52 protein-coding genes and 1 pseudogene (2 of these 53 only partly in view) are annotated in these 57,671 nt (G+C 27.4%); 46 read left to right on the top strand and 7 right to left on the bottom strand.

What is annotated here, in order from left to right; all coding sequences use genetic code 11:
* The 5 genes from ACEXNK_RS05175 to ACEXNK_RS05195 form a co-directional block, all read left to right on the top strand.
* Positions 1-1,161 carry the 3' portion of a M20 metallopeptidase family protein gene (locus ACEXNK_RS05175; RefSeq protein ID WP_373599168.1) on the top strand. 54 nt of this gene lie to the left of the window's left edge, so the window shows 1,161 of its 1,215 coding nt (coding positions 55-1,215); the start codon falls outside the window, past its left edge; it ends in the stop codon at positions 1,159-1,161.
* An 80-nt stretch (positions 1,162-1,241) separates the two neighbouring features.
* A complete protein-coding gene (locus tag ACEXNK_RS05180) occupies positions 1,242-1,379 on the top strand; it encodes a hypothetical protein (protein ID WP_373599167.1) in 138 nt (45 codons plus the stop codon).
* A 253-nt stretch (positions 1,380-1,632) separates the two neighbouring features.
* Positions 1,633-2,157, top strand: a complete 525-nt coding sequence (locus ACEXNK_RS05185) for a hypothetical protein (RefSeq protein ID WP_373599166.1) — start codon at positions 1,633-1,635, stop codon at positions 2,155-2,157.
* 92 nt (positions 2,158-2,249) lie between these two features.
* On the top strand, positions 2,250-2,918 hold the full coding sequence (locus ACEXNK_RS05190; RefSeq protein WP_373599165.1) for a response regulator transcription factor: 669 nt from the start codon (positions 2,250-2,252) through the stop codon (positions 2,916-2,918).
* A gap of 4 nt (positions 2,919-2,922) precedes the next feature.
* The gene (locus ACEXNK_RS05195) at positions 2,923-3,942 is read left to right on the top strand and encodes a sensor histidine kinase (RefSeq protein ID WP_373599164.1); all 1,020 of its coding nucleotides are present in this window, start codon (positions 2,923-2,925) and stop codon (positions 3,940-3,942) included.
* A 102-nt stretch (positions 3,943-4,044) separates the two neighbouring features.
* Here ACEXNK_RS05195 and ACEXNK_RS05200 read toward each other — a convergent pair whose 3' ends face one another.
* Positions 4,045-4,299: a hypothetical protein gene (locus ACEXNK_RS05200; RefSeq protein WP_373599163.1), complete on the bottom strand. Its 255-nt coding sequence runs from the start codon at positions 4,297-4,299 to the stop codon at positions 4,045-4,047.
* Positions 4,300-4,703: 404 nt separating this feature from the next.
* Here ACEXNK_RS05200 and ACEXNK_RS05205 point away from each other — a divergent pair, with 404 nt between their 5' ends.
* The 5 genes from ACEXNK_RS05205 to ACEXNK_RS05225 all read left to right on the top strand — a co-directional run bounded on the left by ACEXNK_RS05205 (position 4,704) and on the right by ACEXNK_RS05225 (position 13,262).
* A complete protein-coding gene (locus tag ACEXNK_RS05205) occupies positions 4,704-5,384 on the top strand; it encodes an ABC transporter ATP-binding protein (RefSeq protein ID WP_373599162.1) in 681 nt (226 codons plus the stop codon).
* Entirely contained in the window at positions 5,384-7,954 is a 2,571-nt protein-coding gene (locus ACEXNK_RS05210; protein ID WP_373599161.1) for an ABC transporter permease, read from the top strand. The genes ACEXNK_RS05205 and ACEXNK_RS05210 overlap by 1 nt, the downstream gene beginning before the upstream one ends.
* 327 nt (positions 7,955-8,281) lie before the next feature.
* A complete protein-coding gene (locus ACEXNK_RS05215; protein WP_373599160.1) occupies positions 8,282-9,157 on the top strand; it encodes a sulfite exporter TauE/SafE family protein in 876 nt (291 codons plus the stop codon).
* 193 nt (positions 9,158-9,350) lie between these two features.
* Positions 9,351-11,258 (top strand): FUSC family protein, encoded by a 1,908-nt coding sequence (locus ACEXNK_RS05220; RefSeq protein WP_373599159.1) that lies wholly within the window; start codon positions 9,351-9,353, stop codon positions 11,256-11,258.
* Positions 11,259-11,333: 75 nt separating this feature from the next.
* Positions 11,334-13,262 carry an FUSC family protein gene (locus ACEXNK_RS05225; protein ID WP_373599158.1) on the top strand — a complete coding sequence of 643 codons (1,929 nt, stop codon included), beginning with the start codon at positions 11,334-11,336 and terminating at the stop codon, positions 13,260-13,262.
* A gap of 143 nt (positions 13,263-13,405) precedes the next feature.
* On the opposite strand, the gene ACEXNK_RS05230 is transcribed toward ACEXNK_RS05225, so the two are convergent.
* Positions 13,406-13,882 carry a DUF4825 domain-containing protein gene (locus ACEXNK_RS05230; protein WP_373599157.1) on the bottom strand — a complete coding sequence of 159 codons (477 nt, stop codon included), beginning with the start codon at positions 13,880-13,882 and terminating at the stop codon, positions 13,406-13,408.
* A 92-nt stretch (positions 13,883-13,974) separates the two neighbouring features.
* Here ACEXNK_RS05230 and ACEXNK_RS05235 point away from each other — a divergent pair, with 92 nt between their 5' ends.
* The gene (locus ACEXNK_RS05235) at positions 13,975-14,454 is read left to right on the top strand and encodes an LURP-one-related/scramblase family protein (RefSeq protein WP_373599156.1); all 480 of its coding nucleotides are present in this window, start codon (positions 13,975-13,977) and stop codon (positions 14,452-14,454) included.
* Between the two features lie 49 nt (positions 14,455-14,503).
* Here ACEXNK_RS05235 and ACEXNK_RS05240 read toward each other — a convergent pair whose 3' ends face one another.
* The gene (locus tag ACEXNK_RS05240; RefSeq protein ID WP_373601560.1) at positions 14,504-14,905 is read right to left on the bottom strand and encodes a hypothetical protein; all 402 of its coding nucleotides are present in this window, start codon (positions 14,903-14,905) and stop codon (positions 14,504-14,506) included.
* Between the two features lie 396 nt (positions 14,906-15,301).
* A pseudogene (locus ACEXNK_RS05245) lies at positions 15,302-15,460 on the bottom strand (LysR family transcriptional regulator); the annotation flags it as partial.
* A gap of 110 nt (positions 15,461-15,570) precedes the next feature.
* On the opposite strand from ACEXNK_RS05245, the gene ACEXNK_RS05250 reads away from it, so the two are divergent.
* Positions 15,571-16,755 carry a M20 metallopeptidase family protein gene (locus tag ACEXNK_RS05250; protein WP_373599154.1) on the top strand — a complete coding sequence of 395 codons (1,185 nt, stop codon included), beginning with the start codon at positions 15,571-15,573 and terminating at the stop codon, positions 16,753-16,755.
* 125 nt (positions 16,756-16,880) lie between these two features.
* A complete protein-coding gene (locus ACEXNK_RS05255) occupies positions 16,881-17,408 on the top strand; it encodes a DUF4878 domain-containing protein (protein WP_373599153.1) in 528 nt (175 codons plus the stop codon).
* Between the two features lie 170 nt (positions 17,409-17,578).
* Here ACEXNK_RS05255 and ACEXNK_RS05260 read toward each other — a convergent pair whose 3' ends face one another.
* Positions 17,579-18,106, bottom strand: a complete 528-nt coding sequence (locus ACEXNK_RS05260; RefSeq protein WP_373599152.1) for a tryptophan transporter — start codon at positions 18,104-18,106, stop codon at positions 17,579-17,581.
* A 628-nt stretch (positions 18,107-18,734) separates the two neighbouring features.
* Here ACEXNK_RS05260 and ACEXNK_RS05265 point away from each other — a divergent pair.
* The 4 genes from ACEXNK_RS05265 (at position 18,735) to ACEXNK_RS05280 (ending at position 24,865) form a co-directional block, all read left to right on the top strand.
* Positions 18,735-19,469 (top strand): LytR/AlgR family response regulator transcription factor, encoded by a 735-nt coding sequence (locus ACEXNK_RS05265; RefSeq protein WP_373599151.1) that lies wholly within the window; start codon positions 18,735-18,737, stop codon positions 19,467-19,469.
* A 167-nt stretch (positions 19,470-19,636) separates the two neighbouring features.
* Complete coding sequence (locus ACEXNK_RS05270; protein WP_373599150.1) at positions 19,637-21,055, top strand: carbon starvation CstA family protein; 1,419 nt, start codon at positions 19,637-19,639, stop codon at positions 21,053-21,055.
* A gap of 431 nt (positions 21,056-21,486) precedes the next feature.
* Positions 21,487-22,899, top strand: coding sequence for a carbon starvation CstA family protein (locus ACEXNK_RS05275; RefSeq protein WP_373599149.1), 1,413 nt, complete (start codon positions 21,487-21,489; stop codon positions 22,897-22,899).
* Positions 22,900-23,152: 253 nt separating this feature from the next.
* Positions 23,153-24,865, top strand: a complete 1,713-nt coding sequence (locus ACEXNK_RS05280) for a methyl-accepting chemotaxis protein (protein ID WP_373599148.1) — start codon at positions 23,153-23,155, stop codon at positions 24,863-24,865.
* Positions 24,866-24,894: 29 nt separating this feature from the next.
* Here the strand turns inward: ACEXNK_RS05280 and ACEXNK_RS05285 are convergent, their stop codons facing one another.
* Positions 24,895-26,037: an AI-2E family transporter gene (locus ACEXNK_RS05285; protein ID WP_373599147.1), complete on the bottom strand. Its 1,143-nt coding sequence runs from the start codon at positions 26,035-26,037 to the stop codon at positions 24,895-24,897.
* Positions 26,038-26,223: 186 nt separating this feature from the next.
* Here ACEXNK_RS05285 and ACEXNK_RS05290 point away from each other — a divergent pair, with 186 nt between their 5' ends.
* From ACEXNK_RS05290 to ACEXNK_RS05360, 15 genes are all read left to right on the top strand, one after another.
* Positions 26,224-27,999: a BglG family transcription antiterminator gene (locus tag ACEXNK_RS05290; RefSeq protein WP_373599146.1), complete on the top strand. Its 1,776-nt coding sequence runs from the start codon at positions 26,224-26,226 to the stop codon at positions 27,997-27,999.
* Positions 28,000-28,114: 115 nt separating this feature from the next.
* Positions 28,115-29,032 carry a 1-phosphofructokinase gene (gene pfkB, locus ACEXNK_RS05295; protein WP_373599145.1) on the top strand — a complete coding sequence of 306 codons (918 nt, stop codon included), beginning with the start codon at positions 28,115-28,117 and terminating at the stop codon, positions 29,030-29,032.
* Positions 29,033-29,037: 5 nt separating this feature from the next.
* On the top strand, positions 29,038-30,933 hold the full coding sequence (locus ACEXNK_RS05300; RefSeq protein ID WP_373599144.1) for a PTS fructose transporter subunit IIABC: 1,896 nt from the start codon (positions 29,038-29,040) through the stop codon (positions 30,931-30,933).
* A gap of 131 nt (positions 30,934-31,064) precedes the next feature.
* Complete coding sequence (locus tag ACEXNK_RS05305; protein ID WP_373599143.1) at positions 31,065-31,682, top strand: NUDIX hydrolase N-terminal domain-containing protein; 618 nt, start codon at positions 31,065-31,067, stop codon at positions 31,680-31,682.
* Between the two features lie 73 nt (positions 31,683-31,755).
* Positions 31,756-32,472 carry a class I SAM-dependent methyltransferase gene (locus ACEXNK_RS05310; RefSeq protein WP_373599142.1) on the top strand — a complete coding sequence of 239 codons (717 nt, stop codon included), beginning with the start codon at positions 31,756-31,758 and terminating at the stop codon, positions 32,470-32,472.
* A 49-nt stretch (positions 32,473-32,521) separates the two neighbouring features.
* On the top strand, positions 32,522-33,373 hold the full coding sequence (locus ACEXNK_RS05315) for an alpha/beta fold hydrolase (protein ID WP_373599141.1): 852 nt from the start codon (positions 32,522-32,524) through the stop codon (positions 33,371-33,373).
* Positions 33,374-33,492: 119 nt separating this feature from the next.
* Entirely contained in the window at positions 33,493-33,933 is a 441-nt protein-coding gene (locus ACEXNK_RS05320) for a GNAT family N-acetyltransferase (RefSeq protein WP_373599140.1), read from the top strand.
* Positions 33,934-34,052: 119 nt separating this feature from the next.
* Entirely contained in the window at positions 34,053-34,430 is a 378-nt protein-coding gene (locus tag ACEXNK_RS05325) for a GNAT family N-acetyltransferase (protein WP_373601571.1), read from the top strand.
* Between the two features lie 41 nt (positions 34,431-34,471).
* On the top strand, positions 34,472-34,996 hold the full coding sequence (locus tag ACEXNK_RS05330) for a GNAT family N-acetyltransferase (protein ID WP_373599139.1): 525 nt from the start codon (positions 34,472-34,474) through the stop codon (positions 34,994-34,996).
* Between the two features lie 12 nt (positions 34,997-35,008).
* A complete protein-coding gene (locus tag ACEXNK_RS05335) occupies positions 35,009-35,296 on the top strand; it encodes a GNAT family N-acetyltransferase (RefSeq protein ID WP_373599138.1) in 288 nt (95 codons plus the stop codon).
* Complete coding sequence (locus tag ACEXNK_RS05340) at positions 35,280-35,468, top strand: GNAT family N-acetyltransferase (protein WP_373599137.1); 189 nt, start codon at positions 35,280-35,282, stop codon at positions 35,466-35,468. The genes ACEXNK_RS05335 and ACEXNK_RS05340 overlap by 17 nt, the downstream gene beginning before the upstream one ends.
* A gap of 19 nt (positions 35,469-35,487) precedes the next feature.
* Positions 35,488-36,051 (top strand): GNAT family N-acetyltransferase, encoded by a 564-nt coding sequence (locus tag ACEXNK_RS05345; protein WP_373599136.1) that lies wholly within the window; start codon positions 35,488-35,490, stop codon positions 36,049-36,051.
* Between the two features lie 17 nt (positions 36,052-36,068).
* Positions 36,069-37,037 (top strand): hypothetical protein, encoded by a 969-nt coding sequence (locus ACEXNK_RS05350; RefSeq protein WP_373599135.1) that lies wholly within the window; start codon positions 36,069-36,071, stop codon positions 37,035-37,037.
* 10 nt (positions 37,038-37,047) lie between these two features.
* The gene (locus tag ACEXNK_RS05355; RefSeq protein WP_373599134.1) at positions 37,048-37,251 is read left to right on the top strand and encodes a hypothetical protein; all 204 of its coding nucleotides are present in this window, start codon (positions 37,048-37,050) and stop codon (positions 37,249-37,251) included.
* A 45-nt stretch (positions 37,252-37,296) separates the two neighbouring features.
* Positions 37,297-37,488 (top strand): PspC domain-containing protein, encoded by a 192-nt coding sequence (locus tag ACEXNK_RS05360; protein WP_373599133.1) that lies wholly within the window; start codon positions 37,297-37,299, stop codon positions 37,486-37,488.
* Positions 37,489-37,558: 70 nt separating this feature from the next.
* Here the strand turns inward: ACEXNK_RS05360 and ACEXNK_RS05365 are convergent, their stop codons facing one another.
* Positions 37,559-38,131: a hypothetical protein gene (locus tag ACEXNK_RS05365; protein WP_373601561.1), complete on the bottom strand. Its 573-nt coding sequence runs from the start codon at positions 38,129-38,131 to the stop codon at positions 37,559-37,561.
* Positions 38,132-38,527: 396 nt separating this feature from the next.
* Between ACEXNK_RS05365 and ACEXNK_RS05370 the strand changes: the two genes are divergently transcribed.
* The 14 genes from ACEXNK_RS05370 to ACEXNK_RS05435 all read left to right on the top strand — a co-directional run.
* Positions 38,528-41,146, top strand: coding sequence for a cation-translocating P-type ATPase (locus tag ACEXNK_RS05370; protein ID WP_373599131.1), 2,619 nt, complete (start codon positions 38,528-38,530; stop codon positions 41,144-41,146).
* A 90-nt stretch (positions 41,147-41,236) separates the two neighbouring features.
* Positions 41,237-42,559, top strand: a complete 1,323-nt coding sequence (locus tag ACEXNK_RS05375) for a hemolysin family protein (RefSeq protein WP_373599130.1) — start codon at positions 41,237-41,239, stop codon at positions 42,557-42,559.
* Between the two features lie 362 nt (positions 42,560-42,921).
* Complete coding sequence (locus tag ACEXNK_RS05380; RefSeq protein ID WP_373599129.1) at positions 42,922-44,934, top strand: methyl-accepting chemotaxis protein; 2,013 nt, start codon at positions 42,922-42,924, stop codon at positions 44,932-44,934.
* Positions 44,935-45,180: 246 nt separating this feature from the next.
* Positions 45,181-46,272, top strand: a complete 1,092-nt coding sequence (locus tag ACEXNK_RS05385; RefSeq protein WP_373599128.1) for a DUF871 domain-containing protein — start codon at positions 45,181-45,183, stop codon at positions 46,270-46,272.
* 55 nt (positions 46,273-46,327) lie between these two features.
* Positions 46,328-46,474: a hypothetical protein gene (locus ACEXNK_RS05390; protein ID WP_373599127.1), complete on the top strand. Its 147-nt coding sequence runs from the start codon at positions 46,328-46,330 to the stop codon at positions 46,472-46,474.
* Positions 46,475-46,681: 207 nt separating this feature from the next.
* On the top strand, positions 46,682-47,476 hold the full coding sequence (locus ACEXNK_RS05395) for an EFR1 family ferrodoxin (RefSeq protein ID WP_373599126.1): 795 nt from the start codon (positions 46,682-46,684) through the stop codon (positions 47,474-47,476).
* 97 nt (positions 47,477-47,573) lie between these two features.
* Entirely contained in the window at positions 47,574-49,070 is a 1,497-nt protein-coding gene (locus ACEXNK_RS05400; RefSeq protein WP_373599125.1) for an NAD(P)H-hydrate dehydratase, read from the top strand.
* 272 nt (positions 49,071-49,342) lie between these two features.
* Positions 49,343-50,035 (top strand): polyphosphate polymerase domain-containing protein, encoded by a 693-nt coding sequence (locus ACEXNK_RS05405; protein WP_373599124.1) that lies wholly within the window; start codon positions 49,343-49,345, stop codon positions 50,033-50,035.
* 12 nt (positions 50,036-50,047) lie between these two features.
* Positions 50,048-50,716: a DUF4956 domain-containing protein gene (locus ACEXNK_RS05410; protein ID WP_373599123.1), complete on the top strand. Its 669-nt coding sequence runs from the start codon at positions 50,048-50,050 to the stop codon at positions 50,714-50,716.
* Between the two features lie 10 nt (positions 50,717-50,726).
* Positions 50,727-52,229 (top strand): CotH kinase family protein, encoded by a 1,503-nt coding sequence (locus ACEXNK_RS05415; protein ID WP_373599122.1) that lies wholly within the window; start codon positions 50,727-50,729, stop codon positions 52,227-52,229.
* A 16-nt stretch (positions 52,230-52,245) separates the two neighbouring features.
* Complete coding sequence (locus ACEXNK_RS05420) at positions 52,246-54,354, top strand: hypothetical protein (RefSeq protein ID WP_373599121.1); 2,109 nt, start codon at positions 52,246-52,248, stop codon at positions 54,352-54,354.
* Between the two features lie 13 nt (positions 54,355-54,367).
* Complete coding sequence (locus tag ACEXNK_RS05425; RefSeq protein WP_373599120.1) at positions 54,368-55,498, top strand: HEAT repeat domain-containing protein; 1,131 nt, start codon at positions 54,368-54,370, stop codon at positions 55,496-55,498.
* Complete coding sequence (locus ACEXNK_RS05430; protein WP_373599119.1) at positions 55,498-56,943, top strand: glycosyltransferase family 2 protein; 1,446 nt, start codon at positions 55,498-55,500, stop codon at positions 56,941-56,943. Before ACEXNK_RS05425 ends, ACEXNK_RS05430 begins: the two co-directional genes overlap by 1 nt.
* Positions 56,944-57,062: 119 nt before the next feature.
* Positions 57,063-57,671 carry the 5' portion of a PIG-L family deacetylase gene (locus tag ACEXNK_RS05435; RefSeq protein ID WP_373599118.1) on the top strand. It continues 177 nt past the right edge of the window, so only the first 609 of its 786 coding nucleotides appear in the window; the start codon lies at positions 57,063-57,065; its stop codon lies beyond the right edge, outside the window.

Genomic DNA, 57,671 nt, shown 5'->3' on the forward strand with positions numbered 1-57,671 from the left:
ATAATAAATCATAGAAGACAATTTCATCAAAATCCAGAACTACATACCGACTTACCAAAAACAGTGGCTTATGTAAAAGAAAAACTAGTACAAATGGGTTACGAGCCAATAGATTGTGGTACTTGTGGAGTAGTAGCAACAGTAGGAGGCAAAAACTCAGGAAAGACCTTCTTGATAAGAGGAGATATGGATGCACTTCCTCTAAAAGAAGAAACAGATCTTGAATTCAAATCAAATAACAACAACATGCACGCATGTGGACACGATATGCACACGGCAATGATGCTAGGAGCGGCTAAAATTCTAAAAGAAATAGAAGACGAAATACAAGGTACTGTAAAGTTAATGTTTCAACCAGGTGAAGAAACTCTAGCTGGAGCAAAACTTATGATAGAAAATGGACTGCTAGAAAATCCGAAAGTAGATGCAGCAATGATGATACATGTATTTACAGGATTACCTTTTAAAACTGGTTCAGTAGTATTTTTAACTGAAGGAGTAGCATCAGCAGCAGCCGATAGATTTGAAATACACATCCAAGGAAAAGGTGGGCATGGGTCAATGCCTGAGACCACTATAGACCCTATAAATGTTGCGTGTCATATACACACAGCAATACAAACAATAAATAGTAGAGAACTTGGATTAAAAGATGAAGCAGTATTTACAGTAGGAAAAATTCAAGCGGGAACAACTTCAAATATAATACCAGATACAGCAACAATGGAAGGAACTATAAGAACTTTTAGCAAAGATATGCGAGACTTTGTGCCAAAGCGAATGAAAGAGATAACAGAATATACATCAAAAGCATTTAGAGCAGAAGCTGAGTTTAAATATATACAAGGGTGTCCATCTGTTATAAATGATAATGAACTTTTAGAAAATATAAAAGAAAGTGCAAAAGAACTTGTAGGCCAAGATATGGTAGCTCATTTAGAAGATATTATGCCAGGAGGTAGATTGCCAGGTTCAGAGGATTTTGGATTTGTATCAGAGAAAATTCCAGCAGTTATATTAATTTTAGGAGCAGGTTCTCCAAGTGAAGGTTATGAGTATCAAGTTCACCATCCAAAAGCAACTTTTAACGAAGATGCATTAGTAAATGGAACTGCTATGTATGTTTATTCAGCAATGAATTGGCTAGATAAAAATAAATAATTATAAAAAAGTGTAGATTATTTGATCTACATTTTTTTTTAAAAACTCTTGCATTAGACCAAAGATGGTGGGACATGATTATGCAATTGTTTGATTATCAGTCAACATTATTTCAAGTAGGGATGAGGGATACTAACAGTTCAATTGAGTATTTTATCTATTGTGAACCTATAAATGAGCCTTGGAATTTAGAGATTGATGGTATGCTTGAAATATAAGAATTAAAATATCAATTGACTATTAATATTAATTGAAAATAGATTTAAATCTAACTAAAAGTGTGTTAATATATAGAATATACAGAAAAGTAAAATTAAAAAATAAAATATGTCTATAATTATATATCGGCAAACTTAATAATAGATAAAGGGGGGAATATTTTAAACTTTAATATATGAATTAAAAATACAAAAAGCAGGGGCTAAAATTATTTTTAAATTATATGCTAATTAAATAGGGGAGAAACTAAAGATGAATGAATATATAACCTCGCAACAAGGAAGTTTATTAATTATAATAATTCCACTTGCGTTGATAATTTCAAAGATATTAATGTTTTTAAAAGGATATGTAAGAAATAATAGTAAAATTATAAGAAGCTTCAACCATACAACTGTAATTTTTACAATCGTATCAACTATTCTTTTTTATATGTATGACTGGAATAAATATTTTTGTGCAATATGGTTTTTTAGCATAATTGCATATTTAATTATATTTAATTTAATGTACATAAAAATTGAAGATTTATATAATCCGACTCCTAATATATTTGAAATAGCAACTAACGGTGTAGCTATATTATTGGGGATTCTTATATTATCAACACCTGATACAAAAATAATAAACTTGATTGGATTAGGTGGCAATACAAACATAGAAATATTATTTAAAATACTTATATATATATATGGAACGCTTTTAATATTACTAGATAATCACATAATATTATTTTACAATAAATTTATAAGACAAATTGATATGAAAAGGTTTTAAATAAAAAACTACGTATATAAAACGTAGTTTTTTTACGTAATAATATACTAAGTTGATATAATAAATATATATACAAAAATGGGGGATACAAAATGAGAAATATAATGATAGTAGAAGACGACAAAATGCTAAATGACGGAATAGCCTTCAATTTACAAATAGACAACTACGAAATAACATCAGCTTATAACTTAAAACAAGCTAATGAAAAATTAAATGAAAACATAGATATGATAATTCTAGACGTAAATCTACCAGATGGAAACGGACAAGACTTTTGTAGTAAAATAAGAAAAACATCAGATATACCAGTAATATTTCTAACAGCTTGCGACATGGAAGAAGACATAATAAATGGATTAAAACTAGGAGCAGACGATTATATAACAAAACCATTTAGTATAAACATACTAAAACAAAAAATAGAAACAATACTTAGAAGATGTAACAGAAACACAAATAATACCTTAAAGATTCACGAATTTGAATTTGACTTTGAAAATATGATAGTAACTAAAAACCAAGAAAACATAACACTAGCACCAACAGAATATAAACTACTAAAAAAACTAGTACAATCAAAGGGACAAGTTTTAACAAGACAAGCATTAATAGATGCAGTATGGGATACCGAAGAATTTGTAGAAGAACATGCACTAACAGTAAATATAAATAGACTAAGAAGCAAAATAGAAGATAACCCATCAAAACCAAAATACATAAAAACGGTATTTAAAATGGGATATACATTTGTAGGTTAAAATCATGAAACATATAAATAAAATATACATAGGAATAATAATACTAATAACAATAATTTTTATAATATTTATAAACACAAACCTAGAAAATACACAAAACATAAAAACTATAAACATAGGTATAATCATATTTTCAGCGCTAATATTAATACTAAGTTTTGTATATTATTATATTCTAAGAAAAGATATAATGAGTTTTTCAAACAGATTATCAAACACTATAGATGATATAATAAACAACAAAGAAAATATAGAATTTAATACAACAGAAGAAACTATTACTTCTAAAATAGAAAATAAACTAAAACAATTGCTTGAAATAATAGAAAATGAAAAAACAATATATAAAGAAGAAAAAGATAGTATAAAAACATTGATATCGGATATATCACACCAAATAAAAACACCAATAGCAAATATATCTATGTACAATGAAACACTAACAAATAAAAGCTTGAATGAAGAACAACAAACATTATGTATAAACAATATGAAATTTCAAGTAGAAAAACTAGAATGGTTAGTGAAAAGCTTAATAAAAATGTCTAGACTAGAAAACAAAATCATAAACTTGAATAAAAATAATACAAGCATTAATGAAGTAATAGCAAATGCATTAGGTGGAGTATATCTAAAAGCAGAAGATAAAAACATAGATATAAATATAACATGTGATGAAAAAGTAAAAATAAACTGTGACAGCAAATGGACTAGTGAAGCTATATTTAACATACTTGAAAATGCAGTGAAATACACCCCAAGTGGTGGAAATATAAACATATTAGTAGAGAAATTAGAAATATTTACAAAAATAGAAATAACAGACAGTGGAATAGGGATAGATGAAAAAGAAATAAACAACATATTTAAAAGGTTTTATAGAAGCACTGAAGTATCAGCTGAGGAAGGGGTTGGACTGGGATTATATCTAGCTAGAGAAATAATAACTAACCAAGGAGGGTACATTAAAGTAGCATCTAAAAAAGGAATAGGAAGTAAATTTTCAATATATTTATTAAATTAGTTACAATTATTCGCTAACCAAAATTATCCTAAGAATAAAAAATGCCTTAAAATATATATCAATCAATATATCTTAAGGCATTTCTTATACAAAAATAAACTCTTACTCAATAAACCATGGAAACAACTCATACGTTCTTTTAACACTTCCATCAACTTCAATTAAATTTTTCTCAATCCTATAAAATAATCCAGTATACCCAACATACCCACTACTAACATCATAATCTGCAAAAGATATACTAAATATAGGAGACAAGTTTTTACGAGCTCTAACTAAATCAGTTGTAAACATAAATAACCATATAAAAACTATGATAGTTACAATTTGAACTCTTTTCTTAGTTTTTTTCTTCATTGTAGATAACTCCTATTTTTAAAAATTTAAAAATTAAAAATTCATAACTTTAAAATATTACATTTTTATATAATTATATGAATCGATAGAGTTTTAGTATCTCAATAACAAAAACTAGAGTATAAATTTTTTATAAACAATCAGTAAAGAACTAAATAAAAGTAATCAGAGGATAGGTGTGAGTTATGAGGAGCAGCGACATTTACAAGCGAGCATTTTAGCTTGTATGGAGCAAACCTCATAACTCACACCTATTCTCGTAGATATACAATAAAAAGATTAGCTTACTCAAATCTCTCAAAATTGTTATAAAAAATAGTTTAAATATAACAGCACTGTGAGGACTTTTACCCCCAAAACAAACTATCATATAAATATAACAAACAAAAAGGAGAAATAAATAAATGATTACACTAAAAGCAACAAACCTAAAAAAACACTATGGAAAAGGAAGTAACCTAGTAAAAGCCGTAGATAACATAAACCTACAAATAAACAAAGGAGAATTCATAGCAATAGTAGGAACTTCAGGAAGTGGAAAAAGTACATTACTACACTTATTAGGAGGGTTAGACAGACCAACAGAAGGAAAAGTAATAGTAGACAACAAAGACATATTTTGTATGAAAGACGATGAACTAACAATCTTTAGAAGAAGAAACGTAGGATTCATATTCCAAAACTACAACCTAGTACCAATACTAAACGTATACGAAAATATAGTACTACCTATAGAACTTGACGGAAATAAAATAGACACAAAATTTATAGACGAAATAATAAGTACACTATCATTAACATCAAAAATAAACTCACTACCAAGTAACTTGTCTGGAGGACAACAACAAAGAGTAGCAATAGCAAGGGCACTAGCAACAAAACCATCAATAATACTAGCAGATGAACCAACAGGAAACCTAGACAGCAAAACAACTCATGAAGTAATGGGATTACTAAAACTAACTAGCCAAAAATTTAATCAAACAATAGTAATGATAACTCACAGTGAAGAACTAGCTCAACTTGCAGACAGAGTTATAAGAATAGAAGATGGTAAAATCGTAAACCCAGGAGGGAATGTATAATGCTAAACAACAACAACACATCCTCCGTAAATAAACTAAGTAAAAAAATACTAAAAGCAAATAAACTAAGAAACCTATTTGCAGTAATGGCAATAGCACTAACAACATTATTAATAACAACAACCCTAACAGCAGGAATTACCTTCTACAAAACCAACAAACTATACAGCATAGTAAGTACATATGGGATAAATGCAGATGGATACATAAATATTAACAATGAAAATATAAAAAAACTTGAAAAAATGAATAACATAAAAGACATAGGAATTACTAAAATGGCAAGTATACAAGGAATTAAAAACAAAGAACTTTTAAATGAAAGAGTATCTCTTGAATATGCCAACAAAAAAGCCTATGACATGATGTTTATAGTACCAATAGAAGGAACTTTTCCAAAATCAGAAGATGAAGTACTAGTTCCTACATGGATGCTAGATGTATTAAAAATTGATAAAAAAGTAGGAGAAAAAATAAACCTAGATATAGAGATAGATGGAAAAGTTCAAACTAAAAGCTTAAAACTATGTGGATATTATGAATCTTTATTAGGAAGAGGTTCTGATAGCTCAAAAGTATTTGTAAGTGAAGATTTTATAAATAAATACAACAAAAACATATTAAAAGAAGCTGGAAGTCAAACTGCTTTTTTAAATCTAAAAAATATAGATAGCAAATCAACAGAGAAAGATGTAGACAATGAATTAGATAAAATAAAAAAAGAAATAGGTGCAACTAAAGCGAAAGTTCATCCGAAATACTCAGATGAAAATGCACCTGTAGATAATGCTACAAATCAAATTATAGCCGTGGTAACAGGTATATTAATAGTTATATTTACAGGATATTTAATAATATATAACATATTTTATATCTCAGTTAGTAAAGATATAAAATTTTATGGGTTACTAAAAACTATAGGAACAACCTCAAAACAACTAAAGAAACTAATATTAAGACAAGCATTAATTCTATCGATTATAGGAATACCAATAGGACTTATATTAGGATACCTAGTTGCAAGTTATATAATACCATTGGCAATGTCTATGACTATATTTAAAAATATAACTATAGTATCAATGGATATGTATATATTTTTAATTGCAACAATATTTTCATTAATAACTGTATATATAAGTTGTAGAAAACCAGGGAAAGTAGCAGGAAAAGTTTCTCCAGTAGAAGCTACAAGATATGTAAGTAGCGATTTAAAAACTTCAAAAAAGAATAGTAAAAAAGGAGTTGGGGGAGCTAAAATTCATAAAATGGCTTGGGGTAATATTTTAAAAAATAAAAAGAAAGTATTTTTATCAATACTATCTATAACTCTAAGTGCACTTACAATAATATTTACAGTAACAGCAACTCTTGGAATAGATCCTGAAAAACATGCGGATAATCAATTACTTTATGATATGGTTGTTAGTAATGATATAAGTCACTTTTATGGAGAAGAAGAGTATCAACCAATAACTGAAAACTTAATACAAGAAATAGAAACTTTAGATTTTGTAAAAGAAGTTAAGCCTCAATACAGTGTTATAGGTTATGAAGCTGATGGAAAAATTTATAGCTTTGGAGCTACTATAAAATTACAAGGAAAATTCAAAGAAGAAATTGAAAGCTACAAAAATGAAAAAGGATACAATGGATTTAGCTATGTAGACAAAGATATGATAAATACAGAAGTTAAATCTTTAAACGTAGGGGATTTAGATAAAAATATAGATAGAGTTAAATTAATTGATGGAAAAATAGATAAAGGAAAGTTTGAAAGTGGTAATGAAATAATATACTATGCTCCTTTAGAAAAAGCTAATGTTTTAAAAGCAGGAGATAAAATAACTCTAAACTTTGTTCAAAGAGATAAAAATGGAAAAGTTATAAATGAGATAAAAAAAGACTTTAATATTATGGCAATAGTAACAGGCAATGACAATGGATGGAGTGCTAATGACCTTGGGTTTATAACAATGGAAGAAAATACTTTTAAGGAAACATTTAAAGATTATAAAAATTATGTAAGTAAGATTAATATAGAATTAAAAGACACTGATGATTTAGGTGAAGCGGATAGAAAAATAAGTGCGATTTTAATAGACTCAGGCAATAACACATTAGGTATGGTTTCTAAAAATTACTTTATTGATGGAATAAGTGAATTAAAAGTTATATTTATGACTATCGGAAGTATAGTAGGAGCTATATTAGGATTTATAGGAGCGATAAACGTAATAAACACAGTATTTAGTAGCATATTTGATAGAAAAGTTGAATTTGCAATGCTAGAATCTATTGGAATGACTAAAAATCAAATTAAAAAGATGATCCTATTTGAAGGAATTTATAACATATTACTAACTATAATACTAATAATTCCATTAGGAATAGTAGTGTCTTTCATAGCTCCTATGGTGGTACCTATTTACGGAGGATTTAGTTTTAAGATATATGCATTATCTGTAAGTATATGTATAATTATGATTTCTATATTGATGATAAGTGTCCCTTTTATAGCTTATAAAATAATTAGTAAAGAAAGTATAGTTGAAAGAATAAGATCTTAGAAAAACAACTTAAATTTTAGTGCAAGTTGTGTCTGAAATATGACAATAGTCTGAAAATTGACAAATACTAAACAATCTATAATATTGATGGAATAACTTATATGCAAAAATATTTTTATGTAAAAAATAAACATCGTGTCAATAAATAGACATTGTTAAAAAATAGATATAAGTATAAAATAACAATAATCATGAAATAATACCAATAAACAAGCAAAAAAATGCCATTTTTTTAACGAATAAAATTTAAAAATGTAGAATGAAAAAATGGCATAAAAATTGCTTGCAATATATAGTAAGTCAAAACTATATCAAGGGGGTATTATAGTGATAAATATAATAAGAATATTCTTAGGTGCATTTACTGCATTCTTTGCTTTCAATTTTGCAAAAGATGTATCTAAGGCAAAAAAAGAAAACAAATTTGAAGACATACCACAATGGAAACCAGTAACAACTGGGTTTGTAACAGACTTTTTCGATACATTAGGAATAGGATCATTTGCACCAACCGTTGCAATGTTTAATGGTCTAAAGATGAATATATCAGATAGATTAATACCAGGAACACTAAATGTATGCCACACAATACCAGTAGTATTAGAAGCATTCATATTTACAACAGTAATAGAAGTAGACCCCGTAACCTTGATAAGCTTAATAGCATCAGCAGTAGTAGGTTCATACCTAGGAGCTGGAATCATATCTAAAATGGATGAAAGAAAAATACAAATAATAATGGGTATAGCACTAGCAATAACTGCTTTACTTATGTTACTTGCTCAACTTGGATTAATGCCAGGAGGGGGAACTGCAACAGGATTAACTGGAGCAAAACTTGTAATAGGAATTATAGGTAACTTTATATTAGGAGCATTAATGACAGCAGGAGTTGGACTTTATTCTCCATGTATGGCAATGGTTTATTTCTTAGGGATGTCACCAGATGTAGCTTTCCCTATAATGATGGGTTCTTGTGCAATGCTAATGCCAATTGCAAGTACTAAGTTTATAAAAGAAGGAGCTTATGCTAGAAAAACTTCTTTATTCGTAACATTAGGTGGAGTAGTAGGAGTATTTATAGCTGCATTTATAGTAAAATCTATGCCTATGAATATATTAAAATGGTTAGTAATAGTAGTTATAGCTTATACATCTGTAGCTATGTTAAAGAAAGCTTTTAACACTGAGAAAAAAGCTTAATATAAAAAAATAATTAATAAAAGACTGTCTTAAAATTTAAATTTTGGGCAGTCTTTTTTATGCTTAAATTAACTATATTAACAAATGCTTATAGACGATTTATGTAAATTAAGAAAAATAATATATTTTATATTACGAAAGAAATGGGTATGTTTTTAATTAGCATATAAATAAAACTAAAGGAGATTTTAAAATGAAAGTTACAAAAAAAGAATTTATAATGAAAACTTTAATGTTTATATTTGTAGTTTTTATCGCATTTGTATTTAGAATCATATTTGGTTCTGAAAACACTATAGTAGGCATAATTGGAATTATAGCAGCATTATCTCTTATAAGTACTGATTATACAATAAACCCAGTTAAAAATACTATATATTTTATATTAATTGAATTAACAATAGGAATAGCTGCATATATAGCATCATTAAACCCAATCTTGGAATTAATAGTAACTTTTTTAGTTATATTTTCAGTATTATACAACTTTACATATAACACTAAAAACTCAACATATACAGCTTTTACACTAGGTTATTTATTTATGCTATATGCACCAGTAAAATTTATTCAATTACCTTCAAGATTAGCAGGCCTTGTTTTTTGTGGTATTTTAATAATGGCAGTGCAAATGATATTTAACAAAAATAAATTGAAAAAATCTGCACAAAAAATTATTCAAACTACTATAAAAACTATGAAAGAAGAAATAAATACTTTAAGTAATGGAAAAAATTTAGAACAATCTACAAATTTAAAAAAAGATATATATACTAATCTAAGAGATTTACAATCTAACATTTATGAAAGAATAGATAGAGATGTACAATTGCCAGTAGTATTAACACAAACCTTATTTATTAGTATGTTTTTAGAAAGTTGCAACTTGACTTTAGACAAAATTAAAAATGAGGATAAAGGTTATAACAAAATATTAAACTATTTAGATTATATTTTGGATGAAATAAATAAATACATACAAAAGAACACTAGTATAGATGAGATTTTAGAAAAACTAGATAGATTTACAACAGAAGTTAAAAATACTAATACAAAATATTATTTAGGTTTTGAACTTCAAACAGGAGTAAGTATATTAAAAGATAATTTAATAAATGCAAATGAGGAATATACAAAACAATTAAAAGAAAAATATTCTATAAAACATATAGTAAATAAGTTAAATGAATTAAAAAATAATATAAATAAAGAATCTCTTAAGTTTACCTTTGCACTTAGAGGAGCGATAGTTATAAGTTTAGGTGTAGGGATAGTTAGTATTTTAAACCTAAAATATGGCAAATGGTTAGTATGTAGTTCCGCAAATGTAGTTCAACCCTATCTTGAAACTAGTGAAGATAGAGGCAGAAATAGAATTATAGGAACTATACTAGGCCTAGTTGTTTTTGAAACAATATTTTTTATTTTCAAAGGAGAAATGCAAAGATCTATTATAATACTTACAGCAGGATATTTAAGTATATATGTAAACGATTGTAAATATAGAATGATATTTACGACTACATCATCATTAGGAATAGCGGCTATTACAGGAAATGTAGAAACTATATCTATTGAAAGATTAATAATGGTATTTATTGGTACAGGTATAGCGTTATATGCAAATAAACTGATATTACCATATAAAATGAGTGAAATAACTAAAAAGGAAGTTAGACAAGTTACAAAGTTAAATGAAAAAATACTAGAAAAAGTATATGACTTAGAAGTTAACAATAAAAGTTTAGGCGAAGAGTTTAAAAATTTAATCATTATAAATGAACTTGATAATAAAAAGATAAGTTTAAATAATAAAACTTTAGCATCTAGCAAGATAGATGATTTCTTATACAATCAACGTATATTTATAAACAAAACTCGCTTCTTGATGAATACAGTGAAAAAGTGTAGTGAAACTATAAAAGATAAAACTAAGCTATTAAGTTATATAAATAATATAATTAAAAATGAAAATACAAAAGAAGATAAGATAGGTTATTTAAAAAGCTTAGATGATATAATAAGTAAAATAATATTAGTAGATATAGTAAAACTAAAAGAAAATATAGAAAAATCTAAAGAGCTAATAAATCAAATATAGTTAAAAAATAGTGCTATTAAATATTGTTTTATAGTGAAATATTTAAGAAGGATAATAAATCAAAGGAGATTTGAAATGAGTATCAACAATAAAAAAATAATGCCTACAACTATAATGTTTTTAGTGATAGTAGGCGTAATCGTTGGATTTAAATCTGTATTTGGAGATGCAAATACATTAGTTGGGGTTGCGGGAGTTACGGCAGCACTATCTTTACTTGGAACAGACTATACTATAAATCCAATAAAAAATACTATATATTTTGTAGGAATTGAAGTGGGACTTGGAATAGCTTCATATTTAGCAGGATTAAATGCAGTACTTGGATTAATTATAACTTTTATAGTTATATTTTTTATATTATATACATTTACATATAATACTAAAAAGCCAACATATGTAGCATTTACTTTAGGGTATTTATTTATGCTATACACACCAGTAAGTACAGAAGAAATGCCAATGAGATTAGCAGGCCTTGCGTTTTGTGGTTTAGCAATAATGGCAATGCAAATGTTAGTTAATAAAAATAAACTAAAAACAAATGCTAAAAAGACAATAGCTAACTCTATAGCATCTATAAATGAAGAAATTGATTTAATAATTACGAATGAAAAATCAAATTTAGCACAAAATTTAAATTTAGATATATATAATAACTTAAGGGATTTAGTATCTCAAATTTATAAAAGAATAGATAAAGACGCAGAACTACCAATGAACGTAATGCAAGCTTTATTTATTAGTAAATTTTTAGAAAGCATAAACTTAACTTTAGACAAAATAAGAAATTCTAACGATATAGATAATGGATATAATAAAACATTAACTAGTACAAAAGAAGTATTAAATAGTTTAAATGAATTTATAGAAGAAAAAATAACTATAGAAGAAATTATATCAAGATTAGAAAAATTTGAAGAAGAAAATAAAGAAGTTAATTCTAAATATTATCTAATATTTGAAATACAAGATGGAGTAAGTATTTTAAAAGAAGATTTAATAAACAGTAAAAATTACTGCGTTAAAAAATTGAGTCAAAAATATTTTGTTAAAAATATATTAGGAAAATTAAATGACTTAAAAAATAACATGCATAAAGATTCTCTTAAATTTACATTTGCACTTCGAGGAGCTTTAGTAACTAGTATAGGTGTATGTATAGTTAGTGCTTTGGATTTAGAATATGGTAGATGGTTAGTATTTAGTTTATCTTCAATAGTTCAACCATACTTAGAAGCGAGTCAAACAAAAGGTAAGGAAAGAATAACAGGAACAATAATAGGATTAATACTATTTGAAATATTATTCTCTATTGTAAGAGGAGACGCTGGAAGAACTTTAATTATACTAATAGTAGGATATATAAGTAACTATCAAGTTAAATACACTTATCAAATGGTATGTACCACAGTATCAGCATTAGGAGCAGCATCTATGACTGGAGATATAGGAATACTATCCATTGAAAGAATAAGCATGGTACTTATAGGAACAGTAGTTGCTTTATATGCAAACAAAGTTATCTTACCATATAAAATGAGTGAAGTAACTAAAAATGAAATAAAGAAATCTATAAGACTAAACGAACAAATACTAAAAAAACTATATGATTTAGGAATGCAAAATCTAGTAATAGATGATAAAGCTAAAGAAATATTAATAGTCAATGAACTTATTAATAAGAAAATAGATGCAAATAATTTAACACTAACATCTAAATATATAGATGACTTTTTATACAATCAGCGTATATTTATGAATGAAATAAGATTTTTAACTAACAATTTTAAAAAGTACAAAAAAACAAAAAAAGATCACGCAAAATTATTTTATGACATAGAAGCTATAATGTATAAACAAAATACAAAAGAAGAAATAGAAAAATACTTTGAAAATTTAGAAGATAAAACAAGTAAATTAATACTAATAGACATACTAGAATTAAAAGAAAATATACAAAAATCAAGGGATATATCAGAAATGCTATCTCAACAACTATAACCTTATACTAAAATAGGGTGACTAATATGGTAACAGAAGGTGTTGGATTATAAGTTGCAGCGACATTTACAAGCAGCTCTATCGCTTGTATGGAGCAAAACTTATAATACAATACCTTCGACTCATACCTAGTCACGCCTAAATCAACTACCACAAAACTTATTCCAAGAATCCGGATCACAAACTAGTTTCTCAAAATCCAATTCATAACAATCATCAATCACTTTTCTATCATAAGAAAAAGTTTTATCGTCTATACTAAAATGTATAATATCTAAATTATCTATAAGTGAAAACATAACAACTGCATTCTTTTCAGATAAACTACGAAAGTCTACTGTATTAATATGATTAAAATCATAAGACACAACCAATTCATAAGGTTCTTTAATAGTCTTTAGTTCAAACCCTTGATTGTAATTAACTCCGGGTAGATTATAAAGAATATTACCAACTGCGCTATTATCTCCAACACAAGAATTTTGATACTTAGACAACTCTTTAATATTAACTTCAGACATAGTTTCAATCTCATTGAAAATACTAGCATCATTTACACTTTCACACCCCACTAGAAAGAAAAGTGACACTAAAACCAAAGGTAAAATATATTTCCCCACCAAAATACCCCCTTTTAAGATAATTATACAATATTTTACATTGGAGTAATATAATTAAAGTATATTAATATATAAATCTAGGAGGAGAATTTATGAAATATTATATGAAATCAAAGCTTTTCAAAATAAAGGAAGACTTTTGGATAAAAAATGAGTACGATGAAGAAGTATTCTTTGTAGATAATAAGTTTTTAACTCTAGGACTTCAGTTTGATATGATAAAAAATGGAGAAACTTTATACTCAGTAAAAGAAAGATTATTAGCTTTTATGGGAAAATACGAAGTAATGAAAGGAAATAAGGTTGTAGCCAATATAAATAGAAAATTTACTTTTTTCAAAGATAAGTTAGATGTAGATTGCGAGTATGGAAATTTATGCATAAAAGGTAATATATTTGACTATAACTATAAAATTTATAAAGATAGAGAAGTAATAGCAACAATAAGTAAAGAATTCTTCTCATTTACAGACAACTATAAGGTAGATATAAATTTTGAAGATGAAGCATTTATATTAACTTTGGTAGTTATAATAGATGATGTCATAGATAAACAAAGAAATAATAATTAATAAATAAAATAGGTCTACACTAATAGAAGTTTATTAGCGTAGCCTATTATTAATCTAAAAAGAAACTAGTTAGATTATTTATAAAATCTGACTCTACAGGAGTTAATGTATAATTGCTTCGACAAATCCATCCAAATATCATATTCAATCCATCCAAATCAAAACATTTGTACTTAATGTTAAAATTGTCAAATAAATTTAAGTTTTTGTTATCAAATTTAGACAAAAACGTTACAGCATTTGTACTTTTCATTGTATATAAAAGAGATGCATAATCTGATACAGATATTAAATTGCTTATACTGTCTTTCTTTTTAATAAAATCCAATTTATTGTAAATTAAATAAGGATCATCTAAATTACATGATACTAGAGGATATTGATATAAATCATCAAAGGTTATAGAATCCCTACAATATAAAGGATGATTATCTAAAACATAAACACACAACTTATTCGGTGCTAAAGGAGTAAACTCTAAATTTTTAGATTTAAATATAGTGCTTAAAAAATCAAAAACATCGGTTGAAACACTTATAATACCTATATTAAATAACTTACTATAAACATCTTGTATTACTTCAAAGTAAGGAGTTTGCTTAAATACAAAATTAGTTTTGTTATTTTGATAAACCTTATGAATACTTAAAAACTCATCTAATACAAATGAATAAAAGTTGGATGTAACCTTTAGGTTATATGGTAACGGTAAGTTTGAATCTGCACCAATAGTATTAATTAAATCTACATTATCCTTAATACCACTAGCAAGATTTAAAAACTTAGCTCCTTTTTGTGTAAGAACAACACCTGTATTTTTTCTTTCAAATATAGCAAATCCTAGTTCTGATTCTAATGCTTTTAAGGAAGTACTTAAATTTGGTTGGGTAAGTAATAAATTCTTAGCAGCCTTTGAAATTGAACCTACTTTTGCTATTTCTAATACATAAATAATTTGATCAAGTGTGATAACTATCCCTCCCTTAAAAATAGGTATAAATAAAATTTATATCTACCTATAAAAAATATAGATTTTATCATACCGATTATAGATTGATATTATATTAATAGATAATAAATAGCAATAAAATTTTAAAGTAAAGGAAGTTGAAAAATATGAATATAACACAAGAAGCTAAAAATATTGAAGATTATATAATAAAATGCAGACAAGACTTACATCAAATGCCCGAAGTAGGAATAAATTTAGAAAAAACTAGTACTTATGTAAAGAGTAGACTAGATGAACTACAAATACCTTATAAGCAACTAAAAAATTGCAGTGGTATAGTAGGAATCATAGGAAATAAAGAAGGAAAAGTAATTGGATTAAGAGCTGATATGGATGCATTACCTATAAAAGAAGAAGCTGATGTTTCTTTCAAATCAAAAAATAATAACATGCATGCATGTGGGCATGATACACATACCGCTATGCTTTTAGGTGCAGCTAAAATTTTAAAAGAAAATGAAGATAGTTTAAATGGACAAGTTAAGTTATTATTTCAACCAGCAGAAGAACAAGGCATGGGGGCTAAACTTATGGTAGATGAAGGGGCATTAGAAAATCCTAAAGTAGATTTTATAATAGGACAGCATATAGGTGCTTTTGAAGGTATTAATCCTGGAACAATGTTTATTAAGAGTAATAACTTTTTAGCATCTGCAGACTCATTTTATATAAAGATACTAGGAAGTGGAGGTCATGGATCTACTCCTGAATTAACAGTAGATCCAATATATATATCTACGCAAGTTATAAACTCAATTTATGGAGTTATAAGCAGAGAGATAGGTGCTACAGATTCAGTAACTATAAGTATTTGTAATGTAAAAAGTGAGCAACAAGAAATACCTGCTTATAATATAATTCCTAACTATGTGGAAATAATGGGAACTGTAAGATGTAGTAAAAACTCTAATAGAGATTTCATAAAAGAAAGAATGGAGAGAATTATTAAAAATACTACTGAAGAATTTAATGGAAGTTATGAATTTGAATATATAAAGCAATTTCCAGCATTAAATAATGATCCTAAGATGACTGAATTTATTATAAACTCAGCTTCTGAAGTTGTAGGAAAAGAAAATATTATAAAACTAGATTCTGGAATGATGGGATCAGAAGATATATCATACTTTTTTGAAAAAGTACCAGGAGTATTTTGGGGATTAAATGCAAATATAGAAGAAGAGAAAATATATTGTGCTCATCACCCAAAATTTAAAATTAATGAAAATGTATTATACAAAGGAAGTGCAATATTGGCACAATCAGCTATTGACTATTTAAATGATTAACTATAATAATAAAAATCCTATTAATGTTATTAATAATTTATATATTTATCAATAAATGACAAAATATGACAAAAACTTTATGTATAATAACAGTGTTAGTTTAACATAAAGAAAGGGTGAATATTATGAGAAATAAAATTGCATTAGCATTAATAGTAGTTTTATCAATGGTTGTATTAGCAGGTTGTGGAGGAAATAGTCCAACAGATGTAGTAAATTCTTATTTTAAGGAAATAAAATCAGGAGAAAATAATGAAGTATCAAACTATATAGTAGGTACAGTAGATGAACAAACTGCAACAGATCAAGATACAGATCCTAAATTAGAAGAAGCTATAAACATATATGTATCAAAATTAGATGCAAAAGTTTTATCTGAGAAAGTAGATGGTGACAAAGCTACAGTAGAAGTTGAATTAAATGGATTAAACTTTGGGCAAATGATGATAACAGTTTTACAAGAAAATATAGCTGACATATTCAGTGGAAAAGAGCAATCAAGTGAAGATATAGGTGCAGACTTTTTAGCTGCTGTAAAAAGTGCTAAGCCAGAAAGTAGAAAAGGAAAGATAAACTTAACTAAAGTTGATAATAAGTGGAAGATAGAACAAGATAATGATTTAATAACACTAGTATTCGGTAGTGTAGAGTAATAATATATACTTTGAGAAGGGTTAACATATAGGTTTTGCTCCATACAGGCGATAAAGCTGCCTGTAAATGTCGCTTAAACCTATATGTTAACCCTTCTCTTATTTTAAAATATTAATATAGATTAAAAAGCAAAGCTTATATTATGCCTCCTGTGCAAGCTTTGGTAAATCTATGCTTTAGAAGTTCTCTTAAGTGATATCTTTACAACTTTATATAAAAATGCACCAACAAAGAAGTTTAATACACAAGTTGGAACTACTATTGTTAAAAATAGTGGTAAAAATGGAGCAGGAAGTCCTACTATAATTTTTGCAAAGTATAAAAATGTAGTTCCACTTATTAATGTTCCTATAGGTAGTATTATCATAATTAACACATTATCACTTAACTTATTTAAAACTTTTATCTTAGTAGATAAATATATAATCATATAAACTATATTAGCAGTTACAATTTTATCTATAATATTTGGAAGTTGACCTCCAGGAAATTTAGTAGTCAAAGCAGTAAATACCCCAGTAATAATTGCAGATATTATACAAGTCTTATAATCATTTTTATTTAATAACATTATTACAAATAACATAGCAATAGCAAAATCAGGTTGCATCGGTAGTCCTATAGAAGGCGTAATTTGATGTAGCATTAGTCCTATTGCTAAAAGTATTGAGTTTATAGTTAGTGTTCTTGTTTTCATAATTGAAAATCCTCCTTGTATTTTTAAATATTTTGTTTAGCCAATGAGCTTCGTTATCGTTATTTGAATCAATAGTTCATAACACATCAATCACCTCCTTAAATTAAAAAGTTTTATAAACATAAAAAAACTTCGCCCTAAATAAATAGGACGAAGTTTATTCCGCGATACCACCTAAATTGTAATTTATAAGTAGTATTATATTAACTATAAATATAATTAACATAACACAACTTATAAATATACCTCTTAAATCAAGTACTAACATACTCTACCCGCTATAACGTGCAGGACACGGTAAATATTACTCTCTAAAAAAGATTTCACTTTACTCCTCAAAGGCCCATTCACCAAGTTCTTTCATGCTAAGATTCCACCATCCTCAGCTCTCTATATCGAACCTAAACTTAACTACTATCCCTTATCAATGGATATATATGCTTTTTTATTATGATATGATTAAATTTTAAAAATGTCAACTGAAAATTAAAAAAATTCATAAAATATAATGAATATAATCATTTTAGTTTGATAAAAAATTAGTTAAAATACTTACTTTTCATTACAATTTCATAGTAAAATAAGGTAAGATAAGAATTAATAAAAATCATAATAAGGATTGATGGGGATGAAAGATATAAAAGCAATAATCGTAGAATATGAACTTTTAGCAAGACAACAGCTTAGATATCTTATAGAAACAAATAGTAATATACAAATTGTTAAAGAGTGTAGCGATGGGTTGCAAGTTTTAGAATTTATTCAAAATCATAAAGTAGATTTAATATTTTTAGATATAAACATTCCAAAACTAGATGGAATATTATTAACCAATATAATAAATAATTTTAAATATAAACCTAAAATTATTTTTACAACAGCAGATGAATGCTATGCAGCTAAAGCATATTCGTTAAATGTGTATGATTATATACTAAAGCCTTATTCTAAGAATAGGTTAATAGCATTATTTGATAAAATAGAAAATGATTTTAAAGAATCTTTACAAATAGAAAATACAAATATAGAAGACCTTTCAAGCAAACTAAGTCTTTGGAAGGGAGATAAAATAGTAGTTATAGATGTTAAAGAAATTTACTATTGTGAAGCGCATAAAAAAACTACTTATATCCACACTGAAAAAGATATATTTGAAGTAAGAGAAGGAATATCTCATGTAGAAGAAATTATAAATAATAATATATTTTATAGATGCCATAGATCGTATTTGGTAAATTTAACAAAAATAGGCGAAATAATTCCTTGGGGAAATAATGCTTACATAATAAAGTTAAAAAATAATCATGAATTAGAAGTCAGTAGAAGTAAAGTAAAAGAATTTAGAAAGCTTATGCATATATAAAATTTTGTTCCTTTAAAACTACAACTAGTTCCCTAAAAAAGACATTTAGTTCTCAAATCGACAAATAAACACAAAATAACTGTATTATTTATATTAAGAAATATATATAATATATATTTCTTATGAATGTAGTTATTATATTTATTTGAACGAGGGGAGATTTTAAAATGGTAAGTTTTTTAGGGTCAATGGTATTACTTATAGTAGGATACGTATTCTATGGTAAGTTTGTTGAAAAAACCTTTGGCATAAATGACGAAAACCAAACGCCAGCCAACACGTTGACAGACGGAGTGGATTATATTCCAATGAAATGGAATAAAATATTTTTAATCCAATTCTTAAACATCGCAGGGCTAGGACCAATATTTGGAGCTATACAGGGGGCATTATTTGGACCGGCAGCATTTTTATGGATTGTTTTCGGATGTATATTTGCAGGGGGAGTACACGACTTTTTATCAGGATATTTATCTATGAAAAATAAAGGAGCGTCGGCATCGGAATTAGTTGGATTGTATCTGGGGGACAAAGTTAGAACGGTAATGAGAGTTTTTACAGTTGTATTATTGATATTAGTTGGAGCTGTATTTATGACAGGTCCTGCGGCACTACTAACAACACTAACATCAATAGACGCAAGTATATGGGTAGTTGTAATAGTTCTATACTATATAGCGGCAACAGTTTTACCAGTAGATAAAGTTATCGGAAAAATTTATCCAATATTTGGAGCAGCACTTTTAATAATGGCAGTAGGAGTTGCAGGAGGACTAATCGTTCAGGGGTACGATATACCAAATGTAACACTTCAAAACTTAAATCCAAACGGACAGCCAATATTCCCATTTTTATTCATAACAATAGCTTGTGGAGCAATTTCCGGGTTCCATGCGACACAATCACCAATGATGGCTAGATGTATAGAAAAAGAAAGTGAAGCACGAAAAGTATTTTACGGATCAATGGTTGCAGAAGGTATAATAGCTTTAATATGGGCAGCCGCAGCCATGTCATTTTTCGGAGGCGTGCCACAATTAGATGTTATATTAGCTGCTGGGGGACCAGCATCAGTAGTAAATACAATATCAGTTTCACTAATGGGCAAAATTGGTGGAGCACTTGCAATACTAGGAGTTGTAGTGTGTCCTATAACAAGTGGAGATACAGCATTTAGAAGTGCAAGACTTACAATAGCAGATGCTATGAAAATAGACCAAACTAGTACGAAAAGTAGATTTATGATATCTATACCACTATTTGTAGTAGGGATAGGACTAACATTTATAGACTTTAACATAATATGGAGATATTTCTCATGGGCTAACCAAACGCTAGCAATGATAATGTTATGGACAGGTTCAGTATATTTAGCAAAAGAAAATAAAAATCATTATATAAGCACAATTCCAGCTATATTTATGACAGTCGTAACATTTGGATATATCATGCAAGCACCAGAAGGATTTAGACTACCAGCAGAAATATCTAATATTATAGGAGTATTAGTTGCAGTGATATTTACATGTTTATTTGCAAACAAAGTGAAAAAAATAAAACAAAACAATAAAAAACTAGAGGCCTAAAATAAAAACCTTACAAAGAAACTACCGAGTGATAGTAAATAACAAGGTATATAAATTAAATTTCATACAAGTCATATCGCACCTCCTATTGTATGAAATTAAAATATATATCTAACGTTACTATAACTCGGTAGTTTTTTATGTAAAATAAAATCTAGAAAAACTTATATACTCATCTAAAGTTCTAAAAATTTCTGAATTTCGAACTAAAAATATAAAATAAATTTAAAGAATAATTTGCTATGAAAATATTTTCATGCTACATTTTATGAAAAATTGTATTTAATGTAGCAATTTTTGCATTTCATTCATCAATACTTACATTTAGTACAATATTAAACAAAACCTTAACAATAAGATGTATTATCTAGGTATAGAAAATTTAAACAAAAGAAATCATTCATAATTATTTAAAGAAAGGGTGAACCTAGATGATAAGTTTCATAGGGTCAATAATATTACTTATAGCAGGATACTTTACTTATGGTAAGTTTGTTGAAAAGACATTTGGAATAGACGACAACAGACCAACACCTGCAACAACAATGGAAGATGGTGTAGACTATGTTCCGATGAAATGGAGAAAAATATTCCTTATACAATTCTTAAACATAGCAGGACTTGGACCAATATTTGGAGCAATCCAAGGGGCATTATTTGGACCAGCGGCATTCTTATGGATAGTATTTGGATGTATATTCGCAGGAGGAGTTCACGACTTCTTATCAGGATATTTATCAATGAAAAACAAAGGGGATTCAGCATCAGAGTTAGTTGGTAGATATTTAGGAAACTCAACTAAGACTTTAATGAGAATATTCACAGTTGTACTTTTAATACTAGTTGGTACAGTATTTATGACAGGACCAGCAGCACTTTTAACAACATTAACATCAATAGATGCTAAGATATGGGTTGTTATAATAGTTTTATACTATATAGCAGCAACAGTTTTACCAGTAGATACAGTTATCGGTAAAATATATCCATTATTTGGAGCAGCGCTTTTAATAATGGCAGTTGGAGTTGCAGGAGGATTAATATTCCAAGGATATGATATACCTGAAGTAGCTCTTACTAATTTAAATCCAAATGGACAACCATTATTCCCATTCTTATTCATAACAATAGCATGTGGAGCAATATCAGGATTCCATGCTACACAATCACCAATGATGGCAAGATGTGTAGAAAAAGAAAGTGAAGCTAGAAGAATATTCTACGGATCAATGATAGCAGAAGGTATAATAGCTTTAATATGGGCAGCAGCAGCTATGACATTCTTTGGTGGAGTACCACAATTAGATGTTATATTATCAGCTGGAGGACCTGCAACAGTAGTAAATACAATATCAAATACTTTAATGGGACCGGTTGGTGGATTACTTGCAGTATTAGGAGTTGTAGTATGTCCTATAACAAGTGGAGATACAGCATTTAGAAGTGCAAGACTTACAATAGCAGATGCTATGAAATTAGATCAAAGTAAAATAAAAAATAGATTTATGATATCTATACCATTATTTGTTATAGGTATAGCATTAACATTCATAGATTTCAACATAATATGGAGATACTTCTCTTGGGCTAACCAAACATTAGCAATGATAATGTTATGGACAGGTTCAGCATACTTAGCTAAAGAGAACAAAAACCACTTTATAAGTACAATACCAGCTATATTTATGACAGCTGTAACATTTGCTTATATACTTCAAGCTCCAGAAGGATTTAGATTACCAGCAGGAATGTCTAATGGATTAGGAGTTTTAATAGCAATAATATTCACTGTATTATTTGCAAATAAAGTTAAAAAATTAAAAGCTGAAAGCCACAGTTTATAATTATTAATACAAAAAGTTGTTAACATAGGAGCCTTAATTTAAGGCTCCTTTTTTATGTTTAGTTTATAAAGTTTAGATATACCAATTAAATATTTTTTACATATATAATAAATTATTTAACAGTAAAATAATTTTAAACAAAAGCTAAAGTATTATATCATACATCCGAATAAAGATATGTAGCATATTATCAGAATGACAAAAAAATAACGGTTGTGGTAGCGATTGCAAAAAAAGATAGGGAGTAAACGGTATGAAAAATTTAAAAATAGGAAGAAAATTAGGAATATGTTTTATTGTAGTAATATTAATAATGACAATTGCAAACTTTAATACATTGTCTAGCTTAAAAAAATCGGGGAATTTAAGTCATGAACTTTATGAAGGGCCATTTGTATTAGTTCAAGAAGCAGTAGGTATTAGAACTGATATAGTTGGAATATCTAGAAGAATTAATGGTGGATTTGCAGATAATGAACATGTGCAAACTAGACAATTAGTTTTAGAAGAATTTAATAATCTAGAACAAAGAATAGATAGAATACATGAAAATGTAAAAAACTCTAATGAAGATGAACAAATAGACAAAGAAATCGATGAATTAGAAGGATATGTAAAAGTTTTAAAACAAGAATATGAAAAAATATACACTGCTACACAACAACCAGGGTTCACTGGACCAATGACACAAATCGATTTAACTGGATATGCTGATGCGTTTAAGAAATGTAGTGAAATATCAGATAGTATCTATAAAGAAGCAAAAGACATTGCTCATAATTTTGATAATGGCATTACAAACTCAGTAAAAAAAGCTAGTTTTGCATCAATAGTATTAAATTTAGTAAGTGTATTAATAGGAATATTTATATGTTTATACATAACTAAGAGTCTTAAAAAGCCAATTGAAGAAATTGAAGTGGCAGCAAATAAAATGGCTGATGGAGATTTTGATATTGAAATAGAATACGAATCAAAAGATGAACTAGGATCTTTATCTGACAGTATGCGTAAAATGAGTAGCAAAACAAAAGAGATGACAAATGATGTAGTACATGTTTTAAATGAAGTATCAGAAGGAAACTTTGAAGCTGAACCAGCTGTAGAGTACATAGGAATATTTAAATACATAGAATCATCTATACATAGAATAACTAATGATTTAAGTGGTATTATGTCACAAATAAATATTGCATCACAAGAAGTAGAATCAGCATCAGAACAAGTTGCAAGTGGAGCACAAATTTTATCACAAGGAACAACAGAACAAGCAAGCTCAATAGAAGAATTATCTGCAACTATTATGGAAGTATCTGAAAAAATTAAAGGTACAGCAGAAAATGCTCAAAGAGCAAATGATTTAATGGATAGTTCTAGTGAACAAATTAAAGTTGGAAATGAACAAATGAATCAAATGGTTAATGCTATGGAAGAAATATCTAACTCATCTAATGAAATAGGAAGAATTATAAAAACAATAGATGACATAGCATTCCAAACTAATATATTAGCACTTAACGCAGCAGTTGAAGCAGCACGTGCAGGAGAAGCAGGTAAGGGATTTGCCGTTGTGGCTGACGAAGTAAGGAACTTAGCTGCAAAATCAGCAGAAGCTGCTAAAAATACAGCAACACTTATAGAAAACTCAATAGAGGCAGTTGAAAGAGGAACTAACATTGTAGACAATACAGCTAAATCTCTTCAAAGTATAATAGAAACAACTAAGCAAACAACTCAAGTAGTTGATGATATAGCTAAAACATCAGACGAAGAGGCTGTTGCTATAAATCAAGTTACATTAGGAATAAATCAAATATCAGATGTAGTTCAAAATAACTCGGCAACATCAGAAGAAAGTGCAGCAGCTAGTGAAGAATTAAGTGGACAAGCTCAAATGTTAAGAAATCTTATTCAAAACTTTAAATTAAAAGATACGAATAATCATGATAAAGAACTAAATTTTTAATAAATAAGAAATAGACTAGAGCATATGCTCTAGTCTATTTCTTTTATTTCACAAGATTGTATTTTTTCTTTTTTCTTTTCAATATATCTATTAACATATATTAGTATAACTCCTGTAACAGGAACTGATAACATCATACCTATAAATCCTGTATACTTACCAGCAAGTGTTACAGCTAGTATTGTAAATATAGGAGGCACTCCAACTTGTTTACCAACAAAATGAGGCTCAAGAACAGCACTTTCTAATTGTTGAACTAAAATCATAACAATTAAAACTATTAAAGCTTTATCAAACGAGAAGAATAAGTTTATAAACGTTGCAACTATAGTACCTATTATAGGTCCAAAGAATGGAATCATATTTGTTACACCTATAATTATACCTACAAAAAGTGGATAATGAGACTTTAATGCAAATAGTATTATAGTACATATTGTTCCATATATTAATGAGTCTATAGCTTTAGCGATTATATACGAACCTATATTTTTATCAAGTATTTTACCGAATTCTTTAGTTTTTAAATAAAGCTTTCCAAATAAACATAAAGCTAAATCATCAGCTATTTGAATACTTTTCTCCTTAGATAACAGTAAGTATACAGATATAACTATACCTAAGAATATATTTACAGTATAAGATACAAGAACACCAATTAACTCTAAAAGTGCTTGGCTAAGACCACCTGCAATAGCTGTAGCCCCAGGTATTAAAGTTTTTGATATGAAATCTTTTATCTGTACTGCAGTTTCTGGATTTTTTATATCCAAATTAAAGTTTTTAAATACAGTATTTAACACATCTTCTATATCACTTACACTATGAGGCATAAATGCATATATGTCAGCTATATTAGTTTGTATAATTGGAACTACATAAAGCCATGTAAATATTAAAGCAACTAAAAGTATTCCATAAATTAATAAAACACTAATACCCCTTTTAAGTTTAAATTTCTTTTGTAAATACACCATTGGTTTATTAAGGATATATGCTATTAAAAATCCTATAATAAATGGAGTTAATACACCATAAATTATTTCTACATTTGTTTTTATAAATGACCAAATGTTATTGTAATTCTTAAGAAGTACAACACCTATAAAAAACACTGCTATAGCTATTATATATCTTAATGATTTTGAAACTTCATCTAAAAACCTACCCATAAATCTCTCCTTAAATTTATAATTTATCAATATTTATGTAGTATAACATTATTAATAGAAATTTTAAATATATATTTAAAAATATAACAGATACTTTACATTTACTATATTTGAATTGAAAGTATAATAAATAATGTAGTAAAATAAAGATTAGTTATTAAACAATTAAGATAAGGGTTGATAAAGTTGGAGTATATTTTAAATGCAAGACAAATCAAAATACTTAAGATATTAAAAAATAGTACTCAGCCTATAAGTAGTAAAGCATTAGCACAAGATATAGGTTGCTCAACAAAGACTATTCAAGTAGAAGTTAAAAATTTAAATTCAACATTTGAAGATATAAATATAGATTCAATAAGAGGTATTGGATATAAATTAGTGGGAGATACAAGTTCTATAAATTTTATAGATAATAAAATTGATGAAAATGATATAGATAGAGTAAGCTATATATTAAAACGTATATTATTACTTTATAAAGATAAAACATTAAAAATTGAAAGTTTAGCAGATGAAATGTATGTAAGTTTATCTACTATAAAAAATGATTTAAAAGAAGTTAAAGACATCCTTAAAGAATATAATTTAAAAATAGTATCAAAACATAAACTAGGAATAGGTATTGAAGGAGAGTTAAAGAATATTAAAAAATGTATATTAGAAAGTAGCCTAAAGTATGATGACATAAATCTTGATGACTTTTTTACTAATAATATAAAAGAAAGTATAAACTCTATAAGAAGTGAAATACTATATAATCTAGAAAAAGAGAATATAATATTTACAGATTATGAATTTAACAATATGTTTAATTACATACTAATATCTTTATCTCTTGAAAATAAAATTGACTATAAAGAATATATTAAAGAGTATATAAAATATTATAAAGATAAGATTAGTAAAGAACACAGTAAAGATTATCAACAAAAGATAAGAAATTCTATAGATAAATTTACTAAAAACTTGAAACTAGCAACATCTATAGACTTAACAAAAGATGATATTTTTAAAGAATATTTATATAGACATATAAGTAGCTTTTGTATTAAAAAAGAACTTAATATAAATCATCAAAGCATAATGGCTAAAGATATAAAAAGTAAATACCCTTTTGCCTTTGAACTTGCAACGATAGCAAAAACTACACTAGAAGAAGATTTAGCGATAGATATAGATGAAAGTGAAACTGCAAATATAGCAATACATATAGGTGGTGCACTTCAAAGAACTAATTATAGTGAAAATGAAAGAGTGTTAAAAACTATAATAGTATGTGCATCTGGAGTTGGAACTTCGATGCTTATAAAAGCTAAATTAGAAGCTAAGTTTGACAAAAAACTTGAAATATTAAAGGTAATACCATCATACTTAATAGATTATGTAAAAGTTTTAGATATAGATTTTATAATAACTACTGTACCTTTAAATATAGAAAATATACCAGTTATAAAAGTATCACCATTTTTAGATGATAAAGAAATAAAAATAATAGAAAAGTTTATAGAAACAGGAAATATATATTACAATATAAACTTATCAGATATATTTGAAAGTGATTTATTCTTTACTGATTTAGATTTTACTGATAAATATGATGTAATTAATTACATGTCACAAAAATTATTAGAAAAAAGTTATATAGATGAAGAAATGAAAAACTCTTATATAGATAGAGAAAAAATAGCTACAACAGAAATAGGAAACATGGTAGCTATACCTCATGGAGCTAAAGGTAAGGTCTATAAAAATGCTATTGCTATAGGAATACTAAAAAATCCTATATCTTGGGAAGTAGGACAAGTAAGATTGGTAGTTATGCTTTGTATAGAAAAGGAAAGTGTACTAAATTACGAAGAACTATTTTCAAATATATATAAAAGAATAGACTCTATTGCCAAGGTAATAAGTATATGCGAATCTAAAAAATACGATAAGTTTATAGCAATGTTTAAATAATTAAATAATAAAAACCGACAAATTTCTCTTTTAACTAAGAGAAATTTTTTGTCTTTTAGGAAAATGTATTCAAAGGTATTATAAGTATATAAGATAACACTAACGAGGTGATAACATGATTTACACAGTAACACTTAATCCATCTATAGATTATGTAATAAAGTTAGATAGTCTAAAAAATGGTGGAGTAAATAGAACAAAAGAGGAATACGTATACCCAGGAGGTAAGGGAATAAACGTATCAACTATATTAAAAGAATTAGGACACAACAACAAAGCATTAGGTTTTGTTAGTGGATTTACAGGAGCATATATAAAAGATACTTTAAGAAATAAAGGTTTAGAAGAAGACTTTATAAACTTAGAAAATGGATTTACAAGAATAAATGTTAAAGTAAAAAGTGATGAAGAAACAGAAATAAATGGACAAGGGCCAAGTATAGATGAAGAAAGTTTAAATAAGCTATACGAGAAACTTGATAGCCTTAAAGAAAACGATATATTAGTTTTGGCAGGTAGTATACCAAACACTTTAAACTCTGACCTTTATGAAAACATAATGAAAAGGTTAGAAAATAAAAATATAAAAATAGTAGTAGATGCAACCAAAGATTTATTAATGAATGTTTTAAAGCATAAACCATTTTTAATAAAACCAAACAACCATGAATTAGAAGAGTTATTTGGTGTTAAGTTAGAAACTACGGAGGATATAATAACTTACGCTAGAAAGTTAAAAGAAATGGGTGCTAAAAATGTATTAGTATCTAGAGGAAAAGACGGAGCATTGCTAATAACAGAAGACGATAAAGTTCTTTTAAGCAATGTAGCTAAAGGACAAGTTAAAAACTCAGTAGGTGCAGGAGATTCTATGGTAGCAGGATTTATAGCAGGATACTTAAACTCTAATAGCTATGAAGAAGCACTAAAGCTAGGGGCCGCTAGTGGAGGAGCAACAGCTTTTTCTAATGATTTAGCAACTAAAGAATATATATACACTTTAATAGATGAAATAAAAATAGAAGGGAGATAATACTTATGAGAATCGTAGATTTAATAGATAAAAAATCAATAGATCTTAACTTAAGAGCAAAAGATAAAAGTGATGCAATAGATAAGTTAGTAGATTTAGTAAATAACAGTGGAAATTTAAATGACAGATTAGAATATAAAGAAGCTATAATAGCTCGTGAAAATCAAAGTACAACAGGAATAGGAGAAGGTATAGCTATACCTCATGCTAAAACTAAAGCAGTTAAAAATGCATGCTTAGGAGCTGCAGTTTCTACAAAAGGTGTAGATTATGAATCATTTGATGGAAGTCTATCGCATTTATTCTTTATGATAGCAGCTCCAGAAGGTGCTAATAATACTCACTTAGAAGTACTATCAAGATTATCTACAATACTTATGGATGAAGAATTTAGAAATAAGTTAATGAATGCTAAGAATGAAGATGAGTTTTTAAACTTAATAGATTATAAGGAAAGAGAAAAGTTTCCTGAAGAAGAAAAGGAAGAAGTTGTAGAAATTAAAGAAACTTCAGATTCTAAATATCCTAAAGTATTAGCAGTTACAGCTTGTCCAACAGGAATTGCACATACGTTTATGGCAGCAGAAAGTTTAAATAAACAAGCCGATAAGATGGGAGTTAGTATAAAGGTAGAAACTAATGGTTCATCTGGTGCTAAGAATATATTAACTAAAGAAGAAATAGAAAATGCAACTGCAATAATAGTAGCAGCTGATAAAAAAGTTGATATGGCTAGATTTGACGGAAAGAAAGTCATAATAACTAAGGTTGCAAACGGAATACACAAGGCAGAAGAGTTAATAACTAAAGCTCAAAATGGAGATGCTCCAATATACAATCATAGTGGAAATATAGAAACTAAAGAAGAAGAAAGTGATGAAACTGCTTTTAGAAAAGTATATAAACACTTAATGAACGGGGTATCAAACATGCTACCATTCGTTGTAAGTGGAGGTATATTAATAGCATTAGCCTTCCTACTTGACGATTACGCTATAGACCCAGCTCACTTTGGATCTAATACTCCTTTAGCAGCATTCTTTAAATCTATAGGAGATACTGCTTTTGGATTTATGTTACCAGTACTAGCGGGATATATTGCATATAGTATAGCTGATAGACCAGCTTTAGTAGTAGGTTTTGTTGGAGGAGCCATGGCAAATGCTGGTGGTTCAGGTTTCTTAGGTGCATTACTTGCCGGTTTTATAGCAGGATATTTAGTAGTAGGACTTAAGAAAGTATTTAGTGTATTACCAGATTCATTAGATGGTATAAAACCAGTTTTATTATATCCTTTATTCGGAACACTTTTAATGGGTATTATAATGACATTTGTAGTAATACCTCCAGTAGCAGCTTTAAATGCAGGAATAACTAATTTCTTAAATGGACTTGGTACAAGTTCTAAGCTAATACTTGGTTTAGTATTAGGTGGAATGATGGCAATAGACATGGGTGGACCTATAAATAAGGCAGCTTATGTGTTTGGTGTTGCTGCACTAGATTCAGGACAATATGAGATAATGGCAGCAGTTATGGCTGGTGGTATGGTACCTCCTTTAGCTATAGCACTTGCTACTACTTTCTTTAAAAATAGATTCACTAAAGAACAACAAGAATCAGGTAAGGTTAATTATGTTATGGGATTATCATTTATAACAGAAGGTGCGATACCTTTTGCAGCGGCAGATCCGCTAAAAGTTATACCAGCTTGTGTTGTAGGTTCTGCAACTGCAGGAGCTTTAAGTATGATGTTTAATGCAACTCTTAGAGCACCACATGGTGGAATATTCGTTGTACCAGTTGTTGGAAATCCTTTAGGATACTTAGCAGCGATTGCTACAGGGTCTGTTGTTGGAATGGTGCTTTTAGCAGTACTTAAAAAACCTATAAACGAATAAATGTAGATATAGAATGTCTTCGGTTGGCTCCGCGCTAAAATCCAAAGACATTCTTTTTTTAACTTAAAAAGCGTTCCTTTTGATATTCTGATATAATTAACTTAATAATTTACTGACTAGGGGGATTTACTATGCAGTCAAAGTGGATAAAGTGGGCTAGTGAGATGCAGTCTATAGCTCAGGCTGGGTTAGCTTATTCAAAGGATAAGTATGATTTAGATAGGTTTAATCAGTTAAAAGATTTATCTCAAGAGATAATAAGTGAGTATACAGATGTTGAGGTTGAGAAGGTTAGGAATTTATTTGATAGCGAAGTTGGATATTTAACTCCTAAGGTTGATGTAAGAGGGGCTGTAATAAAAGATAATAAGATTTTATTAGTAAAAGAAAGTAACGATGGGTTGTGGAGTATGCCTGGTGGTTGGGCAGATGTTAATTTGTCTGTATCAGAAAATATAATTAAAGAAGCTAAGGAAGAAGCAGGTGCTGATATAATTCCAAAAAAATTAGTTGCAGTATTAGATCGAAATAAACACAATAAACCAGTTTCAATACAAAGTATTTATAAGATATTTGTACTGTGTGATTTTGTTGATGGAGATTTTGAGGAAAATACGGAAACGGAAGCAAGCCAGTTTTTTGAATTAGATAAGTTACCTAGTTTATCAGAAGCTAGGAATACTAAAGAACAAATTAATATGTGTTTTGATGCATATCACAAAGAAGATTTTGAAGCAATATTTGATTAAAGATACTAATCCTAAAGCATAAGAGTAAGTTATGTTTTAGGATTTTTTATTTATTTATTAAGGAGTGAGAGTTATGAGTGAAGATTTGAAGAATTATTTAGATAATATAAAAAAGCCTTGGGGAGTTTTATTTTATAAGATGGTTTGGAAGCAGTTGTCTTGGGCTAAAGGTATGAAAATTTTAGATTTTGGAAGTGGGTTTGGAATAACGTCAAATTATTTAGCTAAAGAAAATGAAGTTATAGCTATTGAACCAAATGAAGCGATGGTAAATATGAGAGAGCAAGAAAATGACTATACTCAAATAGTTGGAGATATCGAAAAACTAAAGGAACTAGAAGGTGAAAAATTTGATTTAGTTATTTGTCATAATGTTTTAGAGTATGCAAATGAACGAGAGGATATAGTTAGGCAACTTGTTAGAGTACTTAAAAAAAATGGGAAGCTTTCAATTGTAAAACATAATCATACTGGAAGGATAATGCAAAAAGTTATATTTGAAAATAATGTAGATGAAGCTTTATCGTTATTAGATGGTGGAGATATTGAAGTTATGAATTTTGGCAAGGTAAATTATTACTATAATGATGAAATTTTAAAATGGGAAATTAATCTTAAGATAGATAAAACTTATGGAGTAAGGACATTTTGGGGACTACAGCAAAATAATGAAATTAAATCAGAGAAAAGTTGGCAAGAGAAAATGTTTGAAGTTGAGAAAAAAGTTTGTGAAATAGAGGAATACAAGAATATATCGTTCTTTAATCATATTATATTTATTAAAGATTGATACAAGTTTTATAAAAAATTAAACGAATATTAGTTTAAATGGAGGTATTATGGACGGATATATAGTAGATGATTATGGCAAGATTTTTTATAGAGTAGTAGGAGAAGGAAAGCCTATTTTATTTATTCACGGAGGACCAGGTTTAACGCATGATTATTTCATACCTTATTTACTTGATTTAGAAAAATCAAACAATAAATTAATCTTTTTTGACCAAAGAGGGAATGGATTATCTTCATATTTAGTTAATGATGAACATATAAATATAAGTCAATTTACACAAGATATTGAAACTTTAAGAAAAAAATTAAGTATTGAAAAGATGGTATTACTAGGACACTCAATGGGGACTTTCTTTGCGCTAGACTATGCTAAAAAGTTTCCTCAAAATGTTGATAAGCTAATATTGTCAAATGCCACACCTATGGACTTAGACAACTTTAAAAAAATGAATAATAACATAATAGAAAACACATCTCAATATAGTGAACAATTAAATGAAATATCAAATAGCTTAGAATTTAAAAATTATGATAGTGAATCATTAAAAAAATATTTGATGTTGCTTAATAAAGCTAGTTTCTTTGATGAAAGGCTAGTATGCAATTTATTTGAAAATGTGACTATAACAAAAGAGTTTATGAATAATTTTCAGTTTATAAACAATCGAATACTAAATCAATATTTAAATCAAATAAGTAATTATAAAATAGATGATATAATGATACCTACTTTAATCTTAAATACTGAGTATGACTTTATACCAATTGAGTCGAGTGAATATATAAAAAATAGAATAATGAACTGTACAGTTAAAACTATATATAACTCAGGACATTATCCTTTTATAGAAAAAACAAAAGAATTTATAAGTGAAATAAATCAGTTTGTAGGAGATTAGTCTAGGAATCTTATATTTTAGGAGGAATTAATATTAATAAGTCAAATAAAGTTATATTAAAAGTTCCATTAGTTGAAGAATTGTCATATAGAAAGTTTATTTTAAATGATAAAAGCACTATGAGTTACAACAAGGGTTGTGATGAATTTGATGGATATAATACTGAAACTGGATGTATTGAGTTTAATGAAAGTAAGTGGGAAGAATGGTTTTTAAAATGGGTTAATAATGATGATAAAAGATATTACGCATATATTATTCGATTAGATGAAAATATTCCTGTAGGAGATGTTGCACTTTATTATGATGACAATGAAAAAGGATATTGTATTAGCATTGTAATTGAGTATAAATATAGAGGCTATGGTTATAGTAAAGAAGCATTAGAGCTATTATTAGAAGTTGCGTTTAATGAGTTAAATGCAGAAAAAGTATTTGATAACTTCCCCAAAGAAAGAAAATCAGCAGAAAAACTTTTTAATAACCTAGGATTTAAAAGGGTATCGGATGAGATAGTAGAATTATTAAAAGCTGATTATGAAAATAATGCTGTTGAATAAATAGACAATGCTATTTTAAGGAGGGGGTAAGTATAGATTTTGATAAATATAGACTTAAGAGTTTAACAGAAGAATCATTAAAGTTCATATGTTCTTGGAAGTATGAAAAACCATATGACATATATAATTTAGACTTAAATGAATACTTGAAAAATAGTTGTTCTTGGGGTGTAGAGCAATTTGTTTTAGAAGGAGATGGGAGTGTAATTGCATATGTTTCATGTCAAATAATTAATGAAAATATGTGGATAGGATGGTCTTTGAAACCTGATCTATGTGGAAAAGGAATAGGAAAAAAATTTGTGGACAAATGCATAAATGAAATTATAGAACTTAAAAAGTATAACAAGAATGAAGTGTTTTTAAAGGTAATCAACTGGAATAAGAGGGCTATAAGAACTTATGAAAAATCAGGATTTAAATACTACGATAAACTTATACGAATTGAAGATGATAAGTCGAGTGAGTATTTTATTATGAAAATTGATATTAATTAACGCTATTTGGGAGAAATGAAAATTGAATTAGGGGGGAATTTATGAATAGAGATTTGAATTTACATGTACCTTTATTTGAAGAACTTGATTATAGACAAAACTTATTATCACAAAGTGATACTATGTCTTATAACAAAGGTTATGAACTTGAAATGGAAAACTACAATAATGAAACAGGATGTATAGATTTTAGAAGTGAATACTGGGATGAATGGTATCATAGATGGATTAATAAAGGACCAGACAAGTTTTATGCATATATAAAAGATGAAATTGGGGGAGCTTTTGTTGGAGAAGTGAGTTTTCGTTATGAAAGTAGTAATAATGCTCATTGTATTGGAATAGTTATTGAGAATAAACATAGAGGCAAGGGGTATTGTAAGAAAGGATTAACTTTACTTTCAGAGAAAGCATTTATGGATTTAGGAGTAGATAAGCTGAGAAATGATATTCCTGTAGATAGGGTATTTGCAATAAAGGGGCATAAGAAAGCTGGGTTTAAAGAAATATGTGTTGAGAATGGGATTTGTGTACTTGAGCTATCAAAAGAAGATTATATAAAATAAAGGAGGTTGAATATGTATTTTAAAAAACTTATTGGAGAAAAAGTATATTTATCGCCAATTGATAAAAATGATTATCTTAAATATACAGAGTGGATAAATGATATGGATGTTGCTATAGGTATGACTTTTGCAAGTATGTTAATTGATGAAGAAACTGAAAAAAGTGTTTTAGAGAGATTATCGAAAGCACCATTTAATTTTGCTATTATTCTTAAAGATACAGACCAAGTTATAGGTAATGTTGGTTTTCCAAATTTAGATTATGTTAACCGTGCTGGCGAAGTTGACATACTCATTTAACACACAGGCATTAAAGTGTTATGAAAAAGTAGGGTTTAGAGTAGTTGGAAATTTAAGAGAATGTAAAATCATTGGAGGAGAAAAATATGATGAGGTATATATGGATATATTAGCAAAAGAATTTAAATCTCCATATATAGTATCAGTTTTAAAAAATAAGATTAATTCATAGTAAAAAGGGGGAGAAATATATGAATCATAAAGGAACGATACGTATAGAAACTGAAAATTTAATCTTGAGGAAATTCAAATTATCAGATGCAGATGCTATGTATAGAAACTGGGCAAGTGATGAAGAGGTTACGAAATTTCTGACTTGGGGACCTATTGATGATATTGCGATAGCGGAAAGTGTCATAAATGAATGGATAGAAGGATATGACAATGAAAATTTCTATCAATGGGCTATAGTAGTAAAGGAAAATAAAGATGAACCTATAGGATGCATAAGCATTGTACGTCAAGATGAAGCAATAGGGATGGTTCATGTGGGATATTGTATAGGAAAAAAGTGGTGGAACAAAGGAATTACGTCAGAAGCACTAGAAGCTTTAATCAAATTTTTTATAACAGAAGTAAAAGCAAATCGTATAGAATCAAGACATGACCCAATTAATGAAAACTCAGGAAAAGTAATGCTAAAATGTGGTATGAAGTATGAAGGAACTATGAGAAAAGCAGATATAAATAATCAAGGAATTTGTGATTATTCTATGTATGCTATACTTTCAGAAGATTATATAGAGAATAATTAAATAAAGGGGATTGGTTTATGAGTTCAATAATAGCCATATCTAGCAAAGTAGCCAATTATGTATTTCATATGTTATCTGTAGCTAAATGTGGATACAATAACGATTATGGAAATAAATACAAAAAAATTCACTCTAAGTATGACTTAGATATATTAAAGAAAAATGAAAAATATATAACTGTATGTGGAGGAGAACACTGCGGAAAATTATATAGTATTTGTGTTTGTATTCCAGCTTCTCTTAATGAAGATAAATTAATAGATTATTATAAAGGGTTAAATGATTTATTTAAAAATAAGAATCTAAAAAGGCATGAATCAAACTATACAGAACTATATAATGAAATATTCTCATGTGAAAGCTTAGATATAAATAAAAAATCTCATATTGAGTTTTACAATTCTTTTATACATCTTGAAAAAGAAATAATAGAAATATCTGAAGTTATGATTAACAACTATAATATATACGTTGAAAAAGTATGGAATCATTCTGAGAAAGAAATTAGTTTTAATATAAATGAGTTAAATAAGATATTTTCAAAACATAACTATACTGATATATGGGAAAAAGAATTGGGTTATAAATACAAGTACGATAATTTCTACGCTGTTATATGTAATTCTATAGATAATGGACCTCAAGCAATAAACATATCTCATAATAAAAATATTTTAGGAACAATAAATGATAATGTAGCAATGTCTAAACTTATTAGTCATGAGTTTGGAATTTATATATTTAAGGATATATTACTTGACTTAGGAATTTTTAATGATTCTAACATATTATTCTATTATAAATATTTTGAAGCTATAGCTGAATATTACAACCAATTAGTATGTGGTGGGTGCGGATGTTTTGATAGATTTAATGAATATATTGATTTTTATAAAAGTTTAAAAAATGAAAATCCTGAAATTAGTCCTAAAGAGATGTTTATAAAGGCAGTAGAATTATTTGAGGGATGTAAATTAGGGTGTTAGGAGCAACAAAATGAAAGAAAATAGAATTTGTCCTAAATGTAATTCTAATAAAGTTGTAGAAATCGAAGATAAAGCTGGAATTTACCAGATATATATTGGTAAATTTAAAATGATACCAACATGTAGGCGTGTATGCTGTGAATGTGGATATATTGAAGAAAGATGGGTTAAAAACAAAGAAGATTTAGAAAAAATATATGATATGTATAACTAACTAACTAACTAACTAACTAATTGTATTAAACTAGGGGGATGATATATGAAAGATAAGATGTATTTTTCTGAAACAGATGCTAAAATAGCAGGAGTATGTGGAGGCATTTCTGAGTTTTTTGGATTCAATTCAACAACACTTAGAGTAGTATTTGTAATATTTGCACTAATAGATGGTATAAGTATATTTTTGTACATAGCACTAATATTTTTAATGCCTAAACGAAACTTTAATTAAATACATTAAAAACAAAAGTAAAGTCCTTAGAAATTTAAGGACTTTTATTATAGAAAATTATTTGAATGTATTACTTACTTTTAGGATTATACTTTTTTACATAATAAACAATCATTAAAAATGCAGCACTCATTGCATACATCATATCTTGCATAGTATCCTTAAGCCCACCAGACTGTGTAGTCATATTTAAAAACTGATCAAGTAAATACTCTGCTATTTCACATACACCTGACACTCCTAAACTAAAGAAAAATATTACTATAAAAAATAATAACCTATCAAGTGAGTTTCTAGGAGGCGTTACAAAAATATATTTTAGGATATTCCAGCATATCTTAACAGTTATAAAACCACTTATAAAATGCAAAACACTATCATAAGGTTTAAAAATATCATACATTCCATAACATGACCCTACTAAAAATGATGCTACTATGAATAAGTTTCCTATTATATACAAAGGAGTATCTATTACATTAAAGTTTTTAAAATAAAATTTGCATATAACATAAGTTATAGCTAATGATATAAAACTTATTAAAGCTTTTGTATTATCTCCTTTAAACAAAAAATAGACTACTGAAAAAATATATATTAAATAAAGTAACCACTTAAATCTTTTCAAATTTTTAGTACTCATAAAATAACCTTCCTTTTAAGAATTTATCATTAGTATGTGTAGTTTTTCTTAATATATTAAACTTAAAAATTGAAAGCGTTTTATGTTAAGAGTATGTTAAATGCTTTAAAATATGTTGCAAAAAAATATAGGAGTAATATAATATAAGTATAAATAAAGAGTACTCCTTGAAGGGGAGTAGCTTTCGCATTAGCGATAATCAATCGTCAATTTCGGATTCCTAATCTCGGTATCCCGGTTGATTAGCGAGATAAAACCTTGTTAGCGAGACCTTCAAGTAAACTTTACTGACCATAAAGTTTGCTTGACGGTCTTTTTTACGTCTTAGAGACTTTTAATAAATGACTAAAAGATCAAAGCGAGTGTTTTATTTAAATAAACTATTCGGAGGTAAGTATGTTTTATAAAAAAAGTATCGATGAAACATTAAACCAATTAAAATCTAGTTTAGAGGGTTTAAGTTCAGACACAGCAAAAAATTTACTAACAACACATGGATACAATGAACTTAAGGAAAAGGTAAAAATACCAACATGGAAATTATTTTTAGAAACGTTTAAAGATCCACTAGTAATTATATTATTAATAGCAGCATTAGTTCAGGTGTTCTTAGGAGAAGGTACAGAAAGTTTAATAATATTTGCAGTTATAGCACTAAACTCTGTATTATCAGTAGTTCAAACTAAAAAAGCAGAAGGATCTTTGGAGAGTCTTAAAAAACTATCAGTTCCTAATGCAAAAATTATAAGAGACGGAATAAAAGTTACAGTTCCTTCAAGAGATATAGTTCCTGGAGATATAGTAATATTAGAGGCTGGGGATTATGTACCAGCAGACGGTAGAGTAATAGAATCCCAAAACTTAAAAGTAGTAGAGGGGATGCTTACTGGAGAAGCAGAACCTGTTCTAAAACATGAAGATTTAATAAATGAAGAGGTAGCATTAGGAGATCAAAAGAATATGGTCTTTAGTGGTTCTATGGTAGTTTATGGAAGAGGATTATATGTAGTTACAAAAACTTCTATGGATACTGAAATGGGTAAAATTGCAGATTTACTTGAAAATGCAGAAAATAAACAAACACCACTTCAAGTTAAATTAGATGAATTTAGTAAGAAACTTGGTGTATGGATAGTAGCATTAGCAGCATTAATATTTGGTATAGAAGTATTAAGAGGTGGAGATGTAGTAAACTCATTTATGTTTGCAGTAGCTATAGCAGTTGCAGCTATACCAGAAGCTCTATCTTCTATAGTTACAATAGTACTTGCAGTTGGAACAAACTCTATGGCTAAAAAACAAGCTATAGTAAGAAAGTTACCAGCAGTTGAAACACTAGGTTCTACAAGCGTTATATGTACAGATAAAACTGGAACATTAACTCAAAATAAAATGACAGTTGTAGATACTTATGTATATAACCCACAAAAAGCTTTAGTAGAAGAAGATTATTTAGAGTTAGCACCAACAAAAGAAATATCATTACAAGAAAGCTATCTAGTATTAGGATGTTCACTTTGTAATGACTCTGATGTAACAAGCGAAGGTGTAGAAATAGGAGACCCAACAGAAATAGCACTTATGAATTATGCTAATAAAGTTGGATTTGATTATCAAGAAATAAGAGAAATAAATGAAAGACTGAGTGAATTACCATTTGATAGTGATAGAAAACTTATGTCAACAGTCAACAAAATAGAAGACGAAGCAGTTATGTTTACTAAAGGAGCACCGGATATAGTGTTTAGTAGATGTAAATATGCATTAGTTGGAGATGAAGTAGTTAAAGTAAATAATGAAATAATAAATGAATACAAAAAAATGAATGAAGAATTTTCTAATAAAGCTCTAAGAGTTTTAGCATTTGCTACTAAGCGTGTAAATGATGAAAACTTTATTCCAAGTATAGATGATGAAAAAGATTTAACATTAATTGGACTTACTGCAATGATAGACCCACCAAGAGAAGAGGTTTATGAAGCAGTTGAAAATGCAAGGAAATCTGGTATAAAAACTGTTATGATAACAGGAGATCATAAGACAACAGCAAAAGCAATAGCATTAGATATAGGTATATTTGAAGATGGAGATTTAGCACTTACTGGTAGTGAATTAGATGCTTTAAGTGACAAAGAATTAGATGAAAAACTAGAGCACATATCAGTATACGCAAGAGTTTCTCCAGAAAATAAAATAAGAATAGTAAAAGCTTGGCAAAGAAAAGGTAAAGTTTGTGCTATGACAGGTGATGGTGTTAATGATGCACCAGCATTAAAACAAGCAGATATCGGTATAGGTATGGGTAGTGGTACAGAAGTTGCAAAAGATGCATCTGATATGGTTTTAGTAGATGATAACTTTGCTACTATAGTAAAAGCAGTAGAAGTAGGTAGAACAGTTTACACAAATATTAAAAAGTCTATAATGTATTTATTCTCTGGAAATTTAGGAGGAATAATAGCTATATTATTTGCAGTATTTGCAAGTTTACCAAATCCATTTACAACTATACAATTACTATTTATAAACTTAGTAACAGACTCATTACCAGCAATAGCACTTGGACTTGAAAAGCCTGAAAAAGGTGTTATGAATAATCCTCCAAGAAACAAAGATGAAGGAATATTTTCAAAGGATGCTATAAGATTTGTTATAACTAGAGGATTTATAATAGGATTAGTTACAATAGCTGCTCAATTAATAGGTATGAAGCATTCAGCAGAACTTGGGGTAGCAATGGCGTTTGCAACACTTACATTATCTAGAATACTTCAAACTTTTGCTGCAAGATCAAACTCACAAACGATATTTGAACTAGGATTTAAGAGTAATAAGTATGTATTAGGTGCAGTAGTTGTATGTTTAGGAATGTTCTCATTAACATTACTTCCATTTATGAGAGAAGTATTTACAATGCCAGCTACATTTAATTTAACAGCGCTTCTTACTTGTTTTGGATTAGCTTTAGTTTCAACAGGATTAATGGAAGCTAGCAAATTTATAAATAAAAAATAATTAAATAATTATATAAAAGAGTGTAGATAAATCTACGCTCTTTGAATATATATATATATATATAGATTTTAAAAATTTAAGGAGGAACATATGAATAATTTAGATTCAGACCCCGGGGGTATACTCTCCCAATTAATTCTAATAGCTATACTAACAGCTATAAATGCCTTTTTTGCATCTGCTGAAATGGCAATAGTATCAGTAAATAAGAATAAGGTTAAAACTTTAAGTGAAGAAGGTAATAAAAAAGCAATTTTGCTAGATAAACTTATAAAAGAACCTAGTAACTTCTTATCTACTATACAAATAGGTATTACACTAGCAGGATTTTTCTCAAGTGCATCAGCAGCGACAGGTATATCAACTTACGTTGAAGAAATATTTAAGCCACTAAATATTCCTTATAGTGGAGAAATATCTATGATAAGTGTAACATTAATACTTTCATATTTTACATTAGTATTTGGAGAGTTGGTGCCAAAGCGAATAGCACTTAAGAAAGCAGAAAGTATAGCACTTTTTTCTGTAAAACCAATATATTTTATATCTATAATAGCTAAGCCATTTATAAAAATACTTTCAATATCTACAGCTGTTATATTAAAGCTAACTGGAAATAATGACGCTGATATAGAAGAAACAGTATCAGAGGAGGAAATAAAAGCTTTAATATTCAGGTCTAAAGAAGATGGATTGATAGAAGATGATGAAAAAGATATGCTATGTAAAGTATTTGAATTTAATGATAGATTAGCCAAGGAAATAATGACTTCAAGAAGTAATGCTTTCCTAATAGATATAGATGATGATTTTAAAGATATATTAGATGAAATATTAGAATTTAATTATTCAAGAATACCAGTATATAAAGATGATATAGATAATATTATAGGTATACTTTATGTAAAAGATTTATTAGCAGAAGCAAGTAGAATTGGATTTGACAACATAAACGTAGAGAAAATTCTTCATAAACCTTATTTTGTTCCAGAAAATAAGAGAACTAATGATCTATTTAATGAAATGAAATTAGCTAAAAATCATATGGCTTTACTATTTGACGAATATGGTGGCTTTTCAGGTATTGTCACTATGGAAGATTTAGTAGAAGAGATAATGGGTGATATTGAAGATGAATATGACAGAGAAGAAGATATAATTCAAATAGACGAAGGTAATTTTATAGTTAAAGGGTATTTAAGTGTAAATGATTTTAATGACAGATTTGATATTCAAATAGAAGATGGAGATTATGATACTTTAAATGGATATCTAATGACTGTACTAGGAGATATACCTAGTGAAGGTGAAGTGGTTGAATTAGAAAATGTTAAGTTTACAGTTGTTAAAGTTGAAAATAGAAGAGTAGAAGATATAAAAGTAAATTTATTAAAAGTTAGTAATATAGCTTAATTATTAAAAGACTATACAGAAATACAGGTTTTATCCTGATTTTGGTATAGTCTTTTTTATATATTTTAAAGCTTAAATATTAAATTATATTTAAATAAATGACAAAAAATGACAAAAATAATTTCAAAACACTTTAGATTATTCAGAAATTACCGATAATACTAAATAGTATGTAAAATTATTCATAAATAGGAAAATATATATAAATATGAAAACGGCTGAAATATTTTGGATAAGGAGGTTTAGTAAGTATTATTGAAATTACTGATATGTTAGTATGAAAAATTGTTAACACGGATATATGTAGATAAATTAGAGAGAAATAATGGCTGCTGTTAAAAAATAACGGGAGATAAGTGTTAATGAAATTTAAAATAGGATTTAAGAAAAAAGATAGAAGTATAAAAACAAAATTAATAGGAATGATAGTTGGATTTATAGTTATAAGTAGTTTATGCTTGGGCGCTATTGCAAGCTACTTAAATTATAAATCTTCTAATGAAATATTGCTAAGTGCTGCTATGGAAACGACTAAACAATGCAGTCAAATAGCTTCTCAAAAAATTAAAAACTTAAAGAATGCTGCAATTCAAACTGGAATAATAAAAGATATATCAGATCCTAAAATAAGTTTAGAAGAGAAACAAGATATTATAAAGGGACAAGAAAAATTATATGGAGTATCTTTAGGTGAAATTATAGATATAAGTGGTAAATCTATTTTTACTGGAAAAGATTATTCAGAGAGAGCATATTTTAAAGCTTCGATACAAGGAGAATCATATATAAACCCTCCTATTATAAGTAAAACAACAGGAGAATATACAACAGTTGTTTCAGCACCTATATGGGAAAATGGTATACAAGGTAGCAATATAGTTGGAATCGTAACGTTTAATCCAGACAAAGATTTTTTAAATGAAATTATAAATAATATAAAAGTAAGCAAAAACAGTTATGCATACCTTTTAGATAAAGAAGGAACAACAATAGCTGATAAAAATACTAAAAATATAGGAAAAGAAAATGTAATAAAAGAATCTCAATCAAATCCAGACTTAATACCTTTTGCAGAATTAGATAAAAAACTTTTATCAGGAGAAACAGGATCAACTGATGTAAGATTAACAGGACAAGAATGGGTATTAGGATATGCACCAGTACAAGAAAGTGATGGCTGGGGTATGGGATTAATGGTAAATAAAAATGACTTCTTAGGTCAAATGTATAAATCTATAATGATTACAATAGTATTAGCTATATCATTTGCTATTATAGCAAGTATAATGGCGATAAAATTTGCTAATAAAATAGCTAATCCATTAAAAGATTGCAGTGAAAGATTAAGAAAATTAGCTGAAGGTGATCTAGTATCAGAGGTACCAGAAATTGATTCTGAGGATGAAATAGGATTACTTGCACATGCTACGGAAAAGATAGTTAATGATATTAGAGCAATGATAAGTGCTTTAACAAATATATTAACAAATGTAAGTGATGGAAATTTAAATATTGATACGGATAGTGAAGAGTTAAACAATTTATTTGTAAATGACTTTAAACCTATGTTATTAGCTACAAATCAAATAATAGAAGGTTTAAATGATACTTTAGAACAAATCAATGTTGCAGGAGAACAAGTTGCAGTAGGTTCATGCCAATTATCGGAAGGAGCTCAAATGCTTTCACAAGGTGCAACAGAACAAGCAAGTTCAGTACAAGAACTTTCAGCAACTATAAATGAAGTATCAGCTCAAGTTCAACAAACGGCTCAAAATGCAATAAAAGCAAAAGAAATATCTATAAAATCAAGTATTGCAACAGACAACGGAAAAAAACAAATGCAAGAAATGATTAAAGCAATGGACGAAATAAGCAAAACATCAAATGAAATAGGAAATATAATAAAAAATATAGATGATATAGCATTCCAAACTAATATACTAGCTCTTAATGCAGCTGTAGAAGCAGCTCGTGCAGGAGAGGCTGGTAAGGGGTTTGCAGTAGTTGCAGATGAAGTTAGAAACCTTGCTGAAAAATCAGCACAAAGTGCAAAAGATACAGAACAGTTAATTGAAAAATCACTACATGCTATAGAACATGGCTCGCTAATTGTTTCAGAAACTGCAAAATCGCTTGAAGAGGTGGTTGAAGGAGCAAAAAGCTCAGCAGAAGTTATACAATATATAGCAGATGCAAGCAATGAACAAGCTGAGCATATAAGTCAAGTAAACAATGGGGTTGATCAAATATCAGTAGTAGTACAAACAAACTCAGCAACTGCTGAAGAAAGTGCTGCTGCAAGTGAAGAATTATCAAGTCAAGCTCAAATGCTAAAAGACCTTATAGGAAGATTTAATTTAAAAGATAGATAATATAAGAATTAAAGTGAAAAATTTAGATAACATAATTTAACAGGTTGTGCCAAAATAGAGATTACTCACAGTAAGATATTAAGATTTTAATATCTATCTATTTTGGCACAATTTTTTTATTAATCATAGTTACTTTTAGGAAGAGTTAGATTTTCATAAAAATAAATTTTTTAGAGTAGTTTAGTATGTGGAAAATAATGGGTATATAAGGATTGATAAGTATTCAAACAAAAGGAGTGGTTTATTATGGGAAGACTAGGGATATCAATATATACAGATAAATCTAGTGCAGATGAAGTATTAACTTATATAGATAAGGCAGCTAAAAATGGATTTAGCCGTATATTTTCATGTTTGCTATCTGTAAACGATACTAGAGAGAACATATTAAATAAATTTAAAGTTATAAATGAATATGCTCATGACAAAGGTTTTGAAATAATATTAGATGTTAGTCCTAAGGTTTTTGATGAATTAGGGATAAGTTATGATGATTTGGCTTTCTTTAAAGAAGCTAACAGTTACGGAATAAGATTAGATATGGGATTTACAGGGTTAGAAGAATCTTTAATGAGTTTTAATCCTTATGATTTAAAAATAGAGATAAACATGAGTAATTATACTAAGTACATAGATACAATAATGGATTATCAACCTAAAAAAGATAATATTATAGGATGTCATAATTTTTATCCTCATAAATACAGCGGATTAAAAATTGATCATTTTATGAAATGCACAGAAAAATTTAAAAAATATGGATTAAAAACAGCTGCATTTGTGACTAGTCAAAATGAAAATACATTTGGACCATGGCCCGTTACAGAAGGACTTCCAACACTTGAAATGCATAGAAATTTACCACTAGATGTTCAAGTGAAACATTTAATAGCTTTAGGAAATATAGATGATATTATAATATCAAATTGTTATCCATCAGATGAAGAGATAGAAAAAGTAGGTTCTATGAGAACCGATTTAGTAAACTTTGATATTGAATTAGTGGATAATATACCAGTAGTTGAAAAGGATATAGTGTTAGAAGAACTTCATTTCAACAGAGGAGATGTATCTAGCAACATGATAAGATCAACTCAATCTAGAGTGAAATATAAAGGACATAAATTTGAGGTGTTTAACACACCTGAAATTATAAGAAGGGGTGATGTAGTAATAGAAAGTAGTGAATATGGAAGTTATGCGGGAGAACTTCAAATAGCACTTCAAGATATGAAAAATAGCGGAAAAACTAATGTAGTAGGAAGAATAAGAGAAGAAGAAATATTTATACTAGATTATATAAAACCATGGCAAAAGTTTATGTTTAGAGCTATTTAATAAAGTGATATAAAATATCATATACTATATAAATATATATTTGGGAGGAAAACATATGTATGAGATTATAATAAGTATAATATCAACTCTTATACTAATTTCACCACCAATATTTATAAAGTATTTGACAAACAATATGATGAGTATAATTAAATTTTATATTTGTATGATAAACTTAGTTAAACTTGAATTAGAGATGTAGGACTGGTTAATAGGATATGCGAAATAAACAGTGTGCTTAGAAAATATATATAGTTAAAACTTATGTATTTTCTATTCACAGTTTATTTTGTACTATCCTATTAACTTTTTAAGAAGGGAGTAGAAGATATTAAAACTATTGATAATTTCTTTGATATAATGATATAAATAAGTATAGTAATCAATACATTTATAAGGAAGTGAGAGTATGTTAAAAACTGGTGCAGCTATATTTTTCTCTGGAACTGGTAATACAAAGCATGTAGCTAAGCTTTTTAAAGAGAGATTTAAAGAAGAAGGTATAAATATAGAACTTATAGATATTGCAAAGAAAGATAAATTAGAAAAAGATTATGATTTTTATATATTTGGAGGTCCTATTCATGCAGAGATGATACCTAAAATACTTACAGACTGGGTATCTAAAAATATTTTGAATAGCTCTAAAAAGTGTATAGTTTATCATACTTTAGCAGGGGGTAAGCATATACCAGGAAGAATTTATTTAGCTAAGTTACTACATAAGAAAGGTTTAGATGTGGTAATAAATACTTCAGTACAAATGCCAAATAATTATTATCATAAATTTTTTAATAAAAATACTGATGAGGAAATTATTGATATATTAAGTAACTCTCCAATAAAAGTTGATAATATAGTTAAAGACTTTTTAAATGATAATAGAAGTGATATAAAATATAAAAAAAGTACAGTTGGTTTTAAACTAGTTTATGATAGCTTTTTAATATATGCTAAAAAATATGCTAAAAGAAATTTTTCACTAGATAAAAGTAAATGTATAAATTGTAAAATATGTGAACATGAATGTCCAACCAAGAATATATCGATGAATGATAAGAATATAGAGTTCTATGATAGATGTATAGGTTGTGAAAAATGTATACATAGATGTCCAACTGATGCTATTTTATACAAAAACAAACCTTTTGATTCTTATAAAATTGAAAGATACTTAGATAAAGAAAAATTTTACAAAAAATAGAAAGTAGTACTATAATATATTTAGAAAGCTGTATCAAGATAAGACTAGTAAAGTTTTGATATAGCTTTTTTATTTTTAATAAAAAGAGGGATTGAAAATGAGGATAGGAACATCAAATACAACTAAATATGTAGATAATGCATGTGAGAAAGAATTAGGTATACCACTTATAGTAATGATGGAAAATGCAGTATTAAAAGCTTTCAAACACATGGAAGTAGATAAATATAACAAATATACTATAGTATGTGGAGTTGGAAATAACGGGGGAGATGGACTAGGACTAGCTAGACAACTTATTACAAATGGAAAAGACGTAAAGATATACATAGTAGGAAATCTAGAAAAATTAACTGATTGTACAAGCATAAACTATAACATCCTTAAACACATGAAAGTAGATATTAACTTAATATGTACAGAATCTTATAAAAAAGAATTACAAAATCTAAAAATAGATGTAAATAGTAGTGATGTAGTAGTGGATGCTATATTTGGAACAGGGTTAAAAAGAGATATAAATGGATTTTATAAAGATGTAATAGAAATTATGAATGAAAATAAACGTATATTTTCAATAGATGTACCATCAGGAATAGATTGTGATAATGGATATATTTTAGGTATATGTATAAATGCATGTAAAACTATATGTTTTGAGTTTTATAAAAGAGGATTTTTAAATTATGATATTAAAAAATATATTGGAAATGTGATTGTTGAAAATATATGCATTCCTAAAGAAATATTAAATAAATATGATAATAAAGAATATATAACTAGAATTGATTATATAAAAAATAATTTAATGGAAAAAGATATACACAGTTTTAAAAGTGATTATGGAAAAGTAATGATAGTAGCAGGAAGCAAAGGATTTTATGGAGCAAGTTTTATAGCTACACAATCAGCTGTTAAAAGTGGTAGTGGGTTAGTTACATTGGTAAGTGATAATGACGTAATAGACAAAGTTAGTTTAAGATTAACAGAAGCAATGACTTGTGGATATAATGAAGACAGATTAGAAAGTTTATTAAAAAGTTGCGATAGTATAGGTTTTGGTTGTGGAATGGGAAATAATGAAAATACTTTTAATAAACTAAATTACATAATTAAAAACTCGAATTGTCCTATAGTAATAGATGCAGACGGACTTAATGTATTAGAAAATAGATGGGAAGAGATATTAGATGTTGAAAAAGAAATAGTTATAACTCCACATCTAGGCGAAATGGCTAGACTTACAGGTTTTGATATAGACTATATAAAAGAAAATAGAATAGATGTAGCTAAAAACTTTGCTAAAAAACATAATATAATAGTTCTTTTAAAAGGCTATGAAACTATAATAACAAACGGGGAAATCACATATATAAACCCAACAGGAAGTAATAAAATGGCAAGTGGTGGTATGGGAGATTGTTTAACAGGAATTATAACATCCTTTATTGGGCAAGGAATGAAACCACTGCAAGCTACCGTTTGTGCTGCTTATGTACATGGATATACAGGTGATAAACTATCAAAGCATTTAAATACCTTAAATGCAACTGATATAATAAATAACTTACAAAACATAATATTAGAAATTTAAAATATAAAAAAGGCATGTCTTTTAATCTAAAGAATAAGATTTATGACATACCTTTTTTATATTTAAAAGAATTGCTTTCAATAAGGGATTTAAATACATATGACTTGACTTAAGCAAGTTTTTATATTAAAAATAAAAGTTTATTTTAATTTGCATTTAATTATAAATAATAATATAAAGTTTTTGTGATATATATCAAATAATGTGTAATTTTTGGTAAAATATATATTTAGAATATATCTAGAGTATGTTTTGGAAAGAAGGTGTTATAGATGATTGTAAACAGGAGGGAACTAAAATATCCTATAGGAGAGGTAGATTATTATAAGGTAAATGAACTCTTCCAAAAAGTATTAACTCCAGATTCTAATAATAAAGAATATGGATATAAAATAAGGAGCTTATACTTTGATAGTTTAAACAATGATGATTATTTTCAAAAAATAGATGGAGAAGAAGTAAGGAAGAAAATTAGGTTAAGGATATACGATACAAAAACTAACACTGTAAAACTTGAAATAAAAAGAAAAATTAATATAAGCCAAATAAAAGAAACTATTACAATAAGCAAGGAAGATGCAATAGCACTTATAAATAAAGATTATAGTGTTTTGCTAAAATATGAAAACAATACAGCTAAATCTGCATATAACATAATGACATTAGGACAGTATAGACCAGTAGTTTTAGTTGATTACAATAGAAGAGCTTATATACACAATGAAAATAACATAAGAGTTACATTAGATAGTGATATAAAATCTAATGAATTTGACTTTGATATGTTTAGTGATGATGTAATAATGACTCCAATAGTTGATTATTACAATGCAGTACTTGAAGTTAAATTTGATGGAGAATTGTTTTGCTGGATATCACAAGCTTTAGCTGGTCTTGATACAACAAATAGGTCACTTAGTAAGTATTGTAGTTCAAGAAGATTTTTCGAAAATTATATATTATAAGGGAGATAAGATATGAAAGAAACATTATACAAATATCTAACATCACAAAGTGGAACAGTAACTGCATTTGATGCAATAGAAATAATGGCTATAGCCTTAATGTTATCAATGGTAGTATTTTGGACATACAAGATAACTTTTAGCGGTGTTATGTACAATAGAAAATTTAATGTATCATTAGTTATGATAACTCTAGTGACTACTATGGTTATGATAGTTATAGGTAGTGATATAGCGTTGTCATTAGGAATGGTTGGGGCATTATCTATAGTTCGTTTTAGAACAGCTATAAAAGATCCAAGAGATACTGGATATATATTTTGGGGTATAGCAATTGGACTTAGTGTAGGTAGTTCAAATTACATGATAGCTATAATTGGGTCCTTATTCTTATTTGTAGTTTTATCTATATTTAGTTTTAGTGGATTTGGAAAAGAAGATAGATACATACTTATTATACGTGGGCCTCGAGAAAGAGAAGAAGAAATTATGAGATGTGTATTTAGTTCATTTAAAGGAAGTCAATTAAGAGCTAAAAACTCTGTGGGAGATAATATGGAAATAATATATCAAATTAAGATTAAAAATAATGAAGATAAGAACATAATAAGTGATTTATATAATATAGAAGGCGTAAGCACTGTAAACATAGTAGCACAAAATGGAGAAACTATAGGTTAGGTGATAAGCTATGAAAAAAGATATATTTAGAAGTTTTGTTGCACTTATGTTTTTATTTTTAAGTTTGGTATTAGTATCAAATTTGAGTAATATTAAAGAATTAGCAAAAAAAGAAATTAAAAAATCAAAGGAAAAAGAATTTACTAATTATTATGAAGAATCTATAAATAAGTATTACAATCTTCCTATTGTTGTAATGAATACAAATAGCAATAAAATAAAAAGAGATGAACGAATTGCTGGAAACATTCAAATTTATAACAACAAAGATGGAATTAATAAACTAAGTGATGAACCTAACCTTATTAGCAACGCTAGTTTTAAAATTAGGGGAAATAGTACTAGTAAGTATCCAAAAAAACAATATAGTATAAAACTTTTATCTAAAAAAGGAAAAGAAAAAGAAGAAAGTATATTAGGAATGCCTAAAGATTCTGAATGGATTTTAAATGCTCCATTTGCAGACAAATCGCTTATGAGAAATTATGTAGCTTTAAATACAGCAAATGAAATAATGGGGTATGCTCCAAAAGTAAAGTTTTGTGAAGTATTCATAGTAGATGATAGTAGTAAAAAAATAACAAAAGATGACTATCAAGGCGTATACATGATGATTGAAAAAATAAATAGAGGAGAAGACAGAGTCGATATTACAAAAACTTTAGAAAATATAGATGATACTAGTTTTATAATTGCAAAAAATAGACAGAAAAAAGATGATATAGAAGTAAAAAGTTATGGAAAAGAAACATATATATATCATCATGGGCTTAATATAGAATATCCTAAAAAGGATTTAACTCCAGGTAAATATAAATATATTCAAAGATATATAAGCGAATTTGAAAGAATGCTTTATTCCGATAAATTTAATGATCCTATTATTGGTTACAACAAATATATAGATGTGGATTCCTTTGTAGATTTTTACATTATAAATGAATTTTTCAAGAACACTGATTCAGGGATTTACAGTACCTATTTTTATAAAGATTATGAAGAAAAGATGAAAGCAGGTCCAGTTTGGGACTTTAACCAATCATTAGGGAATCATACTGAAGATATAGGGATTCCATTTGAGTATGAAGGTTTCTTTATGAATCAAAGACCTTGGTTTGATAGACTAATGGAAGATAAAAAGTTTGCAGATAAAGTAGTAAAAAGATATAAAGAATTAAGAAAAACATATTTAAGTGATAATCATTTGATAGAGGAAATTGATAAAGCTAATAATAAACTAGGAGAGTCTACTGGTAGAAACTTTGAAAAATGGTCTATAAATTTATGTAACCAAGCGGAAGTATTTGAAGAAAATGAAGATATTACAGGAAATTACTCAAATGATAAAACTAAGTATGAAGACTTCTTGAGCAATCATAAACACTTAATAAAATCAACATCAGGTAAAGCTAACTCTCATGATGAAGAAATACAGTTAATGAAAAACTTTATAATAAATAGAGGTAAATGGATGGACCAAAATATAGAAAGTCTTAGTAAGTGGGCAAAATAATGGGGAGGAAAATATAATGAAAAAGTTTTTAGCTATTTGTATAGTTATATTTATAATCGGTGTAAATGTGATAGGAAATATTATTACAAATAAATCAGCCCCTAAAGATAAAACCTACTTTACTAAAACAAAAGATAAAGACATTTACATAGTCAAAAACAATGCATGGGAAAAGCTTAATATAGTTGGAGTTAATATAAATCCTACTAAACCAGGAGTGTTTCCAAGTGAAAATAAAGTAACTGAAGAAGATTATCTAAGATGGATAAATTATATTTATGACATGGGAGCTAACTGTATAAAAGTATCAAATTTAATGAGTGAAAATTTTTACAATGCACTATATAAATTTAATAAAAATAAAAAAGAACCTATATATTTGATGCAAGGAATATATTTCGATGAAACATTACTAAAAAATGGTCAAGACCCACAAAGTAGTAAGCCATCTAATGCATTTAAAGAAAATATAAAACTTGTTATAGACTCAGTACATGGAAATCATTACAATTTTAATAAGCCTGATATATTAAAAGAATATAAAACTGATGTGTCTAAGTATATAATAGGATATACAATGGGAATAGAATTTGCTAAGCATGATTTAATATACAGTGAAATTATGAATGAAAAGCATAATTATGATGGAAATTACTTATATACATCAGATAAAGCATCTTCTTTTGAATCGTATATGGCTAAGATGGGTGATTATTTAGCAACTTATGAATTTGATAAATACAAAAAACAAAGCATAATAGCTTTTATAGGATCATCATCATATCATATAGCTAGTAGTACAAGTAATCCAATTAATAAAAATGTATTAAAGGATGATAATAAAGAATCTAATGATATGGATATAAAAGATTATTTAGATGTAGAGGATATAAAAGCTAAAAGAAAGTTAAAAACTGGAATTGTAGCTAGTTATAACATTTATCCATCTTATACAGAATTAAAAGAGTACCAAGGTAATATGGAAAAGTATTTTGGAAAAATAAGGAGTTATCATAAAGTTCCGGTGATAATAGGGGAAATAGGAATACCATCAAGTAGATCAGGAGGAGATTTTAACAAAGATATAAATAAAGGATATATAACTGAAAAAGAACAGGGTCAATCTTTAGTTGATATTTATAAAGCTGTAAAATCATCAGGGATAGCAGGATGTTTTATATTTGAATTTCAAGATAGTTGGTATTCATCAGCTTGGAATACAAAAAAAAGTAAAATATTAGATAGATCAGCTTACTGGAGCGATGCGCAAACGTATAGTCAAAGTTTTGGACTCATGACATTTGAACCAGGTAAGTATAAAATTACTCCATATCCAGATGAAAGTTTAAACGACTGGAATGAAGAAGATATAGTAAATAAAAATGATAATCTTAGCTTATCAGTAAAAAGTGATGAAAAGTATTTATATTTTATGATAAAATCTCAAAATACTTTAGACTTAAAAAAGGATGACATATATATTGACTTAGATATAACTCCTAAATCAGGAACTATGAAAAGTACTCAATACAATTTGGAATTTAATAACCCTGTAGATTTTATAATAAGATTAAATGATAATGATAAATCTATGGTATCAGTTCATGAATACTATAATAGATTCAATTTTTACGAAAATAAAAGTTTATATGAACAAAGACCAGATTTAATAAAACATAAACCAGATATGGATTATTTTTCACCTATATACATAGAAACTAGACCTAAAATGTATGTTGAAGCTTTAGGGGAAACGCAAGATAAATTAACATATGAAACTGGAAAATTAATAAAAGGGAATACAAATCCAAATAGTAAATACTTCAATTCAGTAGCAGATTACTATATAGGTAAGGATTATGTAGAAGTCCGTATACCATGGGGATTGTTAAATTTTATGGATCCATCAACAAAGCAAATAGAATCTGACTTTTACCAAGAATTTAAAACTAAACCAATAATGATTAATGATATAAAAGTTGGATTAACTTTAAAGGAAGGTGAAAAAACTTTAAATAGGTTAGATAGCAAAAATTATAATTTAGATGAATGGATGTTTCCAAAATACAAGGAAAGGTTAAAACAATCTTATTATATAATTAAGGATGAGTTAAGTAAAAAATAAAGAGGGAAATATTATGCAAAATATAGCTAATATATATATAATATTAAGTTTTTTTATGTACATAATATCTTGTTCGATTATATTTATGATAGTCAAAGATATGATTAAATCTAGAACAAATAAAAAGTTAGAGAAAATAAGACCTTCATTTGAAAAAGATATTTTAAAACAATTAGAATATATAAAAGATAATAAAGAGATATCTAAGATAGATATAGAATATATACGAGAAAAATTAGAAAAAACGGTTTATATAAAGGTTTTTAATGATACATTAAAAACCTTTAATAAGAACCATAGTAATCAAAAATACACTACGTTATATATGAAAAATTTTGAAGATATAGTCATAATGTATGTAAGAAAATATAAGAGGAAAGATAATATATTAAAAACATATATGTCTACATTACTTGGAGAGTATAGATTAAGTAGTTATGAAATAAGTGAGTTTTTATTAAATTGTATAGATACAAAGTCCATATATTTAAAAGTAGCAGCATTAGAAGCTATATCTAAAATAGGAAATATAAAAACTTTTGAAATGGCTATTGAATCTATATCTAAAGATGATAAGTATATAAACAACAAGATTTTTACAGACATAATAAATCAATTTGGAGGAAATAAGTTTTTACTAGATAAGTTCTTGATTGATAACTTAAGAGATTTTGGGGAAAATACTCAAAAAGTTGTTATTGAGCATTTTAAAAACAATAAAACTGAGTTTGTAAAAGATGAATTATTAAAATATCTAAATGAAAATATTAATAAAGAAGCTAGTATAAGTATAATAAAATATTTTTCAAAAATAAAATATGAAAAGGCAAAGAAAAAGATAATAGAATTTTTAAATAGCAAAGATTGGGAATATAGAGCGGTATGCTCAACAGCACTTGGAAATTATAACTGCAATGAAAGTAAAATGGAACTGTTAAATAGTATAAGTGATACTAACTGGTATGTAAGATATAATTCAGCTAAGAGTATACTAAGTTTTGAAGATTGTGATTTAATTGAAGCTGTATTAGCTAAAGATGATAGGTACTCAAAAGATATACTTTTTTACGCTATGTTTAAAAATGATAAAATATCATATGAAGATTATTTAGAAAAATCAGGAAAGATAGAGGTTGCATATTAATGTTAAGATTAGTAGTTGATTATTTAAATATGTTTTTTTTATATTATATATTTATATATGCGTTAATATTTTTTATATCTACTATAGTGTCAGTTTTAAAATTAGATGAAGAAAAGCGAAAAAAAGAATACTTAAATGAATTATCTTTAAAAAGTAAAGAAAATTATGTGCCTGTATCTATATTAGTGCCAGCTTATAATGAAGAAGCTACAGTTATTGATTGTATAAAGTCATTAATGTATTTAGACTACCCAGAGTATGAAGTGATAGTTATAGATGATGGATCAGATGATAACACATCTGAAGTGGTAATAGATTACTTTAAATTGAAAAAAGTGCCAAGACCTATAAGACGTATAGTAAAGTGTAAAAATGAAGAATACATATACGAAGGTTTAACTAAAAATAATATAAGTATAACTTTAGTGAAAAAGGAAAATGGAGGAAAAGCAGATGCATTAAATATGGGGATAAATATATCAAAATATCCGCTTTTTACATCGTTGGATGCAGATTCTATTCTTCAAAAAGATTCAATAAGTAATATCGTTATTCCTTTCATGGAAGATGATACAACAATTGCAGTTGGAGGAAATATAAAAGTTGCAAATCAGGTTATTTTAGATAAAGGTGAAGTAGTAAAGGTTATGTCTCCTAAAAAAATACTTACAATATTTCAAACTATAGAGTACTACAGAGTATTTTTAACTACAAGGGTTTGGTTTAATAGTTTTAATGGAAATTTAATCATATCTGGAGCATTTGGACTTTTCCAAAAAAATGCTGTATTAAATATAGGAGGATATGATACTGATACAGTTGGTGAAGATATGGATCTTGTAGTTAAGTTACATTCATTTTATAGAAAAAATAAAATACCTTATAAAATACAATATGAGCATAATGCTATTTGTTGGTCGCAAGTACCAGAAAAACTAAGAGATTTAAGTGGGCAAAGAAGAAGGTGGCATATAGGGCTTATTACTAGTCTTAAAAATCATAAATATATATTTTTAAATCCTAAGTACGGACTAGTTGGATTGTTTTCATTTTTATACTTTGTAATATATGAAATGTTTTCTTGTATTATAGATATTTTTGGATTAATGTTGATACTAATCTCATATTTTAGCGGATTACTTAATATGGAGTTTCTATTTACATTTCTATTTGTATATATAGTTTATAGTGTAGTAATATCTGTTACATCAATAATTCTTGAAAATTATATATTTAAGCAAATATTAAGTATAAAAACTTTATTAAAGTTAATATTATTTGCAATACTTGAAAGTTTTGGATACAGACAATTATGCTCTTGGTATAGAATAACTGGGTTTATGGGATATAGAAAAAGAAAAAGACAGTGGGGAAGAATAAGCAGAAAAAAACAAAATAGAATGGTTGATTTAACGGAAGAAGATAAAAAACATTATCCAGCATAATTTAAAATGTAACAATTATATGACAATTATACTTAATTACTACAATTTAAATAGAAAATATGCTAATATATAAATCTTGAAAAACGACCTTATTCGACAAAATATTAGGCGGTGATAAAATGAAGAAAATAAGAGCTAAGGGATTTATTAGCATATTTTTAATTTTAATAGTTGGATTTGGGTTCAAATTTGCATATTCTCAAAATGAGGAAATAATATATAAAAGATTTAAGGATAATGTTGTATTTTACCCACAACATCAAGATGATGAAGTTTTATGGGGAGGAACTGCAATAGTTGATGCAATAAATGAATGCGGAGCGGATAATGTATATGTTGTATTAGTTTCAGATGGATCTGGAGTTAATGTATTTAAGAGAAACCCAAAGTTTAAAGGTATAAGTAGAGAAAAGAAGAAAGAACTTAGAAATAATGAATTTAAAGCGTGCTTAAGTAAATTAGGAGTTAAACCCAATAATATAATAATACTTGCAGATAAAGCTAAAGTACCAGGAACTCATTATGATTTAATGGAACAAACTATTCTAAGTTTTGAAAAAAATTTAAAAAGTGTTACTCATATAGCACATCATTATAAATATGATGATCATATAATGCATAGAAAAAATGGGCAAGTATTAAAGAGACTAAAAGGTGAACATAAAGTAGAAGATGCTAGGTATTTTATTAAGCCTACATATGTAAAATATATAAATGAAGATAAACAA

Source organism: Paraclostridium bifermentans (assembly GCF_964259345.1).
Classification (GTDB): Bacteria; Bacillota; Clostridia; order Peptostreptococcales; family Peptostreptococcaceae; genus Paraclostridium; species Paraclostridium bifermentans_B.

Bases quoted from the DNA above. Each gene is read 5' to 3' on its own strand.
- ACEXNK_RS05180 (WP_373599167.1), top strand. From the start codon at position 1,242: ATGCAATTGTTTGATTATCAGTCAACATTATTTCAAGTAGGGATGAGG.
- ACEXNK_RS05185 (WP_373599166.1), top strand. From the start codon at position 1,633: ATGAATGAATATATAACCTCGCAACAAGGAAGTTTATTAATTATAATA.
- ACEXNK_RS05190 (WP_373599165.1), top strand. From the start codon at position 2,250: ATGAGAAATATAATGATAGTAGAAGACGACAAAATGCTAAATGACGGA.
- ACEXNK_RS05195 (WP_373599164.1), top strand. From the start codon at position 2,923: ATGAAACATATAAATAAAATATACATAGGAATAATAATACTAATAACA.
- ACEXNK_RS05200 (WP_373599163.1), bottom strand. From the start codon at position 4,299: ATGAAGAAAAAAACTAAGAAAAGAGTTCAAATTGTAACTATCATAGTT.
- ACEXNK_RS05205 (WP_373599162.1), top strand. From the start codon at position 4,704: ATGATTACACTAAAAGCAACAAACCTAAAAAAACACTATGGAAAAGGA.
- ACEXNK_RS05210 (WP_373599161.1), top strand. From the start codon at position 5,384: ATGCTAAACAACAACAACACATCCTCCGTAAATAAACTAAGTAAAAAA.
- ACEXNK_RS05220 (WP_373599159.1), top strand. From the start codon at position 9,351: ATGAAAGTTACAAAAAAAGAATTTATAATGAAAACTTTAATGTTTATA.
- ACEXNK_RS05225 (WP_373599158.1), top strand. From the start codon at position 11,334: ATGAGTATCAACAATAAAAAAATAATGCCTACAACTATAATGTTTTTA.
- ACEXNK_RS05235 (WP_373599156.1), top strand. From the start codon at position 13,975: ATGAAATATTATATGAAATCAAAGCTTTTCAAAATAAAGGAAGACTTT.
- ACEXNK_RS05250 (WP_373599154.1), top strand. From the start codon at position 15,571: ATGAATATAACACAAGAAGCTAAAAATATTGAAGATTATATAATAAAA.
- ACEXNK_RS05255 (WP_373599153.1), top strand. From the start codon at position 16,881: ATGAGAAATAAAATTGCATTAGCATTAATAGTAGTTTTATCAATGGTT.
- ACEXNK_RS05260 (WP_373599152.1), bottom strand. From the start codon at position 18,106: ATGAAAACAAGAACACTAACTATAAACTCAATACTTTTAGCAATAGGA.
- ACEXNK_RS05265 (WP_373599151.1), top strand. From the start codon at position 18,735: ATGAAAGATATAAAAGCAATAATCGTAGAATATGAACTTTTAGCAAGA.
- ACEXNK_RS05270 (WP_373599150.1), top strand. From the start codon at position 19,637: ATGGTAAGTTTTTTAGGGTCAATGGTATTACTTATAGTAGGATACGTA.
- ACEXNK_RS05275 (WP_373599149.1), top strand. From the start codon at position 21,487: ATGATAAGTTTCATAGGGTCAATAATATTACTTATAGCAGGATACTTT.
- ACEXNK_RS05280 (WP_373599148.1), top strand. From the start codon at position 23,153: ATGAAAAATTTAAAAATAGGAAGAAAATTAGGAATATGTTTTATTGTA.
- ACEXNK_RS05285 (WP_373599147.1), bottom strand. From the start codon at position 26,037: ATGGGTAGGTTTTTAGATGAAGTTTCAAAATCATTAAGATATATAATA.
- pfkB (WP_373599145.1), top strand. From the start codon at position 28,115: ATGATTTACACAGTAACACTTAATCCATCTATAGATTATGTAATAAAG.
- ACEXNK_RS05300 (WP_373599144.1), top strand. From the start codon at position 29,038: ATGAGAATCGTAGATTTAATAGATAAAAAATCAATAGATCTTAACTTA.
- ACEXNK_RS05305 (WP_373599143.1), top strand. From the start codon at position 31,065: ATGCAGTCAAAGTGGATAAAGTGGGCTAGTGAGATGCAGTCTATAGCT.
- ACEXNK_RS05310 (WP_373599142.1), top strand. From the start codon at position 31,756: ATGAGTGAAGATTTGAAGAATTATTTAGATAATATAAAAAAGCCTTGG.
- ACEXNK_RS05315 (WP_373599141.1), top strand. From the start codon at position 32,522: ATGGACGGATATATAGTAGATGATTATGGCAAGATTTTTTATAGAGTA.
- ACEXNK_RS05320 (WP_373599140.1), top strand. From the start codon at position 33,493: ATGAGTTACAACAAGGGTTGTGATGAATTTGATGGATATAATACTGAA.
- ACEXNK_RS05330 (WP_373599139.1), top strand. From the start codon at position 34,472: ATGAATAGAGATTTGAATTTACATGTACCTTTATTTGAAGAACTTGAT.
- ACEXNK_RS05335 (WP_373599138.1), top strand. From the start codon at position 35,009: ATGTATTTTAAAAAACTTATTGGAGAAAAAGTATATTTATCGCCAATT.
- ACEXNK_RS05345 (WP_373599136.1), top strand. From the start codon at position 35,488: ATGAATCATAAAGGAACGATACGTATAGAAACTGAAAATTTAATCTTG.
- ACEXNK_RS05350 (WP_373599135.1), top strand. From the start codon at position 36,069: ATGAGTTCAATAATAGCCATATCTAGCAAAGTAGCCAATTATGTATTT.
- ACEXNK_RS05355 (WP_373599134.1), top strand. From the start codon at position 37,048: ATGAAAGAAAATAGAATTTGTCCTAAATGTAATTCTAATAAAGTTGTA.
- ACEXNK_RS05360 (WP_373599133.1), top strand. From the start codon at position 37,297: ATGAAAGATAAGATGTATTTTTCTGAAACAGATGCTAAAATAGCAGGA.
- ACEXNK_RS05365 (WP_373601561.1), bottom strand. From the start codon at position 38,131: ATGAGTACTAAAAATTTGAAAAGATTTAAGTGGTTACTTTATTTAATA.
- ACEXNK_RS05370 (WP_373599131.1), top strand. From the start codon at position 38,528: ATGTTTTATAAAAAAAGTATCGATGAAACATTAAACCAATTAAAATCT.
- ACEXNK_RS05375 (WP_373599130.1), top strand. From the start codon at position 41,237: ATGAATAATTTAGATTCAGACCCCGGGGGTATACTCTCCCAATTAATT.
- ACEXNK_RS05380 (WP_373599129.1), top strand. From the start codon at position 42,922: ATGAAATTTAAAATAGGATTTAAGAAAAAAGATAGAAGTATAAAAACA.
- ACEXNK_RS05385 (WP_373599128.1), top strand. From the start codon at position 45,181: ATGGGAAGACTAGGGATATCAATATATACAGATAAATCTAGTGCAGAT.
- ACEXNK_RS05390 (WP_373599127.1), top strand. From the start codon at position 46,328: ATGTATGAGATTATAATAAGTATAATATCAACTCTTATACTAATTTCA.
- ACEXNK_RS05395 (WP_373599126.1), top strand. From the start codon at position 46,682: ATGTTAAAAACTGGTGCAGCTATATTTTTCTCTGGAACTGGTAATACA.
- ACEXNK_RS05400 (WP_373599125.1), top strand. From the start codon at position 47,574: ATGAGGATAGGAACATCAAATACAACTAAATATGTAGATAATGCATGT.
- ACEXNK_RS05405 (WP_373599124.1), top strand. From the start codon at position 49,343: ATGATTGTAAACAGGAGGGAACTAAAATATCCTATAGGAGAGGTAGAT.
- ACEXNK_RS05410 (WP_373599123.1), top strand. From the start codon at position 50,048: ATGAAAGAAACATTATACAAATATCTAACATCACAAAGTGGAACAGTA.
- ACEXNK_RS05415 (WP_373599122.1), top strand. From the start codon at position 50,727: ATGAAAAAAGATATATTTAGAAGTTTTGTTGCACTTATGTTTTTATTT.
- ACEXNK_RS05420 (WP_373599121.1), top strand. From the start codon at position 52,246: ATGAAAAAGTTTTTAGCTATTTGTATAGTTATATTTATAATCGGTGTA.
- ACEXNK_RS05425 (WP_373599120.1), top strand. From the start codon at position 54,368: ATGCAAAATATAGCTAATATATATATAATATTAAGTTTTTTTATGTAC.
- ACEXNK_RS05430 (WP_373599119.1), top strand. From the start codon at position 55,498: ATGTTAAGATTAGTAGTTGATTATTTAAATATGTTTTTTTTATATTAT.